At 73.3% G+C, this 56,532-nt stretch carries 49 protein-coding genes (2 of these 49 cut by a window edge); 27 read left to right on the forward strand and 22 right to left on the reverse strand.

The window, feature by feature from the left end; translation table 11 throughout:
- From ACFVXG_RS14965 to ACFVXG_RS14990, 6 genes are all read left to right on the forward strand, one after another.
- A protein-coding gene (locus ACFVXG_RS14965) for an amino acid adenylation domain-containing protein (RefSeq protein ID WP_387927586.1) crosses the window boundary here: on the forward strand, window positions 1–3,419 show its 3' portion. The gene continues 8,983 nt to the left of window position 1, outside the view; the window shows 3,419 of its 12,402 coding nt (coding positions 8,984–12,402); its start codon lies off the left edge, out of view; the stop codon is at window positions 3,417–3,419.
- 20 nt (window positions 3,420–3,439) lie between these two features.
- On the forward strand, window positions 3,440–4,420 hold the full coding sequence (locus ACFVXG_RS14970) for a TauD/TfdA family dioxygenase (protein WP_387927588.1): 981 nt from the start codon (window positions 3,440–3,442) through the stop codon (window positions 4,418–4,420).
- Window positions 4,420–5,691, forward strand: a complete 1,272-nt coding sequence (locus ACFVXG_RS14975) for an MFS transporter (RefSeq protein WP_387927590.1) — start codon at window positions 4,420–4,422, stop codon at window positions 5,689–5,691. Before ACFVXG_RS14970 ends, ACFVXG_RS14975 begins: the two co-directional genes overlap by 1 nt.
- A 70-nt stretch (window positions 5,692–5,761) precedes the next feature.
- Complete coding sequence (locus tag ACFVXG_RS14980) at window positions 5,762–6,940, forward strand: cytochrome P450 (protein ID WP_387927592.1); 1,179 nt, start codon at window positions 5,762–5,764, stop codon at window positions 6,938–6,940.
- 57 nt (window positions 6,941–6,997) lie between these two features.
- Window positions 6,998–7,813: an ArsR/SmtB family transcription factor gene (locus tag ACFVXG_RS14985; protein WP_387927594.1), complete on the forward strand. Its 816-nt coding sequence runs from the start codon at window positions 6,998–7,000 to the stop codon at window positions 7,811–7,813.
- 30 nt (window positions 7,814–7,843) lie between these two features.
- Entirely contained in the window at window positions 7,844–8,581 is a 738-nt protein-coding gene (locus ACFVXG_RS14990; RefSeq protein WP_387927596.1) for a thioesterase II family protein, read from the forward strand.
- Between the two features lie 60 nt (window positions 8,582–8,641).
- Here the strand turns inward: ACFVXG_RS14990 and ACFVXG_RS14995 are convergent, their stop codons facing one another.
- Window positions 8,642–9,553: a LysR family transcriptional regulator gene (locus tag ACFVXG_RS14995; RefSeq protein ID WP_387927597.1), complete on the reverse strand. Its 912-nt coding sequence runs from the start codon at window positions 9,551–9,553 to the stop codon at window positions 8,642–8,644.
- 220 nt (window positions 9,554–9,773) lie between these two features.
- On the opposite strand from ACFVXG_RS14995, the gene ACFVXG_RS15000 reads away from it, so the two are divergent.
- Window positions 9,774–11,129 carry a hypothetical protein gene (locus tag ACFVXG_RS15000; protein WP_387927599.1) on the forward strand — a complete coding sequence of 452 codons (1,356 nt, stop codon included), beginning with the start codon at window positions 9,774–9,776 and terminating at the stop codon, window positions 11,127–11,129.
- A gap of 137 nt (window positions 11,130–11,266) precedes the next feature.
- On the opposite strand, the gene ACFVXG_RS15005 is transcribed toward ACFVXG_RS15000, so the two are convergent.
- The 3 genes from ACFVXG_RS15005 to tdh all read right to left on the reverse strand — a co-directional run bounded on the left by ACFVXG_RS15005 (window position 11,267) and on the right by tdh (window position 15,458).
- Window positions 11,267–12,865, reverse strand: a complete 1,599-nt coding sequence (locus ACFVXG_RS15005) for a CocE/NonD family hydrolase (protein WP_387927600.1) — start codon at window positions 12,863–12,865, stop codon at window positions 11,267–11,269.
- A 304-nt stretch (window positions 12,866–13,169) separates the two neighbouring features.
- Window positions 13,170–14,363 (reverse strand): glycine C-acetyltransferase, encoded by a 1,194-nt coding sequence (locus tag ACFVXG_RS15010; protein WP_387927602.1) that lies wholly within the window; start codon window positions 14,361–14,363, stop codon window positions 13,170–13,172.
- 66 nt (window positions 14,364–14,429) lie between these two features.
- Complete coding sequence (gene tdh, locus ACFVXG_RS15015; RefSeq protein ID WP_387927604.1) at window positions 14,430–15,458, reverse strand: L-threonine 3-dehydrogenase; 1,029 nt, start codon at window positions 15,456–15,458, stop codon at window positions 14,430–14,432.
- Window positions 15,459–15,924: 466 nt separating this feature from the next.
- Between tdh and ACFVXG_RS15020 the strand changes: the two genes are divergently transcribed.
- Window positions 15,925–17,316, forward strand: coding sequence for a serine hydrolase domain-containing protein (locus ACFVXG_RS15020; RefSeq protein WP_387927606.1), 1,392 nt, complete (start codon window positions 15,925–15,927; stop codon window positions 17,314–17,316).
- A gap of 71 nt (window positions 17,317–17,387) precedes the next feature.
- On the opposite strand, the gene ACFVXG_RS15025 is transcribed toward ACFVXG_RS15020, so the two are convergent.
- Entirely contained in the window at window positions 17,388–18,449 is a 1,062-nt protein-coding gene (locus tag ACFVXG_RS15025) for an ATP-dependent DNA ligase (RefSeq protein WP_387927607.1), read from the reverse strand.
- Between the two features lie 66 nt (window positions 18,450–18,515).
- Here ACFVXG_RS15025 and ligD point away from each other — a divergent pair, with 66 nt between their 5' ends.
- Genes ligD through ACFVXG_RS15040 form a run of 3 tightly spaced genes read left to right on the forward strand, consistent with a single transcriptional unit; the run spans window position 18,516 to window position 20,859 of the window.
- On the forward strand, window positions 18,516–19,529 hold the full coding sequence (ligD, locus tag ACFVXG_RS15030) for a non-homologous end-joining DNA ligase (RefSeq protein ID WP_387927609.1): 1,014 nt from the start codon (window positions 18,516–18,518) through the stop codon (window positions 19,527–19,529).
- Window positions 19,530–19,558: 29 nt separating this feature from the next.
- A complete protein-coding gene (locus tag ACFVXG_RS15035; RefSeq protein WP_387927611.1) occupies window positions 19,559–20,161 on the forward strand; it encodes a class I SAM-dependent methyltransferase in 603 nt (200 codons plus the stop codon).
- A 47-nt stretch (window positions 20,162–20,208) separates the two neighbouring features.
- Complete coding sequence (locus ACFVXG_RS15040) at window positions 20,209–20,859, forward strand: GNAT family N-acetyltransferase (protein ID WP_387927613.1); 651 nt, start codon at window positions 20,209–20,211, stop codon at window positions 20,857–20,859.
- Window positions 20,860–20,862: 3 nt separating this feature from the next.
- On the opposite strand, the gene ACFVXG_RS15045 is transcribed toward ACFVXG_RS15040, so the two are convergent.
- Complete coding sequence (locus ACFVXG_RS15045) at window positions 20,863–21,327, reverse strand: hypothetical protein (RefSeq protein WP_387927615.1); 465 nt, start codon at window positions 21,325–21,327, stop codon at window positions 20,863–20,865.
- A 92-nt stretch (window positions 21,328–21,419) separates the two neighbouring features.
- Here ACFVXG_RS15045 and ACFVXG_RS15050 point away from each other — a divergent pair, with 92 nt between their 5' ends.
- Window positions 21,420–21,716, forward strand: a complete 297-nt coding sequence (locus tag ACFVXG_RS15050) for a hypothetical protein (RefSeq protein WP_387927617.1) — start codon at window positions 21,420–21,422, stop codon at window positions 21,714–21,716.
- Here ACFVXG_RS15050 and ACFVXG_RS15055 read toward each other — a convergent pair.
- Together ACFVXG_RS15055 and ACFVXG_RS15060 are read right to left on the reverse strand one after the other, a co-directional pair.
- Window positions 21,706–22,227, reverse strand: coding sequence for a hypothetical protein (locus ACFVXG_RS15055; protein ID WP_387927619.1), 522 nt, complete (start codon window positions 22,225–22,227; stop codon window positions 21,706–21,708). The genes ACFVXG_RS15050 and ACFVXG_RS15055 overlap by 11 nt on opposite strands.
- Window positions 22,228–23,430, reverse strand: a complete 1,203-nt coding sequence (locus ACFVXG_RS15060) for an 8-amino-7-oxononanoate synthase (protein ID WP_387927621.1) — start codon at window positions 23,428–23,430, stop codon at window positions 22,228–22,230.
- 354 nt (window positions 23,431–23,784) lie between these two features.
- Between ACFVXG_RS15060 and ACFVXG_RS15065 the strand changes: the two genes are divergently transcribed.
- From ACFVXG_RS15065 to ACFVXG_RS15075, 3 genes are all read left to right on the forward strand, one after another.
- Window positions 23,785–24,555 carry a hypothetical protein gene (locus tag ACFVXG_RS15065; protein ID WP_387927623.1) on the forward strand — a complete coding sequence of 257 codons (771 nt, stop codon included), beginning with the start codon at window positions 23,785–23,787 and terminating at the stop codon, window positions 24,553–24,555.
- Complete coding sequence (locus tag ACFVXG_RS15070) at window positions 24,548–25,234, forward strand: hypothetical protein (protein WP_387927625.1); 687 nt, start codon at window positions 24,548–24,550, stop codon at window positions 25,232–25,234. Before ACFVXG_RS15065 ends, ACFVXG_RS15070 begins: the two co-directional genes overlap by 8 nt.
- Before the next feature lie 97 nt (window positions 25,235–25,331).
- On the forward strand, window positions 25,332–27,824 hold the full coding sequence (locus tag ACFVXG_RS15075; protein ID WP_387927849.1) for a DEAD/DEAH box helicase: 2,493 nt from the start codon (window positions 25,332–25,334) through the stop codon (window positions 27,822–27,824).
- A 71-nt stretch (window positions 27,825–27,895) separates the two neighbouring features.
- Here the strand turns inward: ACFVXG_RS15075 and ACFVXG_RS15080 are convergent, their stop codons facing one another.
- Window positions 27,896–28,750, reverse strand: a complete 855-nt coding sequence (locus tag ACFVXG_RS15080; RefSeq protein WP_387927626.1) for a hypothetical protein — start codon at window positions 28,748–28,750, stop codon at window positions 27,896–27,898.
- A gap of 261 nt (window positions 28,751–29,011) precedes the next feature.
- On the opposite strand from ACFVXG_RS15080, the gene bioB reads away from it, so the two are divergent.
- The 4 genes from bioB to ACFVXG_RS15100 all read left to right on the forward strand — a co-directional run bounded on the left by bioB (window position 29,012) and on the right by ACFVXG_RS15100 (window position 32,824).
- Entirely contained in the window at window positions 29,012–30,232 is a 1,221-nt protein-coding gene (bioB, locus tag ACFVXG_RS15085; protein ID WP_387927628.1) for a biotin synthase BioB, read from the forward strand.
- A 31-nt stretch (window positions 30,233–30,263) separates the two neighbouring features.
- Window positions 30,264–31,568: an adenosylmethionine--8-amino-7-oxononanoate transaminase gene (locus tag ACFVXG_RS15090; protein ID WP_387927630.1), complete on the forward strand. Its 1,305-nt coding sequence runs from the start codon at window positions 30,264–30,266 to the stop codon at window positions 31,566–31,568.
- Window positions 31,565–32,299, forward strand: a complete 735-nt coding sequence (gene bioD, locus ACFVXG_RS15095; protein WP_387927632.1) for a dethiobiotin synthase — start codon at window positions 31,565–31,567, stop codon at window positions 32,297–32,299. Before ACFVXG_RS15090 ends, bioD begins: the two co-directional genes overlap by 4 nt.
- Before the next feature lie 78 nt (window positions 32,300–32,377).
- Window positions 32,378–32,824: a hypothetical protein gene (locus tag ACFVXG_RS15100; RefSeq protein WP_387927634.1), complete on the forward strand. Its 447-nt coding sequence runs from the start codon at window positions 32,378–32,380 to the stop codon at window positions 32,822–32,824.
- Window positions 32,825–32,893: 69 nt separating this feature from the next.
- Here the strand turns inward: ACFVXG_RS15100 and ACFVXG_RS15105 are convergent, their stop codons facing one another.
- Complete coding sequence (locus tag ACFVXG_RS15105; protein WP_387927636.1) at window positions 32,894–33,367, reverse strand: hypothetical protein; 474 nt, start codon at window positions 33,365–33,367, stop codon at window positions 32,894–32,896.
- A gap of 204 nt (window positions 33,368–33,571) precedes the next feature.
- Between ACFVXG_RS15105 and ACFVXG_RS15110 the strand changes: the two genes are divergently transcribed.
- Entirely contained in the window at window positions 33,572–36,388 is a 2,817-nt protein-coding gene (locus ACFVXG_RS15110; protein ID WP_387927638.1) for a BTAD domain-containing putative transcriptional regulator, read from the forward strand.
- Between the two features lie 416 nt (window positions 36,389–36,804).
- Here the strand turns inward: ACFVXG_RS15110 and ACFVXG_RS15115 are convergent, their stop codons facing one another.
- On the reverse strand, window positions 36,805–37,209 hold the full coding sequence (locus ACFVXG_RS15115) for a hypothetical protein (protein WP_387927640.1): 405 nt from the start codon (window positions 37,207–37,209) through the stop codon (window positions 36,805–36,807).
- Window positions 37,206–37,850, reverse strand: a complete 645-nt coding sequence (locus ACFVXG_RS15120) for a hypothetical protein (protein ID WP_387927642.1) — start codon at window positions 37,848–37,850, stop codon at window positions 37,206–37,208. Before ACFVXG_RS15120 ends, ACFVXG_RS15115 begins: the two co-directional genes overlap by 4 nt.
- 177 nt (window positions 37,851–38,027) lie before the next feature.
- On the opposite strand from ACFVXG_RS15120, the gene ACFVXG_RS15125 reads away from it, so the two are divergent.
- A complete protein-coding gene (locus ACFVXG_RS15125; RefSeq protein ID WP_387927644.1) occupies window positions 38,028–39,473 on the forward strand; it encodes an aminopeptidase P family protein in 1,446 nt (481 codons plus the stop codon).
- Window positions 39,474–39,535: 62 nt separating this feature from the next.
- Here the strand turns inward: ACFVXG_RS15125 and ACFVXG_RS15130 are convergent, their stop codons facing one another.
- From ACFVXG_RS15130 to ACFVXG_RS15165, 8 genes are all read right to left on the reverse strand, one after another.
- A complete protein-coding gene (locus ACFVXG_RS15130) occupies window positions 39,536–40,936 on the reverse strand; it encodes an aminotransferase class I/II-fold pyridoxal phosphate-dependent enzyme (protein WP_387927646.1) in 1,401 nt (466 codons plus the stop codon).
- A gap of 166 nt (window positions 40,937–41,102) precedes the next feature.
- Entirely contained in the window at window positions 41,103–41,549 is a 447-nt protein-coding gene (locus ACFVXG_RS15135) for a GNAT family N-acetyltransferase (RefSeq protein WP_387927648.1), read from the reverse strand.
- A gap of 104 nt (window positions 41,550–41,653) precedes the next feature.
- Complete coding sequence (locus ACFVXG_RS15140; protein WP_387927649.1) at window positions 41,654–42,325, reverse strand: class I SAM-dependent methyltransferase; 672 nt, start codon at window positions 42,323–42,325, stop codon at window positions 41,654–41,656.
- A gap of 30 nt (window positions 42,326–42,355) precedes the next feature.
- On the reverse strand, window positions 42,356–43,624 hold the full coding sequence (locus ACFVXG_RS15145) for a sugar ABC transporter permease (protein ID WP_387927851.1): 1,269 nt from the start codon (window positions 43,622–43,624) through the stop codon (window positions 42,356–42,358).
- A 71-nt stretch (window positions 43,625–43,695) separates the two neighbouring features.
- On the reverse strand, window positions 43,696–44,475 hold the full coding sequence (locus tag ACFVXG_RS15150) for an ATP-binding cassette domain-containing protein (protein ID WP_387927651.1): 780 nt from the start codon (window positions 44,473–44,475) through the stop codon (window positions 43,696–43,698).
- Between the two features lie 71 nt (window positions 44,476–44,546).
- Complete coding sequence (locus ACFVXG_RS15155) at window positions 44,547–45,677, reverse strand: sugar ABC transporter substrate-binding protein (protein WP_387927652.1); 1,131 nt, start codon at window positions 45,675–45,677, stop codon at window positions 44,547–44,549.
- A gap of 94 nt (window positions 45,678–45,771) precedes the next feature.
- Window positions 45,772–47,160, reverse strand: a complete 1,389-nt coding sequence (locus ACFVXG_RS15160) for a sensor histidine kinase (RefSeq protein ID WP_387927654.1) — start codon at window positions 47,158–47,160, stop codon at window positions 45,772–45,774.
- A 1-nt stretch (window position 47,161) separates the two neighbouring features.
- Window positions 47,162–47,839, reverse strand: coding sequence for a response regulator transcription factor (locus tag ACFVXG_RS15165; RefSeq protein WP_387927656.1), 678 nt, complete (start codon window positions 47,837–47,839; stop codon window positions 47,162–47,164).
- A 165-nt stretch (window positions 47,840–48,004) separates the two neighbouring features.
- Here ACFVXG_RS15165 and ACFVXG_RS15170 point away from each other — a divergent pair, with 165 nt between their 5' ends.
- Complete coding sequence (locus tag ACFVXG_RS15170) at window positions 48,005–48,640, forward strand: PepSY domain-containing protein (RefSeq protein ID WP_387927658.1); 636 nt, start codon at window positions 48,005–48,007, stop codon at window positions 48,638–48,640.
- Window position 48,641: 1 nt separating this feature from the next.
- Window positions 48,642–49,439 (forward strand): hypothetical protein, encoded by a 798-nt coding sequence (locus ACFVXG_RS15175; protein WP_387927660.1) that lies wholly within the window; start codon window positions 48,642–48,644, stop codon window positions 49,437–49,439.
- A 93-nt stretch (window positions 49,440–49,532) separates the two neighbouring features.
- Here ACFVXG_RS15175 and paaK read toward each other — a convergent pair whose 3' ends face one another.
- Window positions 49,533–50,867 carry a phenylacetate--CoA ligase PaaK gene (gene paaK, locus ACFVXG_RS15180; protein ID WP_387927661.1) on the reverse strand — a complete coding sequence of 445 codons (1,335 nt, stop codon included), beginning with the start codon at window positions 50,865–50,867 and terminating at the stop codon, window positions 49,533–49,535.
- A 277-nt stretch (window positions 50,868–51,144) separates the two neighbouring features.
- Here paaK and ACFVXG_RS15185 point away from each other — a divergent pair, with 277 nt between their 5' ends.
- The 3 genes from ACFVXG_RS15185 (at window position 51,145) to ACFVXG_RS15195 (ending at window position 54,551) form a co-directional block, all read left to right on the forward strand.
- A complete protein-coding gene (locus tag ACFVXG_RS15185) occupies window positions 51,145–52,686 on the forward strand; it encodes a hypothetical protein (protein WP_387927663.1) in 1,542 nt (513 codons plus the stop codon).
- A gap of 178 nt (window positions 52,687–52,864) precedes the next feature.
- Entirely contained in the window at window positions 52,865–53,140 is a 276-nt protein-coding gene (locus ACFVXG_RS15190) for a hypothetical protein (RefSeq protein WP_350503270.1), read from the forward strand.
- Between the two features lie 247 nt (window positions 53,141–53,387).
- A complete protein-coding gene (locus tag ACFVXG_RS15195; protein ID WP_387927665.1) occupies window positions 53,388–54,551 on the forward strand; it encodes an ROK family protein in 1,164 nt (387 codons plus the stop codon).
- Window positions 54,552–54,696: 145 nt separating this feature from the next.
- On the opposite strand, the gene ACFVXG_RS15200 is transcribed toward ACFVXG_RS15195, so the two are convergent.
- Window positions 54,697–55,470, reverse strand: a complete 774-nt coding sequence (locus tag ACFVXG_RS15200; protein WP_387927853.1) for a GntR family transcriptional regulator — start codon at window positions 55,468–55,470, stop codon at window positions 54,697–54,699.
- A 333-nt stretch (window positions 55,471–55,803) separates the two neighbouring features.
- Here ACFVXG_RS15200 and ACFVXG_RS15205 point away from each other — a divergent pair, with 333 nt between their 5' ends.
- A protein-coding gene (locus tag ACFVXG_RS15205) for an exodeoxyribonuclease III (RefSeq protein WP_387927667.1) crosses the window boundary here: on the forward strand, window positions 55,804–56,532 show its 5' portion. The gene runs 75 nt beyond the window's last position; the window shows 729 of its 804 coding nt (coding positions 1–729); it begins with the start codon at window positions 55,804–55,806; its stop codon lies beyond the right edge, outside the window.

The raw sequence follows: 56,532 nt of genomic DNA on the forward strand, positions 1-56,532 counted from the left end.
AGTACGCCATGGAGCGGGACACCGCGCTCTCCGACCTCACCGTCGAGTTCGAGGAGTCCGGCGGCGGGCTGCGGGCGCTGGTCGAGTACAGCACCGAGCTGTTCGACGCGTCGACGGTGGAGCGCTTCGGCGAGCACCTGAACGTGCTGCTGCGGGCCGCCGTCGCCGGGCCCGAGCTCCCGGTGTCCGCCCTCCCGCTGATGACGGCCGGGGAGTCGGCGCGGGTGAGCGGTGAGTGGAGCGGGGTGCCGGGGGTGCCGGCCTGGCCGGGCACCATCCACCAGTTGGTGGCCGAGCAGGCCGCCCGTACCCCGGAGGCACCGGCGGTCACCTTCGGGGAAGAGACGCTCAGCTACCGGGAGTTGGACGAGGCCGCCAACCGGCTCGCCCACCACCTGCTCGCCCACGGCGCCGGGCCGGACCGGCTGGTCGCCCTGTCGGTGGAACGCGGGCTGGAGATGGCCGTCGGGCTGCTCGGCATCATGAAGGCCGGCGCCGCGTACGTTCCGCTCGACCCCGCCTATCCGGCCGACCGGCTCGCCTACATGCTCCAGGACTCCGGAGCGCAGCTCCTCGTCACCCACCACGGCCTCAACCGGAACCTGCCCGCCGACGGCGTCCACGTCGTCGACCTGGACGCGGACCGCGCCACGATCGCCCAACTGCCTTGCACCGCACCGGAGACGGGCGTGTACGCGAGCAACCTCGCCTATGTGATCTACACGTCGGGGTCGACGGGACGGCCGAAGGGCGTCGCGATCGAGCACCACACCGTGCTCCACCTGATGGCCAACTCCCAGCCCCTGTACGGGTTCGGGCCTGAGGATGTGTGGACGGTGTTCCACTCCTACGCCTTCGACTTCTCCGTCTGGGAACTCTGGGGAGCCCTCACCACCGGCGGCCGCGCCGTCATCGTCGACCACGACACCGCACGCAACCCCGACGCCATGTGGCAACTCCTGCACCAGCAGCGGGTCACCGTCCTCAACCAGACCCCCTCACTCTTCCGCGAACTCGTCGAACACGCCGCCGCTCAGGACACCAACACCGCACCCCCGCAGCTGCGTTGGGTCATCTTCGGCGGCGAAGGCCTCGAACCCAAACACGTCCAGACCTGGTTCGGCGCCTTCCACCAGCCGGGAACGCGTCTGGTGAACATGTACGGCATCACCGAAACCACCGTCCACGTCACCTACGGCGAGATCACCCCCGAGCACCTGAACAAGAGCAACCGCCTGCCCGCCGGACGCCCCCTGCCCGGCTACGGCATCCACCTCCTCGACCCCCACGGCAACCCCGTCCCCACCGGCATCCCCGGAGAAATCCACGTCACCGGCGGCGGCCTCGCCCGCCACTACCTCCACCGCCCCGACCTCACCACCCAACGCTTCCCCACCCACCCCAACGGCCAACGCATGTACCGCTCCGGCGACATCGCCCGCTGGCTCCCCGACGGCACCCTCGAACACCTCGGCCGCGCCGACCACCAAGTCAAAATCCGCGGCTACCGCATCGAACTCGGCGAAATCGAAACCGCCCTCCTCACCCACCCCCACATCCACGAAACCCTCGTCACCACCCACCCCACCCCCGACGGCCACCACCGCCTCACCGCCTACCTCGTCACCACCAGCCCCGTCTCCCCCACCGACCTACGCACCCACCTCACCACCACCCTCCCCGACTACATGATCCCCGCCCTCTACATCACCCTCGACGCACTCCCGCTCACCCCCAGCGGCAAGGTGGACCGCCGCGCCCTCCCCGCCCCCGAGCACCACGCCGTCGACACGGGCACCACCTACACCGCCCCCACCACCCCCACCGAGCAGCAACTCGCCTCGATCTGGGCGGACGTCCTGGGCACCGAACGCGTCGGCATCCACGACAACTTCTTCGAACTCGGCGGCGACTCCATCCTCACCATCCAGGTCATCTCCCGCGCCCGGCAGGAGGGCCTGCGCCTGACCTCCAAGCTGATGTTCGTCCACCAGACGGTCGCCGAACTCGCCACCGCCATCGAGCAGTCAGAGCAGTCCGCACAGCCCGGACACGCCGGGCAGTCCGACGGCACCGCCCCGGCGGCGGAGCGGGCCGAGGAGAGCGGGGCGGTCGAACTCACCCCGATCCAGCGGTGGTTCTTCGCCGGGCACACCGTCGACCCGGACCACTACGCGATGTCGGTCCACGTGGGCCTCGCCCCCGACACCGACCCCGCCCTGCTGGAGGCGGCCCTGCTCGCGGTCGTCGACCAGCACGACGCGCTGCGGCTGCGCTTCACCCGCGACGCGGCGGGCGACTGGACCCAGGAGTACGGGGAGCGGCCCACCGGCCTGCTCGCCGTCCGCGACCTCACCGGGACCAGTTCGCCGGACGTGCCGGCCGCCCTGCACCTGGCGGCCGCCGAGGCCCAGCAGTCGCTGGACCTGCACCGCGGCGACCTGCTGCGGGGCGTCTTCCTCCGGCTGCCCGACGGCGCCGCGCCGCGGCTGTTCCTCGCGGTGCACCACGCCGTGATGGACGGGGTGTCCTGGCGGATCCTGCTGGAGGACCTCGCCACCGCCTACACCGCACTCGCCGCCGGCGGCGCGGTCGACCTGGGCGCCCGCACCACCAGCTACCGCCGGTGGGCGGAACGCCTCAGCGAGCACGTCCGTTCCGGCGGCTTCGACCAGGAGCTCGGCTACTGGCAGCAGGCCTCGGCCGCGGCTGTCGAGCTCCCCCGGGACGGCTCCGGCGCCGACACCTACGGCGAACTCGTCGTGGAGTCGGTGCGGTTGGACCGCGCCGGGACCCAGGCACTGCTCCAGCGGGTGCCCGCCGTCCACCGCACCCAGATCAACGACGTGCTGCTGGCCGCCCTCGGCCGCACGCTGCGGTCCTGGGCCGGCGCGCCCGTCACGATCGCCCTGGAGGGCCACGGCCGCGAGGAGCTCTTCGAGGACGTGGACCTGTCCCGCACCATCGGCTGGTTCACCTCGCTCTACCCCGTCACCCTCGACGTGCCGGACGGCGACTGGGCGCCCGCCCTCAAGGCCGTCAAGCGCCACCTGCGCAAGCTCCCGGGGCGCGGCATCGGCTACGGCGCCCTGCGCCACCTCTCCGCACCGGGCAGCCCGGCGCACAGCGCGCTCGCCGCCGCCGCGCTCCCCCGGATCAGCTTCAACTACCTCGGGCAGTGGGACGGCGCCACCGACGCGACCGGCCTGGTCCGGGAGCAGTTCGGGGCCCTGGGCGCCGACCAGGCTCCCGAGCAGCCCCGCCCGCACCTGATCGACGTCGTGGCCGCCGTCAGCGACGGCGAGCTGCGGATCGACTGGATGCACTCCCCCACCACCCACTCGCCCGCCACCGTTAGCCGGCTCGCCGACGACTTCCTGGCCGCGCTGCGCCAGATCGTCGCCGAGACCGGCGCCTGACCGACCGAAAGGCTCCTGTTGTGGCTCGCTACGTACTGAACGAGGACGAGAAGAACCAGGTGGCCGCGCTCGCCGACGGCTACCTGGACCGGCACCCGGTCTGGGCGCCGCTGGAGCAGGCCGACGAGATCCGGATCGAGGCGGAGCGGCTGCCCGTCGGGGTCCGGCAGTTCCTGGTCACCTCGCGCGGCGCCGAGGACGCGCTGATCCGGGTGGCCAACCTGCCGGTGGACGAGGGCCTGGTGCCCACGCCCGCGAGCTGGCAGATCGCCGAGAAGGAGGGGGCGGCCGTCCGCGAGGAGCTGGTGCTGCTGCTGATCGCCTCCGTGCTCGGCGACCCGTTCGCCTGGACCCACCAGCAGGGCGGCCGGCTGGTCCACGACGTCTGCCCGGCCAAGGGCCAGGAGAACTCGCTGACCAGCGCCAGCAGCGAGCAGCAGCTGACGCTGCACACCGAGGACGTCTTCCACGCCTGCCGGGGCGACTACGTCGCGCTGATGTGCCTGCGCAACCCGGACGCGGTCGGCACCACCGTGACGACGCTGGACGCGGTGGACTTCGCCGAGCCGCTGCGCCGGGTCCTCCAGGAGGACCGCTTCCGGTTCTTCCCGGACGACTCGCACCACGTGGTGCCGACGCACACCGCCGAGCACCCGTCCGCGCTGGAGGAGCGCCCGTACGAGGTGGCGTCCGTGCTGTTCGGCCCCGCCGACTCGCCCTACCTGCGGATCGACGCCGACTTCACCGACTCGGTGCCCGACGACGCCGAGGCCCGGCGCTCGCTGGAGGCCGCGGCCGGGCTGCTGACGCAGGCCGCCGACCGGGTCGTGCTGAGCCCGGGCGAGGCCGTCTTCATCGACAACTACCTGACGGTGCACGGCCGGGACACCTTCACCCCGCGCTACGACGGCACGGACCGCTGGCTCAAGCGCACCAGCGTCGCCCGGGACCTGCGGCGCGCCTACGTGCACACCAAGTCCCGCTCCCGGCTGCTCGCCTGATGGCCCGCACGTCCGACCGCTCCCCGGGGCGCGGCTTCACCCTGCTGTGGGCGAGCCAGGCGCTGAGCGAGTTCGCCTACAGCACCTCGCTGATCGTGCTCCCGCTGCTCGTCCTGACCCTCACCGGCTCGCCGTCCCAGGCCGGCGTGATCGGCTTCGTCGACGCCGCGGCGATGCTCCTGGCGGGCCTGCCCGCCGGGGTCGTCGCCGACCGGTACGACCGGCGACGGGTGGTGCTGTGCTGCGAGGCGGCGATGGCCGCGGTGTACGGCGGGCTGGTCCTGCTGTTCTGGGCCGGCCCGGTGTCCCTGCCGCCGCTGGTGCTGCTGGCCCTGGTCAACGGCGCGGCCACGGCCGTGGTGCTGGCGGCGGGCGAGGCGATGATCCCCGCGCTGGTGCCGGAGGAGCGGCTGTCCAACGCCGTCGCGATGACCTCGGCCCGCACCTACGCGGGCCAGCTCGCCGGGACGTCGGCGGGCGGCTTCCTGCTCGCCGCCAAGCAGGCCCTGCCGTTCGCCGTCGGCTTCCTCGCCCACCTCGGCGGGCTGGTGCTGCTGCTCTTCCTCAAGCCGCAGCCGCCCGCCCCGGCCCCGACGCCCGCTGCTGACGGCTCCGAACCCCCGGGCGGCAGGCGGGAGTTGCTGGAGGGCGTGCGCTGGATCGCCGGTCACCCGTTCCTGCGGCTGGGCCTGCTCTGCGCCACGGCGGTGAACTTCTTCTTCGGCCTGGTCTACTTCGTGGTGATCGCCTCCGCCCGGACCGACGGAGTGGGGTCGGGGCCGATCGGCGTGCTGGCCGCCCTGCTCGGGGTGGGCGGCCTGCTGGGGGCGCTCGCCGCCCCGCTGCTCCAGCGACTGCTGCCCGGCGCCCGGCCCGTCTTCACCGTGCTCTGGCTGTCCGTACTGCTCACCGTGGGCATCGCCCTGCTGCCCGGCACGTACACCCCGGGGGTGCTGCTCGGCCTGATCGCGTTCGCCGCCCCCACCTCGAACGCCTACTTCACCACCGCCCAGCTGCGGTTGACCCCGGACAGCCACCGCGGCCGGGTGGTGAGCGTGGCGGCGATCTGCAGCGGCGCGGGCGGCGCCGTCGCCCCGCTGGCCGGCGGCCTGGTGCTGGACCACGCCGGCCGGCTGGCCGGGCTGCTGGGCTGCGCCGCCGCACTGGGCGTGGTCGCGCTGGGCGCGGTGCTCAGCCCCGCCCTGCGGCGGGCGCCGGGCCTGCCGGCGGCCCCGCAGCCGGAGCCGGAGCCCGCCGAACTCGCGGTCTGACGGCGCCCGTCCACACGAACGACCCGACCGACACCCCGACCGACGACCCGACCATGGAGGACCGACCGGCATGACCATCGATCTGGGCGACCCCGATCTCTACACCACGGACGCCAGGTTCGCGATGTGGCAGGACTACGCCGCGGCGAACGCCGTGGTCTGGAGCGAACCGGGCGTCTCCCCCGGCGGGTTCTGGTCGGTCTTCTCCCACCGGGACGTCTCGGCCGTGCTCTCCCCCAAGGCCCCGCTCACCTCCGAGTACGGCATGATGATCGGCTTCGACGCCGACCACACCGACAGCTCCGGCGGGCGGATGCTGGTGGCCAGCGAGGGCGACTGGCACGCCACCCTCAAGCGGCTGATCGGCCCGTTCCTGTCCCGGCTGCGCGCGCCGGAGCTGGAGTCGGTGCTCCAGCGGGAGGTCCAGGAGATCCTCGACCGCCTGCGCTCGGGCGGGCCCACCGACGTCGCCCTGGAGATCGGCCCGCGGCTGCCCGCCGCGGTGGTCTGCGAGATCATCGGGGTGCCGCTGGCCGAGCGCGAGCAGCTGATCGACCTGACCAACCACGCCTTCGGCGGCGCGGAGAGCACGTTCGACCGGCTGACTCCGGCCCAGGCGCACACCGAGATCCTGTTCTACTTCGACGAGTTGATCGAGCAGCGCCGGCGCCGGCCCGGAGCGGACCTGGTCAGCGCGCTGCTCGCGGACGAGCGGCTGAGCACCGAGGACGTCCTGGTCAACTGCGACAACGTCCTGATCGGCGGCAACGAGACCACCCGGCACTCGGTCACCGGCGCCTTCCACGCCCTCCAGGCCCACCCGGAGGCGCTGCACGCCCTGGCCGAGGACCCGGGGCTGATCGACCGGGCCGTGGAGGAGCTGGTCCGCTGGACCTCCCCGGCCGCCCACGTCCTGCGGGTGGCCACCGCCGACTGGGAGGTCGGCGGGCAGCCGATCCGCAAGGGCGAGGCGGTGGTGGCCTGGCTGGCGGCGGCCAACCGGGACGAGCGGCTGTTCACCGACCCCGACCGCTTCCTCGCGGACCGCGCGCCCAACCGCCACCTGGGCTTCGGCAACGGCCCGCACCACTGCCTGGGCGCCGCGCTGGCCCGGGTCGAGCTGCGCGAGCTGCTGCGGCGCCTGGTGTCCGAGGTGCGGTCGGTGGAATCGGCGGGAAATGTGAATTGGATGCGATCCAATCTGGTCCAGGGCTACAGTGGCCTGCCGGTCTCCGTCACTTACCGCTGACATCACTCACCACTGACCTGCGCTTTTGACTGTCGTGAATCACTCGGGGGAATTCATATGCTGGAGTTGCGGCTCAGCGTCGACGATTTATCGCGCATTCGCGTCATCGACACGCTCGGCCTGGCCTTCGAGGCGCACCTGGCCTGGAACCGGCTCGGCGAGCAGAGACGGGACGTGTTCTCCGAGTGGCGGCGGGCGGTCCGCAGCCGCTCCCGCAGATCCCCGCTCAGCTCGCCGCCGGCCGAGTCGCGCGGCACCCTGCTGGAAGCGCTGACCTCCGGCCGGCCGCCGGAGGGGGACCCGTTCCCCGGCGAGGCGGTCGAGCCGTTCTGGGACCGGATCCACCAGTTCCTGCGGGCCGAGCGCGACGCCTGCGGCCGGGAGGTGGTGACCGGCGGCATGGAGCACGTGCTCAACAACCGGCACCCGGCGGTGGTCTGGCGCTCGCCGACGCTGCGCATCGACAACGTCCAGCCCTCCCGCGAGGTGGTGCTGGTCGGCCAGGGACTGACGCTGGTCCCCTCGCTGTTCGCGCCGCGCCCGTTCCTGATCGACCGGGAGATGGGCTGGCACGGGCTGCCGATCCTGGTCTACAACATCGTCCCGTCGGTGGAGGACGCGGCCGCGCTCTGGAACGGCCAGAGCGCCCGCTCCGCGCTGCAGGACCTGCTCGGGCGCACCCGGGCGGACGTCCTGGGGAGCCTGCGGGAGTCCCGCTCCACCGGACAGGTCGCGGACCGGCTGCACATCTCCACGCCGTCCGCCAGCAAGCACCTCACCGTCCTGCGCCGCGCCGGGTTCGTGACCACCGAGCGGCGCCACAACTCCACCGTCCACGCCCTCACCCCGCTGGGCGAGACCCTCCTCGGCTGACGAGCTGACGAGCTGACGAATCGAGCAGGCATGTCGTACCTGACCCGCCATTCCGCCCCCGCGCGGCCCGCGCTGCGCCTGGTGTGCTTCCCGCACGCGGGCGGCGGCGCGAGCTTCTTCCGCTCCTGGCCCGCCCACCTGGACCCGTCGACGGAGCTGCTGGCCGTCCAGTACCCGGGCCGGGAGAACCGTTTCCGCGAGCCGCTGGTCCCGGACCTCGCCACCCTGGCGGACGCCGTGGCCGAGCACCTGCGCCCGCTGCCGCCGCTGCCGACCGTCCTGTTCGGGCACAGCATGGGCGCCGCGGTGGCGTACGAGACCCTGCTCCGGCTGGAGGCGGCCGGCGACTCCCCGGTCCTGCGGCTGTGCGTCTCGGGGCGGGCCCCGGACACCGCCCCCGGGCCCGGCGACCACACCGACGAGCAGCTGGTGCGGACCGTCCAGGAGCTCGGCGGCACCCAGGCCGCCGTCCTCGACGACCCCGACCTGCGCGAACTGCTGCTGCCGATCATCCGCAACGACTACCGGCTGATCGACCGCTACCGGCGCTCCCCCGACGCGCCCCGACTGCGCGCCGACCTGCTCGCCCTGACCGGCGACCGGGACCCGCAGGTGACGGTGGAGCAGGCCCGCGGCTGGGCCGCGACCACCGACGGCGCGTTCTCGCTGCACGTCCTGGCGGGCGACCACTTCTATCTCGTTCCGGCCGCCGCGGAAGTCGCCCGGCTCGCCGCCTCGGTTTACCCGAGCACGGCCGGGAATACCTGACCGCCGGGAATTCATCAAGATGCGAAACGAATTCGACGAATTCCGCGGAGCGGAAATCGGTCAGGCGCCGGCGGCGCCCGCCTCGGCCAGGACGTCGAGGACGGGGCGGATCAGCGGATGCCCGTCGGCGCCGGCCCGGACGGCGGCGAAGACCCGGCGGGTGGCCAGGTCGCTGTCGACCGGACGGACGGCCACCCGGGCCAGGTCCACCCCGCGCAGCGCGGAGCGCGGCACCAGGGCGACGCCCGCGCCCGCCGAGGCCAGGGCGACGACGGCCCGGAAGTCGTCGGAGGAGTGCAGCAGGCGCGGCTGGAAGCCGGCGTGCTCGCAGGCCAGCAGCACCACGTCGTGGCAGGGGTTGCCCGGGTAGGGGCCGATCCACGGCTCGTCCGCCAGCGCGGCCACCGCCAGCGGCCCCGCCTCGGCGGCCAGCGGGTGGGCCTGCGGCAGCACGGCCTCGAAGGGCTCGGCGTACAGCGGGACCCTGGTCAGCCGGGCGTCGTCGGCGCGCGGGGCGCCCCGGTACTCGACGGCCACCGCGAGGTCGGCCCGGCCGTCCAGCACCATCGGCAGGCTGGCGTCGCCCTCGGCGTCCAGCACCTTGAGCCGCACCCCGGGGGCGCGCCCGGCCAGCAGGCCGATCGCCGGGGCGAGCACGTGCGAGATGCCGGTGGCGAAGGAGGCGACGGTGACCTCGCCCGCCACGCCCGCGCTGTAGGCGGCCAGGTCGGCCTCGGCCCGCTCCAGCTGGGCCATCACCGCGTCGGCGTGGCCGAGCAGGATCTCCCCGGCGGCGGTCAGCCGCACGCCCCGGCCCTCCCGGGCCAGCAGGTGGTGGCCGGTCTCCTGCTCCAGGGCGGCCAGCTGCTGGGAGACGGCGGAGGGGGTCAGGTAGAGGGCGGCCGCCGCGGCGGTCACGGTGCGGTGGTCCGCCACGGCCCGGAGGGTCCGCAGCCGTCGTGCGTCGATCACACCCCAATTCTGCCAGCGCGGCGCGGCGGTCCGGTCCGGCAGCGGTCCGCGAGCGGTCCGGGCCGGGAGCGGTCCCGGACCGCGGTACGACCGATGGCGTATTTCGGGCCGGGATCGCCTCGCCCCGTTGACCGCCCGGGCCCAGCGGCGTTTGGCTCCTCCTCGAGCCGGGCCGCGGGGGATCCGAGGGCCCGGCATTCGACATCAGGGGAGGATGTCCATGACCACCGCACGTTCCCGCCGCCGACTGGCCCGTACCGGCTGCGTCCTGGTGGCCGCCCTCGCGGTCGGCGCCGTGATGCCCGCCGCCGAGGCCCGCCCGCCCAAGGGCGACACCGCCCGGGTCAGCGAGGGCCCGAAGGGCGAGCAGCTCGACGGCTACTCGAACGCGCTCGGGCTGAGCGCCGACGGCCGCACCGCGCTGTTCTCGTCGAGCGCCACGAACCTGCTGCCCGACGGCACCCCGACCACCAGCGACGTCTACGTCCGGGACCTGCGCAACGGGCACATCCAGCGGGCCGCCGTCGCCGATGACGGCTCCCGGCTGAACGCCCCCACCTCGGACGCCTCGATCAGCGGCGACGGCCGCTACGTCGCCTTCAGCTCGGCCGCCACCAACGTGGTGCCCGGCCAGGCCAAGCACCAGAGCGACATCTACCTCCGGGACCTGTGGACGGGCCGCACCGAGCTGGTCACCACGGGCAACCTCAGCACCACCGACGACGAGACCATCCGCAGCGCCTACAACCCCACCATGAGCTTCGACGGCCGCTACGTCGCCTACGCGTCCAACCGCACCGACCTGGCCCCGGGCGTGCGGCGCGGCAAGCAGAACGTCTTCGTCACCGACCGCTGGACCCACACCACCAGGCTGGTCACCACCGGCGTCAACGGCGAAACCGCCGCCGACAACTCCTTCAACCCGACCATCAGCGCGGACGGCGGCACCGTCGGATTCACCTCCCGGGCCGCCAACCTCGTCCCGCTGCCCGCACCCGCGCCCGCCACCGCCGAGCTGGCCGGGCCCCGGTTCTACCCGTACTACGTCTGGAAGGCCGACACCGGCACGATCACCGGCGCCAGCATGGACGACGCCGGCAGCCTGCACGGCGCCGGCGGCGACGCCCGGATCAGCCCCGACGGCCGGTTCGCGCTCTACGGCCTGCCGGTCTACAGCGGCGGGCGGCAGCACGGCATCCGGATGGACCTCTACGCCCGCGAGCTGGCCACCGGCACCGTCACGCTGATCAACACCCCGCTGCCCGGCACCACGAGCACCGACGGCGCGTACGACCCCGCCATGACGCTCGACGGCCGCTGGCTCTACTTCGACTCCGGCGCCGACGACCTGGTGCCCGGCGACACCAACCAGCAGAGCGACGTGTTCCGCCGGGACATGTGGACCGGCCGGACCGAGCGGGTGAGCCTCACCGCGGACGGCTCGCAGAGCACCGGCGCGTCGTACAACCCGCACGTCGACGCCACCGGCGACAGCGTCCTCTTCACAGCGGAGGACGCCAACCTGGTACCGGGCGACACCGGCACCGCCACGGACGTGTTCCTGCGCCGGCTGTGACCCCACTGCCGCTTACGACAGTTGACGTATTCTCTGATCGAATCCATCTCAGCAGTTGACGCCGGGCCCGCCCGGCCGCCGACTCCCCTGCCGCCGATTGCCCGGGCCCGTCGGCCGGGGCAATCGGCGGCAGCACCTCAGCGGACGGGCAGCGAGACCTCCGCCGGACCGAAGGTCACCGTGGCGTCCTGCGGCGTCTCGCCGCCGTACAGGCCGTCCCGGGTGCCGAGCACCAGCGCGAGCCGGTGGCCCGCCGGGAGGTCGTACGCGGTGGGGAACAGCGTGACGTCCAGCGGGAAGGGCTGCCCGGCCGGGCGTCCGGCCCAGCTCTGCGGGGCGTGCGCGATCAGCCGGCCGACGCCGAGCGCGTCCACGTCGTAGAGGTAGGCGACGGCCGTGCCCTGCGGCGCGGAGTCGGTGACGGTGGTGTGCACCCGGACGGCCCCGCGCACGGCGAGGCCCCGCCCGTACGGCTCGGACTGCCGGACGGCGGCGGCGTCGCGGTCGAGCAGCGGCACCAGGACGGTCGGCGGCTGGTGCAGCCACTGGTCGACCAGGCCGCCGAGGATCACGGTGCCGCCGCTCGCGCCGGAGGGCCGGTCACCGCGGACGGTGCCGGTCCCGTCGAACGTCAGCTGCTCGGTACGGGAGTTGACCGAGCCCCAGTCCGGGTACGCCTCGTGGCCGCCGCCCGGGCGGACCTCCAGGTCGACGCCCTGCGGCAGGCCCGCGCCGGCCGCGCCCTTGAGGTGCTGGTCAAGCCAGCCGCGGGCGTCGTCCCAGGTGGCGTTGGAGAAGCCGAGCAGGCCGGTGAGCTCCTGGGTCGCGTGGTCGCCGGGTCGCAGTTCGAGGCGCTTGGGGACGGTCAGCCGCCGGTAGAAGTCGGTCATCTGGCCGGGGTTGAAGAAGCTGTCGTTCCAGCCGTTGGCGAGGTAGACCGCGGCGCCGTTGGCGTTGATCCGGTCCAGGTAGGTGGCGGGTGAGCGGAGGTTCGCCCAGGCGATCACCGAGGGCAGGTCGCGGTCGGCGAACAGGTCGTCCAGGGCGGTGGCGAACTCCGGGCTCTTGCGGCCGGTCAGGCCCTCGATCCTGGCGAGCCTGGTGGCGGCGCCGGTGTGCCGGGTCTGCCCGCTGTACAGCGCGTCGGTCAGGTCGGCCCAGCCGCTCAGCGAGGCGACGGCCTTGATCCGCGGGTCGAACGCGGCGCCGAGGAGGGTGAGGCCGCCGCCGAGCGACAGGCCGATCATGCCGACCCGGTCCGGGTCCGCCGGGGTGTGGGCGAGGGCCCAGTCGATCACCGTCGAGATGTCGGCGACGTCCTTGGGCCCGGCGACGTCCACCTCGCCGCCCGAACCCCAGAACCCGCGCACGGTGTACGTCACGACGACGTAGCCGGCGGCGGCGAACCGGTGCCCCTGGGCGACGTACTCCAGGTCGTTCTGCCCCCAGCTCGCGGGCTGCACCACCACCGGGTAGCGCCCCCGGGCGTCCGCCCCGGGCGTCCCGGCGGGCGGGGTGAACACGTCGGCCTTGAGCACGACGCCGTCCCGGGCGGTGATGTCCGCCAGCCGGAAGCCGCCGAGCGCCGTCGCGGCGGCGGGCCCGGCGGCGGGCCCGGACGCGGGCGCGGCGACCGCGGGTTGTGCCACCGCCCCCGTTGCCAGCCCGAGCCCGAGCGCCAGGGCGAGGGCGGTGCTCGCCGCCCGGTGTCCGCCGGTCCGGTGGGGTCGTGCCATCACGCTCTGCTCCCTCAGTCCACCCGATGTGATCTTGGTGAGCCTAGTGAGCGGAACCGGCCCCGGAGGAGGTGATGATCAGCCAAATTACTGGCCGGTAACGTGAGCTCGGGGCCGGAACCGCGAACGGGGGTGGGACACCGGAGCGGGCCGGTGTCCCACCCCCGAGGCGGGAGGGTGGGGCAGTTGGTCATGGGGCCGGGCAGGCAGTGGCGCATCGATTCGCCACCGCCGTACGGCGGTTGTGAGCCCGCGGGGACGGGCCGGTTCCGAGCGGCTCGGCCCCGCGGGCGGCTTGTGGGGGTCAGCCCTCCAGCGCGGCGCGGGCGTCCACGAAGGCGGCGACGGCGCGCTCGACGTCCTCGGTGGAGTGGGCCGCGGAGAGCTGGACCCGGATCCGGGCGGCGCCGTGCGGGACCACCGGGTACGAGAAGCCGATCACGTACACGCCGCGCTCCAGCAGGAGTTCGGCCAGTCGGCCCGCCTTCGCCGCGTCACCGATCATCACCGGGGCGATCGGGTGGTCGCCCGGCAGGATCTCGAAGCCGGCCTCGGTCATCTTGCTGCGGAACAGCGCGGTGTTGGCCGCGAGGCGCTCGCGCAGCTCGTTGGACTGCTCGACCAGGTCGAGCACCTTCAGCGAGGCGGCCGCGATCACCGGGGCCAGCGAGTTGGAGAACAGGTACGGGCGCGAACGCTGGCGCAGCAGGGCGACGATCTCCCGGCGGGCGGCGACGTAGCCGCCGGAGGCGCCGCCGAGCGCCTTGCCCAGGGTGCCGGTGATGATGTCCACCCGGTCCATCACGCCGTGCAGTTCGGGGGTGCCGCGACCGCCGGCGCCGACGAAGCCGACGGCGTGCGAGTCGTCGACCATGACCATGGCGTCGTAGCGGTCGGCCAGGTCGCAGATCTCGCGCAGCGGGGCGACGTAGCCGTCCATCGAGAAGACGCCGTCGGTGACGATCAGGCGGCGGCGGGCGTCCTGGGTCTCCTTGAGCTGCTGCTCCAGGTCGGCCAGGTCGCGGTTGGCGTAGCGGTGGCGGCGGGCCTTGCTGAGCCGGATGCCGTCGATGATGCTGGCGTGGTTGAGCGCGTCGGAGATGACGGCGTCGCGGTCGTCCAGCAGGGTCTCGAAGACGCCGCCGTTGGCGTCGAAGCACGAGGAGTAGAGGATGGTGTCCTCCTGGCCGAGGAAGGCCGAGAGGCGGTCCTCGAGCTCCTTGTGCACGTCCTGGGTGCCGCAGATGAAGCGCACCGAGGCCATGCCGTAGCCCCAGCGGTCCAGCGCGTCCTTGGCCGCGGCGAGCACCTCGGGGTGGTCGGCCAGGCCGAGGTAGTTGTTGGCGCAGAAGTTGAGCACCTCGCCGGGGCGGCCGCCGGAGGTGACGGTGACCTCGGCGCTCTGCGGGCTGCCGATCACCCGCTCCGGCTTGAACAGGCCGGCCTCGCGGATCTCGTCGAGGGTGGTGGCGATGTCGGCGCGCACGTTGTCGAACACGGGCAGACTCCTAGTCGTAGCGGCGGGGCGGCGGATCAGCGGGCTCAGGCGGGGGCCGGGCGGGGCTCAGGCGGTCCAGTCGAGGATGATCTTGCCGCAGTTGCCGCTCGCGGCGTCGTCGAAGGCGGCCTCGAAGTTGTCCGCGGAGTACCGGCCGGTGATCACCGGGCTGAGGTCCAGGCCGCCCTCCAGCAGCACGGACATCGCGTACCAGGTCTCGAACATCTCGCGGCCGTAGATGCCCTTGATGGTGATCATCGAGGTGACGATCGAGGCCCAGTCCACCGGGAAGTCCTCGGCCGGCAGGCCCAGCATGGCGATCTTGCCGCCGTGGGTCATGTTGGCGATCATCGACTGCATCGCCTCGGGGCGGCCGGACATCTCCAGGCCGACGTCGAAGCCCTCGCGCAGGCCCAGCTTCTGCTGGCCCTCCTCGATGGTGTGCTCGGCGACGTTGAGCGCCAGCGTCACGCCGACCTGGCGGGCCAGGTCGAGGCGGTACGGGGAGACGTCGGTGATCATCACGTTGCGGGCGCCGGCGTGCTTGGCGACGGCGGCCGCCATGATGCCGATCGGGCCGGCGCCGGTGACCAGCACGTCCTCGCCGACCAGCGGGAAGGACAGCGCGGTGTGCACGGCGTTGCCGAAGGGGTCGAAGATCGCGGCCACGTCGAGGTCGACCGGCACCCGGTGCACCCAGACGTTGGAGGCGGGCAGCGCCACGTACTCGGCGAAGGCGCCGTCCCGGTTGACGCCCAGGCCGACGGTGTTGCGGCACAGGTGGCGGCGCCCGGCCAGGCAGTTGCGGCACTTGCCGCAGACCAGGTGGCCCTCGCCGCTGACCAGGTCGCCGATCGCGATGTCCGCGACGCCGGCGCCGATCTCGGCGACCTCGCCGACGAACTCGTGGCCGAGCACCAGCGGGGTCTTGATGGTCTGCTGCGCCCAGCCGTCCCACTTGCGGATGTGCAGGTCGGTGCCGCAGATGCCGGTGCGCAGCACCTTGATCAGCACCTCGCCGGGGCCGATCTCGGGCTTGGGGACGTCGATCATCCACAGGCCGGGCTCGGCGTGCTGCTTGACGAGTGCCTTCACGGGCGACGGCTCCTGACGTGCTGATCCGGTACGGCCTTCGAGGGTCGGGCAGGCCGCGGGGCGCGGTGCGGCCGCTCCTGGCGGGCACACTCCGGCAGGCAGAAATCTGCCTGGTGAGAGGGGGTGCGGTCCATCGAGGAATTCTTAAGGGCGGCCACAGCTGGGCTAAACGATCGTGCCCGAGCTGGGCCCGGGGGCTGGTGCGGCGTGCCGGTGCTCACCCGTCCGGCCGAGCGCGGGGCACCGGTCGCGACACCAACCGGCCGTGGCGCCGGGGTACTTGACAACGGTCCGCCAGCGGGAGCGGGCCAGTCGGGTGGGCTTGGGTCCGTTCGGGCCAGCCCGGCCGCCACCGGCGCGCGGGTGTTCGAGCGCGGTGCTTACGGTGGCGACGCTCCCCCACGGCCCCGTGGAGCAGCGCTCCGGGGCCCTTCGCCGCTTCGCCGCAGAGAGGCGTCCCAACCCCATGACCGATACCCGACGGCCCCGCCCGGCCGCTCCCCGCTCCGCCCGGCTGGCCGCAGGAGCCGCCCTCGCACTGGCCGGCCTGCTGGCCGCCACCGCCTGCTCCGGCGATTCGACGTCCACCCGGCAGGCCGCCGAGCCGGCGGTCACCGCCGAACCGGCCGCGCTCAGCCCGTCCGCCACCGCCTCGGCGTCCGCCTCCTCGAACGCGGTGGTGCCGTTGACCCCGGCCGTCACCGCCAAGCTGGACGCCGCCGTCCAGCAGGTGCTGAAGCAGAACTCGATCCCCGGCATCTCGGTCGGGATCATCACGCCGGGCGGCACGTACCAGAAGTCCTTCGGCGTCTCCGACAAGACCGCCAACACGCCGATGGACCCCGGGCTGTTCAGCCGCATCGGCAGCGAGAGCAAGACCTTCACGGCGACCGCCGTGCTGCGCCTGGTGGACCAGGGCAAAGTGAAGCTGGACGACCCGATCTCCAAGTACGTGGACGGCGTCCCCGGCGGCGACGGGATCACCGTCCGCCAGCTCGGCGAGATGCGCAGCGGCCTGTTCCCGTACAGCTCCGACCCGGACTTCGTGAACACCCTGATCGGCGACCCGAACCACGTGTTCACCCCGGACCAGCTGCTCGCCTACGGCTACAAGCACCCCGCCGTGTTCCCGCCCGGCCAGCGGTTCCAGTACAACAACAGCAACTACATCATCTTGGGCAAGCTGATCGAGAAGGTCGGCGGGCAGAGCGCGGGCGACTTCCTCCAGGCCCAGGTGTTCACGCCCGCCTCGCTGGCCAAGACGAGCTTCCCCACCGACGGGACGCTCCCCGATCCGCACGCCCACGGCTACACCAACCAGACGCCCAACGGGGACATCCAGGACGCCACCAACTGGAACCCGTCCTGGGCCTGGACGGCCGGGGCCGTCATCACCCAGCTCGCCGACTTGGAGAGCTGGGCCAAGACCATGGCCACCGGCGCGATCATCAGCCCGGCGAGCCAGGCCGAGCGGTTGAAGACCCTGCCCACCGGCGACGCGGGCGTCACCTACGGCTTCGGGTTGTTCAACAACAACGGCTGGATCGGGCACAACGGCTCGATGCCGGGCTACGAGAGCGTCGCGGTGTACATGCCGGACGCCCAGGCCACCCTGGTGCTGCTGCTCAACACCGATGTGCTCTCCCAGGGCCAGGAGCCGTCCACGCTGTTCGCGAACGCGATCACCAAGATCATCTCGCCGAACAACGTCTACGCGCTCCCGACCCAGACCGCCCCGCCGTCAACCCCGGCCTCGGGCTCGGCGTCCGGCCCGGCGTCCGGCTCCCCCACGGCCGGCAGCTCCGGCAGCGGCGCGCCCTCCCTCCCGGGCAACGCCCCCACCACCGTGCGGGCTTGACCCCGGCGGGCACGAACTGCGGGCCCGACCCGGCGCGACCGGGTCGGGCCCGCAGCATTCATGACTCTCCGTCAGATCCCCAGCACCTTGCCGAGGTCGTACGAGACCGGCTCCTCCAACTGCCCGTAGCCGCAGCTCTCCGGCGTGCGGTCCGGCCGCCAGCGGCGGAACTGCGCGGTGTGCCGGAAGCGGGTGCCCTCCATGTGGTCGTAGGCCACCTCGACCACCCGCTCCGGACGCAGCGCGATCCAGGACAGGTCCTTGCCGCCGGTCCAGCGGCTGACCGCCCCCGGCAGCCGCCCCTCGGCGTGCGCGGACTCCTCCGCCCAAGCGCCCCAAGGGTGTTGGGTGAGATCGTCCATCCTCAGCGGGGCCAGCTCCTCGACCAGTTCGCGGCGGCGGGCCATCGAGAAGGCCGCGCACACGCCGACGTGCTGCAGCCGGCCCTCGTCGTCGTGGATGCCCAGCAGCAGCGAGCCGACCACCGGGCCGCTCTTGTGCTCGCGGTAGCCGGCCACCACGCAGTCCGCGGTGCGCTCGTGCTTGATCTTGAACATGGTCCGCTCGCCCGGCCGGTACGGCTGGTCCAGCGGCTTGGCCACCACTCCGTCCAGCCCGGCGCCCTCGTACTCGGCGAACCAGGTCTGCGCCAGCTCGCGGTCGGTCGAGGCCGGGGCGGTGAACACCGGGTCGGCCGCCCCGGCGAGCGCCGCCTCCAGGGCCGCGCGGCGCACCGACAGCGGCTCGTCGACCAGCGGGTCGTCACCGAGGGCGAGCAGGTCGAAGGCGATGAAGGAGGCGGGCGTCCGCTCGGCGAGCAGCTTCACCCGGCTCGCCGCCGGGTGGATCCGCTCCAGCAGCTCCTCGAAGCGCAGCCGCCCGTCCCGGGCGATCACCACCTCGCCGTCCAGCACGCAGCGCGGCGGCAGCTCCCGCCGGAAGGCCTCCACCAGCTCGGGGAAGTACCTGGTCAGCGGCTTGCCGGTGCGGCTGCCCAGCTCCACCTCGTCGCCGTCGCGGAACACGATGCTGCGGAAGCCGTCCCACTTGGCCTCGTACTGCATCCCCGGCGGGATCCTGGCCACCGACTTGGCGAGCATCGGCGCCACCGGCGGCATCACGGGCAGGTCCATGCGTCCCAGCCTCGCGCGCTTCGCCCCGGGGCGCGCGCCGGGCGCGGCGCCCTTAGCGTGAGAGGCATGGGCTCAGCCGTCGAACTCGAAGTCGCCGGGCGCACCGTCCGGCTGTCCAACCCGGACAAGGTGTACTACCCGGAGCGCGGCTTCACCAAGCTGGACGTCGCCCAGTACTACCTGGCCGTCGCCGACGGGGTGCTGCGCGGGCTGCGCGACCGGCCCACCACCCTCCAGCGCTTCCCCGACGGCGTGGACGGCGAGTTCTTCTACCAGAAACGCGCCCCCAAAGGCCTGCCGGACTGGCTGCCCACCGCCCGGATCGAGTTCCCCAGCGGCCGCTCCGCCGACGAGATCTGCCCCACCGAACCGGCCGCCGTGCTGTGGGCCGCCAACCTGGGCTGCCTCACCTTCCACCCCTGGCCGGTCCGGCGCGCCGACACCGACCACGTCGACGAACTGCGCATCGACCTCGACCCGCAACCCGGCACCGACTTCCACGACGCCGTCCGCGCCGCCCACGAACTGCGCGCCCTGCTGGAGGAGCACGGGCTGCGCGGCTGGCCCAAGTCCTCCGGCGGGCGCGGCCTGCACGTCTACGTGCCGCTGGTGCCCGAGTGGACCTTCACCGACGGGCGGCACGCCGTGATCGCCCTCGGCCGGGTGCTGGAACAGCGGATGCCCGGCAAGGTCACCACCGCCTGGTGGAAGGAGGAACGCGGCGAACGCATCTTCGTCGACTACAACCAGATGGCGCGCGACCGCACCATCGCCTCCGCCTACTCGCTGCGCGCCCGCCCCCGCGCCACCGCCTCCGCCCCGCTGCGCTGGGACGAACTCGACGACGCTTCCCCCGAGGACTTCGACCTGCGGACCGTCCCCGCCCGCTTCGCCGAACTCGGCGACCTCAACGCGGAGATGGCGGAGCACGCCTTCCGGCTGGACGCCCTGCTGGAGCTCTACGACCAGCAGCTGCACGACGAGGGCCTCGGCGAACTCCCCTACCCGCCCGACCACCCCAAGGCCGCCGGCGAGCCGACCCGGGTACAGCCGAGCCGGGCCCGCAAGAAGCCCGCCTGAGCCACGCGGGGCCTGTCTAGTCTGACCGGATGCCCTTCGACCACAACGACCACTACCACCGGGTACTGCTGCGCGCCGTGCCGCCCAGCGCCCGCCGCGCCCTGGACGCCGGCTGCGGCACCGGCCGCTTCGCCCGGGCGCTCGCCCGCCGGGGGCTGGAGGTGGACGCCGTCGACCGCGACGAGGCCGTCCTCACCGCCGCCCGCAGCTCCTCCGCCCCGGCCTCGGTCCACTACCGGCAGAGCGACCTCACCGACCTCCAACTGCCGCCCGGACACTACGACTTCATCTCCTGCCTGGCCAGCCTCCACCACCTGCCGCTGGTCACCCTCGCCCGGCTGCGCGAGGCGCTCGCCCCCGGCGGCGTCCTGGTCGTGCTGGGCTGCTACCGCGAGACCACCCCCGGCGACCGGCTGATCAGCCTCGCGGCGGTGCCGGTCAACGCGCTCTGCCGCCTCGCCGTCCACCTGCGCGAACGCGGCACACCGCCACCGGCCGTCCGGGCGCCGGTCGCGATGCCGCAGACCTCGCTCCCCGACATCCGGGCGTACGCCACCCGGCACCTGCCCGGTTTCCGGCTGCGGCGACTGCTGTTCTGGCGCTACCTGCTGGCGTACCGCCGCCCGCGGTGATCAACTGGACCGGACGAATGACCAGGATTTCCAGGGAGGGAACGGACATGGGCGTACGGGGGCTGGCGGAGATCCTGGCCGACGCGGCGGGCGGCGTGTTCCCGCCGCCGGACGGGACGGTGACGGTGCTGCCCCAGCCCTCGCCGCGCGAGGCCGGGGTGGTCTCCTTCGCCGCGCACGCCGTGGTCTTCACCGACGAGGACCCGGACTGGGTGCACGCCACCCTCGCCGCCGCCCCCGGCGACCCGCTGTCCGCGCCGCTCTGCCCGCCGTTCCTCACCGCCTTCACGGAGCGGACCGGACGGACCGTCAACAACATCGACCTGCTCACCGTCGCCGACCGCCTCCCCGGCCCGCCGGATCTGCCCCTCACCCCGGTCGAGGACCGCGAACACCCGCGCGTGGTACGGGCGTTGCGCTACCGCGAGGACGTCCGGGCGTACCAGGCCGACGGCGGCGTGCTCATCCTCGGCCGCGGCGTGGCCGGCCGCTGGGAGACCGCCGTCGAAGTCGACCCGCACGCCCAGGGCCGGGGCCTCGGCCGCGCCCTCGCCACCGCCGCCCGCCACCTCCTCCCGGAGGGCGACGCCGTCTGGGCCCAACAGGCCCCCGGCAACGCCCCCAGCGTCCGCGCCTTCCAAGCCGCTGGCTACCGCCCGATCGGCGCGGAGGCCCTCCTCGTCCTCGGGCAACCCTAGGGGTCAGCGCACCCGGACCCGGTCGGCCGCCAGGTCGTACCCGAGGAACGGGGTGGTGCCCTCCGCGTACGTCGGCACCGACCTGCCCAGCCGCCGCCCGACCGCGGCCAGGAAGCCGCACAGCACATCCAGCCCTTCCTGGCCGCGGAGTTGCTCGACATCGACGTCGAAGTCGATCCGCTCCGCACCGCCGAACCGGAACACCACCCCCACCCCGGACCCCGGCCGCACGCTCAACACCGGACGCGCGGCCCCGGCCCGCGGCCAGGACAGCACCTCCGCCGACGGCAACGCCATCTCGAAACACCCGACCAGGAACAGCCGCTCCCAGCCCCGCTCCACCACCAGGTCCAGCAACGCCTGCCAGTCCCCCACCGTGGTACCCGCGATGCCCCCGCCCGGCAACCAGCCGTCCCGCCCCGGATCGAGCAGCCACCCGGCGTGGTCCTCCCACCGCAGATCAGCCATCTCACCCTCCTACCCCGAGGGTCAACCGTGAGGAAAGCCGCGAGTACAGGTGCGTATCCCCGTACCCTGGCGGAAACCCCAGGGAGCCTCCCATGGCCGACGCCACCATTCAGATCCCCGTCGAAACGCGCGACCGGCTCGCCGAGATCGCGACCGCCGAGCGCCTTTCTCTACGCGCCTACCTCACCCGCCTCGCCGACAGCCGGCTCACCCCCGCCGAACGGGCCGAGCGCGCCGAACAGGCCCGCTCGGCCCTCAAGTCCTGGATCGGCTACGACCCGGACGCCGCGCAGACCCGGCAGCTGGACGCCGAACTCGACCGGCGCCTGGCCCTCGCGGCGATCCACCGACCTCCCGAGCCTGTCCGGACCATCGACCTCACGCCCTGATCGAATCGCTTGGTCGCCGAGCGGCTATGCGCCCCGCACGCAGCAGCACGACCCGCTCGGCCTCGGGGTCGTACCCGATCATCGGGCAGTCCGGGTAGCCGCCCTCGGCGTACATCACCACCGGTTTGCCCAGCCGGCGCCCGATCGCGGTCAGGAACGCGCAGAGCACGTCCAGGCGGTCCTGTCCCTGGATCTCCAGGAGCGAGACGTCGAAGTCGATCGTCTCGGCGGCGTAGAACCGGAAGATCGCGCACACGTCCGCGGTCGGCCGCACCACCAGGCTCGGGCAGTCCGCGTCGTCCGGGCGCGCGAGCACGGTCACGGCCGCGGGGAGCGGCCGGACGGTGTCGCCGTCGTCGTACTCGTGCGCCCAGCCCCGCTCCCGGACGAGGTCGAGCAGCAGCTGCCAGTCGGCCGCCGTGGTGCCCTCCACGACCACGTCCGGCAGCGTCCCCCCGTCGCTCGGGTCGAACATGTACGCCACGTCGTCCCAGAGCAGCGGCTCAGCCATCTATGCGCTCCGGGCGCCCGTCGGGGCGAGGTCGGCGATGGTGCGGACGGCGGCGGTGATCTGGGCGTCCGTGAGGTCCCCGCGGGCGGTCAGGCGCAGGCGGGAGATGCCGTCCGGGACGGACGGGGGGCGGAAGCAGCCCACGGCGAGGCCCGCGCGGAGGCAGTCGGCGGCCCAGGTGACGGCGGCTTCCGGGCCCGGGGCGCGGACCGAGACCACAGCCGCGTCCGGCTCGCAGGCGTGCAGGCCGACGGCGGTGAGCTGGGCGGAGAGGCTGCGGGCGACTTCGCGGGCCCGGTCGGCGCGCTGCGGTTCGGCGCGCAGCAGGCGCAGCGCGGCGAGGGCGGCGCCGACGGCGGCGGGGGCGAGGCCGGTGTCGAAGATGAAGGTGCGGGCGGTCTCGGTGAGGTGCCGGATCACCCGGCGCGGGCCGAGCACCGCGCCGCCCTGGGAGCCGAGCGACTTGGACAGGGTGACGGTGGCGACGGTGTCCGGGTCCCCGGCCAGTCCGGCCGCCGCGAGCGCCCCGCGCCCGCCGGGGCCGAGCACGCCCAGCCCGTGGGCGTCGTCCACCAGCAGAGCGGCGCCGTGCGCCCGGGCGGCCTGGGACAGCCCGCGCAGCGGCGCCGCGTCGCCGTCCACCGAGAACACCGAGTCGCTCACCACCAGCGCCCGCCGCTGCTGCCGCCCGGCCAGCACCTCGGCCACGGCGGCCGGGTCGCTGTGCGGCGCCCGGTGGACGTCGGCGCGGGCGAGTCGGCAGCCGTCGATCAGCGAGGCGTGGTTGTAGGCGTCGGAGACGATCAGGGTGTCCGGGTCGGTCAGCGCGGTGAGTGCGGCGAGGTTGGCGGTGTACCCGGAGGAGAACACCAGCGCGGCCTCCACTCCGCAGAACTCGGCCAGTTCCTGCTCCAGTTCGGTGTGCAGCGCGGTCGTCCCGGTCACCAGCCGCGACCCGGTCGCCCCGCCGCCCCACCGCTGCGCGGCCTCGCCCGCCGCGGCCGTCACCACCGGGTGCCTGGTGAGCCCCAGGTAGTCGTTCCCCGCGAGGTCCAGCACCACATCGTCCGCGCGCCGGCTGCGCAGCCGCCGGGTCAGTCCGGCGTCGGCGCGCAGCTCGGCGGCCTCGTCGAGCCAGTCGAAGACCTCCCCGGGGGCGGGCGTGACGGCGGGGCGGGTCTGGGAAGCGAGGGGGTGGGCCATGCCCGGCACTCTGGCACGGGCGGCGAGACGGGGGCAATGTGCGACTCGGCACAGCTTGGCCGGGGTTTTCTTGTCGCCGTCCACACGGAGTTCACCGCGGGTGAATACCGAAAATGCCGAATCGCCCATTCCGTATTCTCATTCGGCCGTTCCCGCCGGATTCGCCGACGGAGCGTCGATGATTTCGGTACGCTCCGTGCCGATCCACCTGGAGGACGGACACGTGACGAACTTCGAATTCGATCGTCGAATGCATCCCCGGCTCTTAGCCGACCCGGGCGATTCGGCCGGGACAGCGAAACGACTATCCCCGGTGCGGGCCCTCGCAACCCCGATACGGACGGAAAACTGAACATGGCCGATGTCGCGCAGACAGTCCCGTACTGGACCGACGCCCCGACGCCGCAGCGGCGGCCGCGGCGCTGGGTGCCCTGGTCGGCGGGGGTCCTCGGGGTGGCCCTCATCGCCGGGAGCGTGCTCTGGGTGTGGCGGCCGTGGCGGTCGCTGGAGATACCCCGCAGCGCCTGCTGGTCGGCGCTCTCCGGGAATGACCTGAGGCCGCTCACCGGCGAGTTCGGAAAGGTCTCGGAGGACTCGCCGCACCCCCGGCTCCAGACGCCGACCTCCCCGGAGGAGACGGAGATCCGCAGCAATGCGTGCCGCCTCTCCTGGCACGGGGACGACGGCCGCAAGGGCCGGCTGCTGGCCGTCAAGGTCGACCCCGCCTGGGGCGGCATGGAGGCGGACCGCGCCCAGGACGCCTCGCGCAACCGCCGGGCCACCCCGCTCGACGGCGGCCCCGGCGCGGCCTGGCTGGCCACCGCCGACGGGAACCACCGCGTCCGGCTGTACGTGCGGTGCGACTTCCAGGTCCCCGCCGGGAACGACCCCAAGCGCAAGGCGGCGCCGCCGTACTTCCGCGTCGACGTCGGCAGCGACGGGGTCTACACCACCCCGACGGCGCAGGGCAGTCAGCCGAAGGGGGGCCAGGCGTACGGCGAGATCGCGTTGAAGATCGCCCGGGCCGCCGCCGCCGAGTACCGGTGCAGCAACCAGGTCCAACTGCCGTCCGCCGCACCGGCGATCCCCGATCTCGTGCAGGAGAAGGTGAAGGCCGATGGCTGAGCGTTCACGCGGGCGCGTCCTGCCGGTCGTCCTGGGCACGGCGGTGCTGGCCGCCGGCCTCGGTGGCGGGTTCTGGTGGTGGCGGTCCACGCAGTCGGCCGACGTGCCGCAGGCCGCCTGTTGGAGCGCCTTCACCCACGAGGACCTCGCGGCGCTGTCCGGCAAGGGCCACGAGGCCGTCGTCTGGCAGGGCAAGGAGCAGCTCGGCAACCGGGACACCCTGGAGGATCCGGTCTGCGCCGTGGACTGGCGGGGTGACGATGCCCGGACCCACTGGGTCGCGAAGATCGAGGTCGCGCACGCGGACGAGCGGTTCCTGCGGGCGAAGGCCGACGCCGAGGCCGTCGGCTGGGAGCCGGTCCGCCCGGCGCGGCTGGAGTTCGGCTCGGGCGCGCAGGGCTGGCTGTTCCACGACGGCACGGTGCAGCTGATGGTGCGCTGCGACCCGCCCGCCGCGCCCGCCGCCCCCTCCGCCCCCGCCGCCCACGGCGGCAGCGCCCCGCTCCCGTACCGCAAGATCACCATCACCGGCGACCGGGTGCCCGCCGAGACGCCCGCCGTCAAGGTGCACCAGATCCGGGTGGACGCCGCCCTGCGCACCGCGCGGGAACTCGTCCACGCCGAGGGCTGCGCGAACGACCCCCAGCTGGCCGGGCAGTCCCCCGCCGCGCCGTTCTGACCCCGCCGTCCCGTTCCCCGGCCCGGCGCCCCACCGCCGGGCTTTGCCCGGGGTGGCGGCGAGCAGGCAAGATAGCGGCGTGACCCTCCTTGATCTGATGCCGAAGCCCGCCACTCCCGATGCGCTGTACGAGACGTTCGCAGCCTGGGCGGAGGAGCGCGGGATCACGCTGTACCCGGCGCAGGAGGAGGCGCTGATCGAGCTGGTCTCCGGGAACAACGTCATCCTGGCGACGCCGACCGGCTCGGGCAAGTCCCTGGTGGCGGCGGGTGCGCACTTCGCGGCGCTGGCGGAGGGGCAGCGGACGTTCTACACGGCGCCGATCAAGGCGCTGGTGTCGGAGAAGTTCTTCGACCTGGTGAAGATGTTCGGCACCGAGCAGGTCGGCATGATGACGGGCGACGCGAGCGTCAACCCGACCGCGCCGATCATCTGCTGCACGGCCGAGGTGCTGGCGCAGATCGCGCTGCGCGACGGCACCCGGGCGGACATCGGCCAGGTCGTCATGGACGAGTTCCACTTCTACGCCGAGCCGGACCGCGGCTGGGCCTGGCAGATCCCGCTGCTGGAACTGCCGCAGGCGCAGTTCCTGCTGATGTCGGCGACCCTGGGCGACGTGCGCCGGTTCGAGGAGGACCTGACCCGCCGCACCGGCCGTCCGACCACGGTGGTGCGCAACGCGACCCGCCCGGTGCCGCTGTTCTACGAGTACCGCCGCACCACCATGCACGACACCCTGGAGGAGCTGCTGCAGACCGGTCAGGCGCCGGTCTACGTCGTGCACTTCACCCAGAAGGAAGCGGTGGAGCGGGCCCAGTCGCTGATGAGCATCAACATGTGCTCGAAGGCGGAGAAGGAGGCCATCTCCGATCTGATCGGCGGCTTCCGCTTCACCACCAAGTTCGGCCGCAACCTGTCCCGGTTCGTGCGCCACGGCATCGGCGTGCACCACGCGGGCATGCTGCCGAAGTACCGCCGGCTGGTCGAACGCCTCGCCCAGGCGGGCCTGTTGAAGGTGATCTGCGGGACGGACACGCTCGGCGTGGGCGTCAACGTGCCGATCCGCACGGTGCTGTTCACCGCCCTGTCGAAGTACGACGGCCAGCGCGTACGCATCCTGCGCGCCCGTGAGTTCCACCAGATCGCCGGGCGCGCGGGCCGGGCCGGCTTCGACACCGTGGGCCAGGTCGTCGCCCAGGCGCCGGAGCACGTGATCGAGAACGACAAGGCGATCGCCAAGGCCGGGGACGACCCGAAGAAGAAGCGCAAGGTGGTGCGGAAGAAGGCACCGGAGGGCTTCGTCGGCTGGACCGAGGAGACCTTCGACAAGCTGATCGGCGCCGACCCGGAGCCGCTGGTCTCCCGGTTCAAGGTGAGCCACGCGATGCTGCTGTCGGTGATCGGCCGCCCGGGCAACGCCTTCGAGGCGATGCGCAAGCTGCTCACCGACAACCACGAGGACAAGGCCGCGCAGCGCCGGCACATCCGCACCGCGATCGCGATCTACCGCTCGCTGCTCGAGGGCGGCGTGGTGGAGCGGCTGCCGGAGCCGGACGCCGAGGGCCGGATCGTGCGCCTGACCCTGGACCTCCAGGAGAACTTCGCGCTCAACCAGCCGCTCTCCACCTTCGCGCTGGCCTCCTTCGAGCTGCTCGACCCCACCTCGCCGTCGTACGCGATGGACGTCATCTCGGTGGTCGAGGCGACCCTCGACGACCCGCGCCAGATCCTCGCCGCCCAGCAGAACAAGGCGCGCGGCGAGGCCGTCGGCGAGATGAAGCGGGACGGCATCGAGTACGAGGAGCGGATGGAGCGGCTCCAGGAGATCACCTACCCGAAGCCGCTGGAGGAGCTGCTCACCCACGCCTACGAGGTGTACCGCCGGGCGCACCCGTGGATCGGCGACCACCAGCTGCAGCCGAAGTCCGTGGTGCGGGACCTCTACGAGCGGGCGATGACCTTCTCGGACTACGTCGGCTTCTACGAGCTGGCCCGCACCGAGGGCATCGTGCTGCGCTACCTGGCCGGGGCGTACAAGGCGCTGGAGCAGACCGTCCCCGAGGACGTGAAGACCGACGACCTCAAGGACGTCATCGCCTGGCTCGGCGAGCTGGTCCGCCAGGTCGACTCCAGCCTGCTGGACGAGTGGGAGCAGCTGGCCAACCCGACCGACGCGGCCACCGCCGAGATCACCCTGGACGACAAGCCGGCGCCGGTGACGGCGAACGCGCGGGCCTTCCGGGTGCTGGTGCGCAACGAGATGTTCCGCCGGGTGGAGCTGTGCGCGCTGGAGCACTGGAACGAACTCGGCGAGCTGGACGGCGAGTACGGCTGGGACGCGGACCGCTGGGCGGACGCCATGGACGGGTACTGGGACGAGTACGACGACCTGGGCACCGGCCCGAACGCGCGCGGCCCCAAGATGCTGATCATCGAGGAGGAGGACTCCGCCTGGAAGGTCCGGCAGATCTTCGACGACCCGGAGGGCGACCACGACTGGGGCATCAGCGCCGAGGTCGACCTGTACGGCTCGGACGAGGAGGGCCGGGCGGTCGTGCGGGTGACCGCGGTGGACCGGCTCGGCGGCTGACCCTCCGTCAGGATCGACGGTTGAGTGAACGTCAAAAGGGGCCCGGCGCGCGCCGGGCCCCTTGGCGTTTGTCACATCCACACAAACGGCTGACCCGCCGCGTAGGACAGCGCCCGGGTGGCCTCGTCCAGGTTCGGCTCACCGCCTGAACCGGATGCGGTCGGCGCCGGGGTGGACGGCGCCGGGTTCGAGGAGGCGGTGTCGGCCGGGCGGGCGTCGCCGGGGCGGGAGCTGGTGACGGTCACGTAGTGGCCGACCGCCTCGACCCGGGCCTCGCTGCCCGGCTTGGCGCTGCCGGCGGACGGGGCGGGCGCGATGTTGGTGTCGGCGAGCATGAAGGCGACCACGCCGGGCTTGCCGCGCAGAGTGTCGGCGGCCCTGGCGGCGGCGGCCTGGTCGGCGAAGCGCAGCAGGGTGACGCTGCTGCGCACCGGGTGGTCGACGCCGGTGAAGCTGACGATCAGGTAGGCCTGGCAGCCGCTGTCCTTGAGCAGCTCCTGGGTACGGTCCTGGAGCACCTCGTCGCACTTCTCGCCCTGCCGGATGCCGCCGCGCCGGGCCTTGTAGCCGGCGACCTCGACCGGGCGCTGGGCGGGGAACAGGTTGCCGGCGTTGAGGGCCTCGGGGTCGGTGGTGGGCGGCGGGGTGCCGACCACGGGGGGCGTGCGGGCGGCGTCCGCCTTGGACGGGCCCAGGCCGGGTATGTAGTCGCCGGGCGTCGGGCGGGTGATGATCCATCCGCCGGCCGCGACCACGCCCACCATGACGACCCAGCCGACCGCCCGGCGGCCGGTCACCCGCCGGCCGCGCCTGCGGTCCGCTGCGGCGGCGCTCCCGGCGACCCCGGCTCCCCCGTCGGTCCGCTGTCCTGCCTGGCCGTCCTGGCCCTCTCCCGGAGTCGGGGTGCGCGCCCCCTGCGTGGTCATGGCGCAGATTCTAAGCATCGGCCGGGTGGCCTGGGTCACGGGGTCGGGGCTTGTCGATCTTCCCCCGGGACGCACCCGGGCACGCACTCCGTCGGGCCCCGCCGCTACCCGTCGGTAACCTCTCGTCGGCGCCGCCGTCAAGCGCGTGACCAGCGCCGACGCCGTGAGCTTCGACACTGTGGCAATCGGCACATCCTTCCGGGGATCTTCTGGTGGGTTTGCTCTGGCGCCGTTCGCGCGCCACCAGGCAGGATCGGCCCCATGGATCTGCTCGATACCCTCACCGCCAAGGGCCTGCGCGGCGAAGTCCCGACCCGCGAGGAGGCCCTGGCCGTCCTCGCCACCACCGACGACGAGCTGCTCGACGTGGTCGCCGCGGCCGGCAAGGTGCGCCGCCGCTGGTTCGGCCGCCGGGTCAAGCTCAACTACCTGGTGAACCTCAAGAGCGGGCTCTGCCCCGAGGACTGCTCCTACTGCTCGCAGCGGCTCGGGTCCAAGGCCGAGATCCTCAAGTACACCTGGCTCAAGCCGGACCAGGCCGCCGACGCCGCCCGCGCCGGGGTGGCCGGCGGCGCCAAGCGGGTCTGCCTGGTCGCCAGCGGCCGCGGCCCGACGGACCGTGACATCGACCGGGTCACCGACACCATGGCCGCCATCAAGGACGCCGACCCCGAGGTCGAGATCTGCGTGTGCCTCGGCCTGCTGTCCGACAACCAGGCCGAGCGGCTGAAGGCGGCCGGTGCCGACGCCTACAACCACAACCTCAACACCTCCGAGAACACCTACGGGACCATCACCAAGACCCACACCTACGCGGACCGGGTCGACACGGTGCAGAAGGCCCACGGTGCCGGGCTGTCCGCCTGCTCCGGCCTGATCGCCGGCATGGGCGAGACCGACGAGGACCTGGTCGACGTGGTGTTCGCGCTGCGCGAGCTCGGCTCGGACTCCGTCCCGGTCAACTTCCTCATCCCCTTCGAGGGCACCCCGCTCGCCAAGGAGTGGAACCTCACCCCGCAGCGCTGCCTGCGCATCCTGGCGATGGTCCGCTTCGTCAACCCCGACACCGAGGTGCGGATCGCCGGCGGCCGCGAGGTCCACCTGCGCACCATGCAGCCGCTCGGCCTGCACATCGCCAACTCGATCTTCCTCGGCGACTACCTGACCAGCGAGGGCCAGGCCGGGCAGGCCGACCTCGACATGATCAAGGACGCCGGCTTCGAGGTCGAGGGCGCCGGCGAGGCCACCCTGCCCCGCCACCGCGCGGACGTCGCGGAGGCCGCCCAGGCCGGCGGCGGCTGCGGCACCGCGGCCTCGGCCTGCGGCAGCGGCGGCGGCTGCGGGCCCTGCGGCGGGCACTCGCACGCCCCCCTCGCCGAGGCCACGACGGTCGCCCCGGAGGGTGCGAACGACGAGCTGCGCGAGGACCTGGTCAAGGTCCGCCGCCGCGGCGCCGGCACCGAACTCGCGCCCAACGCCTGACCTTCCCCGCACACTCCGGAGCGATCCCACCATGTCCCAGCTGTCCGCGGACACGCTGCTCGCCCTCGACCGGGCGCACGTCTGGCACCCGTACGGGCCGATGCCCGGCACCGTCACCCCGTACGTGGTCGAATCCGCCTCGGGCGTCAGACTGCGCCTCGCCGAGCCCGTCGCGGGCGGGCGGCGCGAGCTGGTCGACGGGATGTCGTCCTGGTGGGCGGCCATCCACGGCTACCGGCACCCGGTGCTGGACGAGGCGGTGCGCGAGCAGCTGGGGCGGATGAGCCATGTGATGTTCGGCGGGCTCACCCACGAGCCCGCCGTCCGGCTCGCCTCCCGGCTGGTCGAGATCACCCCGGAGCCGCTCCAGCACGTCTTCCTCGCCGACTCGGGCTCGGTCGCGGTCGAGGTCGCGATGAAGATGTGCCTCCAGTACTGGCAGTCGACCGGGCGACCCGGGAAGCGCCGACTGCTGACCTGGCGCGGCGGCTACCACGGCGACACCTTCCACCCGATGTCGGTCTGCGACCCGGACGGCGGGATGCACCACCTGTGGGGCGGAGTGCTGCCCGGACAGCTCTTCGCCCCGCAGCCGCCGGCCGGCTTCGACGCCCCGCTCGACCCCGAATACGCGGCGCGGTTCGAGGAGTTGATGGCCCGTCACGCCGACGAGCTGGCCGCCGTCATCGTCGAGCCGGTGGTCCAGGGCGCCGGCGGGATGCAGTTCCACTCCCCCGCCTACCTGCGGATGCTGCGCGAACTCTGCGACCGCCACGGCGTGTTGCTGGTCTTCGACGAGATCGCCACCGGCTTCGGCCGCAGCGGCGCCCTGTTCGCCGCCGACCACGCGGGCGTCAGCCCCGACGTGATGTGCCTGGGCAAGGCGCTCACCGGCGGCTACCTGACGCTGGCCGCCGCGCTGTGCACCGGCGAGATCGCCGACGGCATCAGCCGCGGCGAGATGCCCGTCCTCGCCCACGGGCCGACCTTCATGGGCAACCCGCTGGCCTGCGCGGCCGCCAACGCCTCGCTGGACCTGCTGCTCGGGCAGGACTGGGCGGTGGAGGTCAAGCGCATCGAGACCGGGCTGGTCGAGGGCCTCGCCCCGGCCGCCGACCTGCCGGGCGTACACGACGTACGGGTCCAAGGGGCCATCGGCGTCGTGCAGTTGGACCACCCGGTGGACGTGTCGGCCGCCACCGAGGCGGCGGCCCGCGAGGGCGTCTGGCTGCGCCCCTTCCGGGACCTGATCTACACCATGCCCCCCTATGTGACGGAGGACGAGGACGTGGCACGCATCGCTGCCGCCGTGACCGCCGCGGCGGTGGCCGGATGAGCGCGCGCATCCTGTTCGTGACGGGCACCAACACGGACGTCGGCAAGACCGTCGCCACCGCGGCCCTCGCCTCGGCCGCCCTGCGGGCCGGCCGGAAGGTCGCCGTGCTCAAGCCCGGACAGACCGGCGTCGCGCCGGGCGAGCCGGGCGACGCGGCCGAAGTGCAGCGCCTGGCAGGGGAACTGACGCTCCGTGAGCTGGTGCGCTACCCCGAGCCACTGGCCCCCGACACCGCCGCCCGGCGGGCCGGCATGCCGTACCTCTCCCCCGCCGAGGTGGTCACCGCCGTACGGGACCTCGCCGCCACGCACGACCTGGTGCTGGTCGAGGGCGCCGGCGGGCTCCTCGTCCGCTACGACGGTGACGGCCGCACCCTCGCCGACCAGGCCCGGGCCGTCCGGGAGGCGGGCCTCGACGCCGAGGTGCTGCTGATCGCCTCCGCCGGACTCGGCACCCTCAACATCGTCTCGCTCACGGCCGAGGCCCTGGCCGCCCGCGAACTCCCGCTGGCCGGCGTCGTCGTCGGCTCCTGGCCCGCCGAGCCCGGCCTCGCCGAACGCTGCAACCTCGCCGACCTCCCCCGCTCGGCCGGCGCCCCGCTGCTCGGCGCCCTGCCGGAACGGGCGGGCGCGGCCGAGGACTTCGCGGCCCTGGCCGTCGCCTCCCTGGCCCCCGAGCTGGGCGGCAGCTGGAACGCCGAGCACTTCGCACACGTCCACCGGCCGGAATAGCCCCCGCTTCGCTCGATGGAGTGATCCTGGTGCCCGAATTGCAGATCCGGGCACCAGGGGCTCAATAGCGTTGCCCGCATGACAGACGGGCTGAGCATGGACGAGGCCCTCCGGGCCTTGGCCGCCCTGGAGGCGGCCTGGAAGGACGACGACGAGGCGCTGGTCGCCCTCACGGCCGGCACTGCCGGGGAACGGTCGCTGCCGGCGCTGGTCGCCGCGTACGGCGAGCACGCGATGGACACGCTGATGGCCCTGGCCTTCGGGCTGCGGTCCAGCATGAGCGACGAGGAGATCGCCGAACTCTCGGACGCCGTCAGCGCCAACATCGGCGCGCGGATGAGCGCCCTGCTCACCCAGACCCTCAAGGCCTGGGGCACGGTCGCCGCCGCGGACGACCTCACCGTCACCAAGGTCATCGCCCACACCGTCATCGACGCGATGCGGGCCGTGACCGAGGACCCCAACAAGACCGAGGTGCTGCCGCTGCTCGCCACCTTCCGCAACTACGCCCTCAACGGCGTCTGAGGAGCAGAAAGGCGGTACGGGCTTCGAGCTGGTGCGAGAAGCCCGCACCGCCCCGTGAGATCAACAGGCTCAACGGTGCTCGGTGGCAGGGCCGAAGCAGGCGACCAGGAAGCACAGCACGGCGGCGACCGCGGCGACGACCGGGCCCGCCTGCATGGACGGGGCGAAGCCACCCGCGTCCTGGAGCACCTTGTGGAACTGCACCAGCGATCCGATGGCGGCACCGGCCACCCCGGCCGCCAGCAGCAACGACAGGCCGGCCAGCCGGACTTCCCGCGTGAGCAGACGCAGCACGGACAGGCCGACCAGCACCAGGCCGAGCCACTGCAAGCCGCCCATCCAGATGTCGGCGCCGTTGGTCAACTCCCCGACCCAGCGCGGGCTGTTCAGGAAGTCGAAGCCCGACCACTCCAGGCCGCCGCTCTCCCCGCTGTAGGCGGCCCACGGCAGCGCCAACGAGGCGACGGCCCCACCCGCGAGCAGCAACACCGCCACCGCATTGGCCCGGGAACCACCGGGACGGCGTTGCACAGGCACGGTCATGCCCCGAGGATCCGCCACCCCCCGTGGCCGGTCAAGGCTTTGGACGCGGAACACGGCAATGAACCGGACTGCAGTGGCCGAGAGTTGACAGCACGCTTTGTGAACGGACGCCACGACAGCAAGGATGTGGAGCCAGTCGACGATTCGGCACCGTCTTGAGCTATTGGGGGAAGCGCCTTGCGACCAGTCGGCCATCCGGACCCGTTGAGCTTCGCCCTACTCGGGCAGCTCCGCGTGCAGCGCGCCGGTGCGGCCATCGAGCTGGGGGCGCCTCGGCAGCGGGCGGTGCTGGTGTCGCTCCTCCTCCGGCCGAACTCCGTCGTCGCGATCGACCAACTGGTCGACGACTTATGGGGCGACGAGCCTCCAGGATCGCCCGTCGTCGCCCTCCGTTCCTACATCTCGCAACTGCGCAAGCTGCTGGAGCCGGTACGCGAGAAGCCTTCCCTCCTGCTCTCCCAATCCGGCGGCTACCGGCTGGCAGTGGACCCCGACCACATCGATCTCTGGCGGGTCAAACAGCTCCACGAACTCGCCGCCAGCCACCCGCACCAGGCCCGGGAACACCTCGCCGAGGCCCTCTCGCTCTGGCGCGGCGAGCCGCTCGCCGATCTGCCCGGCCCCCTCATGAGCCGCGAGCGGCAACGACTCTCCGAACTCCGCCTCACACTCCAGGAGGAGCACCTCGCCCTCGACCACTCCGCCGACCAGCTGGCGGAGTTGGAGGCACTCGCCGCCGAACACCCCTTCCGCGAACGCCTCCAGGCCCTGCTCATCCGCACCCTGCACCGCAGCGGCCGCACGGCCGAGGCCCGGGCGGTCTACGACGCGCTCCACTCCCGGCTGGTCGAGCACCTCGGGATCGAGCCCGGGCCCGAGATCACCGCCCTCCGCCAGGAGCTGGACCCGGACCAACTCCCCTCCGCCCCACCCCACTTCACCGGCCGCCAGCCCCATGTCGCCGACATCGCCCACGCCCTCACCCACCGGACCACCCCCGGCCTGCGCCTGGTCACCGTCACCGGCATGGCCGGCGTCGGCAAGACCGCCCTCGCCGTGCGCGCCGCCCACTCGCTGCGCCCCCACTTCCCGGACGGCCGCCTCTACGCCGACCTCCGGGGCGCCGACCTCGTCCCCGCCAGTGCCTCCGACATCCTCGCGGACTTCCTGGCCACCCTGGGCATCCGCCCGTCCGCCGTCCCCCGGGACCTCGCGGGCCGGTCCGCCCTCTTCCGTACCGCCACCACCGGCAAGCAGCTGCTCATCCTCCTCGACAACGCCCGCGACGACGCCCAGCTCCACCCGCTCCTCCCCGGCTCCTCCGACTGCGCCGTCATCGTCACCAGCCGCACCGCGCTGCCGAGCATCCCGTCCGTCCTGCGGATCGCCCTGGACGTGTTCAGCCCGCCGGAGGCGATCGGCCTGCTCGACTCGGTCATCGGTACCGCCCGCCGAGCCGCCCAACGCGCCGATGCCGCGCTGCTGGTGGAGGCCTGCGGCCGCCTCCCCCTCGCCGTACGGATCGCCGCGGCCCGGCTCGCCGCCACCCCGGACCAGCCGATCGCCGAGCTCGTCCGGCTCCTGGCCGACGACCGCGAGGGCATCCCCGCGATCGAGCAGGTCTTCCAGCTGAGTTACCGGCTCCTCCCGCCGCGCCTGGCGACGGCCTTCCGCAGGCTCTCCTGGGTGGAGCCGGACATCGGCCTGGCCTCGGCGGCCGCCGTCCTGGGCCTTCCCGAGCACCAGGCGGAGCACCTCACGGAGGCGCTGGTGGACCAGGCGCTGCTGGAGTCGACGGGCGCCGGCCGCTACCGCTTCCACGACCTGGTCCGGGCCTTCGCCCGCCGGAGGTCCCTGCGCCTCGACGCGACCGAGCGCACCACCGCCCACCACCACCTCCTGGCCCTGCTCCTCACCCACGCCCGGACGGCCTTCGCCCTCGCCGTCCCCGGCGACCCGGTCGCCGACGTCTTCGGTGCACCGGCTCCCCACCCGGTCTTCACGGACCTGCCGGACGCCCGCCGCTGGGCCCGGGCGGAGACTCCCGGCGCCGTCGCGCTCGCCGCGGCCATCGCCACGCACGGCCCGGACGTCCCGGACGCCACCGCCGTACGCTCCGCCGTCGACCTGCTGGTCGCCCTCAGTCCCCTGGGCCTCGGCGCCTTCGCCGGCGGGGCGGAGGAGGCCGCCCGCCTCCTCGTCACGGCCGCCGTCAGCTGCCGCGACCGCGCCGCCGAGGGCCGCGCCCGGTTCCTCCTCGGCACCGTCCTGCTGGGCCGGGCCCGGCTGGAGGAGGCCGCCGAGCAGGCCCGTCAGGCCGCCCGGGCCTGCCAGGAGGCGGACGACCCGGCCGTGCTCCGGCAGGCCCTCAACGACCTGGGCCTGATCGCCCAGGCCCAGGCCCGCCACGAGGAGGCGATCGTCGCCTTCGACGAGGCGGCGGCCCTCGCCCGCCGCCTCGGCCACCGTTCCGGCGAGGTGGCGAGCACCGCGAACGCGGCGCTGTCCCGGATCCGCAGCGGCCGAGCGACGGACGCCGCGGAGACCTGCGCACAGCTCCTCGCCGACCCCGACGGCACCGCCGACGCCGCGATGACCGCCTACGTCCACTACGTCCTCGGCCTCGCCCACCAGGAGCTGGGCCGACTCGACGAGGCCGCCGCCCAGCTCCGCTCCTGCGTCGACCGCGCGGGCCCGGCCGGGGACCTGGACCGCGAGTCGGCGGCCCGCAGCCGCCTGGCCGACGTGCTGCGGCTGCTCGGCCGGGTCGAGGAGGCCGTCGACGAGGCGACCCGAGCCCTACGGCTCGCAACGCAAGGTGGGCGACAGCGCGAACGCGCTCTCGCCCACCTGGTGTTGGCCCATGCGGTGACCGCCCGCGGTGACCAGTCCGCCGCCCGCGTTCACGCGGCGCAGGCGCACCGGCTGCTCAGCGGCCTGGGTGCCCCGGAGTCCGCCGACGCCCGGTCGCTGCTGACGGCCCTGGCCACCGCCGACGGGTCCGCTACTTCAACCGGATGACCAGCCCCGTCCCGTTCCAGGCGACCTTGCTCGCCAGGCACTGCACGTCCGCCGACCCCCCGCAGGCCGACGGCGGTGCAGCCGGCGAGCCGTGCCGTGCGGGATCCCCCGCCGCCACGGCGGCGAGCCCGGACACTCCCGCCAGAATCACCGCACCGACAACCACCGTGCGGTTCACAACAGTTCGCAACACGTTCCGTGCTCCTTGCTCACGTGGGACTCAAGCGCCCGCACGTTCGCAGCAGCCGGTAGACAGTCGATCAACATCCCGCCCCCGCCGACCCGGAACGGACGTTCGCAGTCCGTCTACCGCCCTCCGTGATCGTTGAGCCCGGCACCGAGCCCCCACTGAGGCGTCAGGGAATCCCCGCCCTGACGCCTCAGTGGTGCCCCACGCCTCAGTGGTGCCCGACGCCTCAGTGCCCTTCCTCGACCGGGAACGGCCCGGTGGCCCAGTGCAGCCGTGCCGGGCCGCTGCTCGGCCGGTCGTGGTGGAGGTGGCGGCGGCCCTCGCCGAGCGGGCCGAGGTCGAGCGGGGCCAGGGTGCCGACGGCCAGCGCGGTGGACTCCTGGCCGGTGAGCGGCACGAGCGTCACGTAGGAGGCGTCGTCGCCGCCCGACCAGTTCGTGAACTCGGTACGGATCCAGCCGAACCGCTGCGCGCAGGCCAGGCAGCGGCGGATGGACACGGAGAAGTGCGGGTCGGCCACCACCGCCGCCTCGTAGGCGAAGCCCTCCCGCTGGCGCGCCCACACCGCCTCCGGGTCCTCCCCGTAGCACTCCGCGCAGCCGAACGCCCAGTGCGCCCCCGGCGCCGTCACGCGACCTCCAGCAGTACGGCGGGCAGTTCGCCGTCCACCACGGCCGCGCGCGGCAGGGTGAGCCCGAAGCGGCGGCCGAGCAGTTCCAGGCAGGTGCGGTGGACGGACTCGTACCTCCGGTTCTCCGGGTCGGGGAGTCCGGCAGCGGCGAGGTCGGCCGTCACCGCGGCGGCGGTCACCGGATCGCCGTCGACGCCGTCGAAGCCCCAGCTGGAGTCCAGGTGGAGGTTGAAGGCGCACAGCGGGCGGCCGTCCCGCGAGGAGTGGAACTGCGGCGGTACCGGCTTGCCGTTCTCCTCCTCGTACTCGACGTGGTACACGTCGGCGCCGCCCCGGGAGACGGAGTCCGGGAGGGACAACTCGCCCTGCCAGTAGCCGTACGCGACCGCGTAGGCGAGGCCGTCGGCCTGGCCGTAGCGCAGGGCGACGTCGTCCGTGCCGCTCGAGAAGTCGAGCTCGTGGTCCTCGATCAGATCCTCGCCCGTGCACGGCCCGAGCGGGAGCGCGGTGCGCCGGGGAAAGGCCTCGGCGGCGATCCGGGCCACGAGTTCCGCGGGTTCCAGGCCCCGGGCCAGGACCACGCTGTAGCCGCCGTAGGCGATCGACTGCGGTTCCGCGAGCCAGCTGAGGGTGTCCGTCATGCCGATCATCCTGCCTCATCCGGAGCACCCCGAGCACCCTGCCGCAGTCGGCCGCAGCCCCAGGCGGCGGGGCCCGGAAAAGACCCCGACGACCCCGCCCTCTTCTCTTCGGACGCCGTTCGATATACGGTACACAACGCTTGTTACGTACCCACGTACCCACACCCGGAGTCCGCTGTGACCGAGCCCACCGAGCCCACCGAGCCCATCAAGTACCGCAAGAACGGCCTCACGCGCGGGGTGACCGAGGAGCTCGCCGAGAGCATGAAGCACGGGTGGGCCGACACCGAGCGCCACGCCCTGGAGCCGATCCCGCAGGCCGCCCACACCGAGCGCCGCCGGGCCGCGCTGTCCGCCGCCTTCCCGGGCGAGCTGCTGGTGGTCCCGTCCGGCAACCCCAAGGTGCGGGCCAACGACACCGACTACCCGTTCCGCCCGTCCTCCGACTACGTCTACCTGACCGGCGACCAGTCCCAGGACGCCGTGCTGGTGCTGGAGCCCACCGGCGAGAGCGGCCACCGGGCCGTGCTCTACCTGCGCAACCGCTCCGACATCGAGAGCGGCGAGTTCTGGCTCGACGGCCACGGCGAGCTGTGGGACGGCCGGCGCAACAGCCTGACCGAGAGCGAGCGGCTGCTCGGCCTGCCCTGCCGGGACGTCCGCGCCGTGCGCACCGACCTCGGCGCGGCCACCGCCCCGGTCCGGGTGCTGCGCAGGCACGACGCCGGGGTCGAGGCCACCCTCGGGGAGCGCGCGAACCCCGAGCGGGACGGCGAGTTCGAGGTCTTCCTCTCCGGAATGCGCCTGGTGAAGGACGAGTTCGAGATCGCCCAGCTGCGCCTCGCCTGCCAGGCGACCGCGCGCGGCTTCGAGGACGTGGTGCGCGTCCTCAGCACGGACGCCGCGACGCCCGAGCGGCTGATCGAGGGCACCTTCTTCGTCCGGGCCCGCCTGGAGGGCAACGACGTCGGCTACAGCACCATCGCCGCCGCCGGGCCGCACGCCACCACCCTGCACTGGGTGCGCAACAACGGCCAGGCCCGCCCCGGCGACCTGCTGCTGCTCGACGCCGGTGTGGAGACCGATGAGCTCTACACCGCCGACGTGACCCGCACCCTGCCGGTCTCCGGCCGGTTCACCGACATCCAGCGCAAGGTCTACGACGCGGTGCACGCCGCCCAGGAGGCCGGCATCGCCGCCGTCAAGCCGGGCGCGGACTTCCGCGACTTCCACCACGCCGCCCAGCGCGAGCTCGCCGAACACCTCACCGCCTGGGGCCTGTTCGGCGACCTCACCGCCGACAAGGTGTACGAGCTGGGCCTGCATCGCCGCTTCACCCTGGCCGGCACGGGCCACATGCTCGGCATCGACGTGCACGACTGCGCCCACTCCCGCACCGAGGAGCACGTCGACGGCACCCTGCTGCCGGGCATGGTGCTCACCGTCGAGCCGGGCCTCTACTTCCAGCAGAACGACCTGACGGTGCCGGAGGAGTACCGGGGCATCGGGGTGCGGATCGAGGACGACATCCTGGTCACCGAGGGCGGCAACGAGAACCTCTCCGCCGACCTCCCCCGCAGCGCCGACGAGGTCGAGGCCTGGCTGGCCGAGCTGCGCGGCTGACGGCCGGCGTGCGGCCCCGGCAGCACGCCGGGGCCGCAGACGGTCACTTCAACTCCACGCGGTCACTTGAGCTTGCCGAGCGCCGTGGCCATCCGCCCCACCGCGTCCACCACCTCCTTGGCCGGGCTCGCGGTGAAGCAGAGCCGGAAGAACCCCGGCACGGGGTTGTGCATCACCCCACCAGGCAGCAGGGTGACCTCGGTGGGCGAGGCCGCGAGATGGTCGAACAGCCACTTCTCGTCCGGGTCGAGCCCGTCCGCCCTGATCACCGGCAGTTCCCCGTGCGCGTGCCCGGCGCGCTTGCCGAGGTACTCGGTGAGGTCCAACCAGAAGAACATCGCCGAGTTGTCCCCCTCCCGGTGGACGTACTTGATCCCGGCCGCGTCCAGCGCGCCCTTGACCGCACGGAAGCTCTCGCTGAGCAGCCCCGGGTACGTCTTCATCGCGTACGTCGAGTAGCGCTCGCCGTTGTGGTGGGCGCTGAGCAACTCGCCGATGACGTAGGTCTTCAGCGAGTCGAACGGGGTGAACCAGGGCAGCGGGTGGGTCCGCTCGGCCGGGTCGGTGTTGCCCAGCATGGCCCGGTGGACGGCCTGGTTCTTGGAGACCACGAAGCCCGTCCGGAAGCCGGACAGCCCGAAGTCCTTGGCGAAGCCCCAGACCACGTGGATCCGCTCGGCGAACCCCGAGTACGCCCCCAGCTTCACCGCGCTGGTGAACGGCGTTACGGAGCTCTCGAGTTGGGAGTGGCAGTAGATCTCGTCGGAGATGATGTGCATGTCGGTGTACGCCATCGCCCAGGCGTAGATCTCCTCCAGCAGCGCCCGGTCGTAGTTGACGCCCAGCGGGTTGTGCGGGTTGGTGAGGACGAGCATCCGGGGGCGGTGGCCGGCCTTCTGCCGTGCCTCGTAGGCCTCGATGATCAGGTCCAGGGTGAGCCGGTACCGGTTCTTGCCCGTGGTGGGCAGGTTCACCGGGACGCACTTGAGCTTGGGCCGCTCCTGGAAGGACCAGTTGAAGCCCTGCCAGTACGGCGCCGGGATCAGCACCTCGTCCTTCGGCTTGAGCGCCGGCGTGCCCGCGCCCTTGCGCATCAGCCCGAAGGCGATGCACTCCAGCGCGGAGGAGACCCCGGCGCAGCCGAAGACGTTCTCCTCCGCGACGGTCTCGCCGAACGCCCGGCTGAGCAGCTCCGCGACCTGCCGGCGCAGTTGCGGGGTGCCGGCCGAGGCCATGTACTGGATGTTCCGCTCGGGGATCAGCTTGATCTTCTTGAACACGTCGGTGTCCATCGACTGCTGGTACAGCAGGACGTTCTCCGCGACGGACAGGTTGATCGCGGTGTCCGGGGCGAGGTGCCGGTGGTAGAAGGCGAGGGCCTGCTCGAAGTCGGTCAGGCCGGCCAGGACGTCGGCGGCATCCTCGGGCGAGTCGAGCCGCAGGCCGTTCTCGGTCATGGTCATGGGGGTCCCCTGTCGGGTGGGCGGGTCGGAGACGTGCGTGGCGGAACGTGACCGTTCGCACACGCATCGGGCCCAGCGGACCACGCGGGGTGGACGGCCGCCAGCGTTCGGCGGCCGTCCGGACGGCGTTCCCGCCGCGGTCCTCCCAGGGTCACCCCCGGAGCGCTCAACCCCGGTTGCCGACCAGGGGCTTGACCCAGCGGCTCCACTGGGGTTCGGGGTGGTAGCCGGCGGACTGCCAGGTGCGGTGGCCGAGGGCGTTGTCGTCCAGCACCATCGCGTCGGCGCGGCGGCCGCCGAGTGCGGCGAAGCGCTCCTCGGCGGCGGCCAGCAGGGCGGCGCCGATGCCCCGGCGGCGGTGTCCGGGGTCGACGGCCAGGCGGTACAGGTGGCACCGCCAGCCGTCCCAGCCGGCGATGACGGTGCCGAGCGGGGTGCCCGGGTCCTCGGCCGTGGTGGCGACGATCAGGCACTCAGGGTCCCGGGCGAGCAGCGCGGCCACGCCCGCCTCGTCGTCGGTGATGCTGGTGCCCTTGGCGGCCCGGGCCCACAGGGCGAGCAGGGCGGGGATCTCCTCGGGGCGGGCGGGGCGCAGCACGATCTGTTCGGTCATGCCGGCCTGTCTAGCAGGGTGTCAGCCCTGGCCGCCCGGAATTCCGGGTCGTGGACGGGTCGTGGACGGGTCGCGGACGGTCCGTAGCAAGCCGGAGGCGACGGTCAGCCGAGGCGCCACACCGTGGTGGTCTTGACCGAGGTGTCCTCCAGGTCCGCCACCACCGGCACCTGGTAGGAGGCCACCGCGGTGAACCGGTCCCGGGGCAGGTAGGCGCGGCCCGGGTCGCCGACGATCACGGTGGCGCCGCGGGCGGCAGCCCGTTCCAGGAAGGGCAGGAAGCGGGCGGCCATGGTGCGCTCGTAGAACACGTCACCGGCCAGCACCACCTCGGCGGGTGCGCCGTCCCCGTCGACCAGGTCGACCAGCGCGCCGTCCACCCGGACGCCGTTGGCCTCGGCGTTCAGTCCGATGGCGGCGACCGCGTAGGCGTCGATCTCGGCCGCCCGGACTCCCGTCGCGCCGCGCAGTGCGGCGGCCACTCCGACCAGTCCGGAGCCGGCCGCGATGTCCAGCACCGCCCGCCCGTCGACCAGTTCGGGGTGGTCCAGCACGTAGCGCGCGACCGCGACCCCGCCGGCCCAGGCGAAGGCCCAGAACGGCGGCGGGAGTCCGATCTCGCCGCGTTCGCGTTCGGTGGTCTCCCAGAGCGCGATGGCGTCCTGCGCCATGTGCAGGCGGATCTCGGGGACGAAGGGCACGGACGTCAGTTCGGTCTCCCGCAGGATGAAGGCCTGATCGGTGTCCGGTCGATGAACTCGCAGCTCACTCGGCATTCCCGCAGCATAGGGCCCCTCGGGCCGCACTCACGCCCGCCCGGCGGCCCGCTGGGTGCGCCGGGCCAGCGAGTCGACCACGACGGCGGCCAGCAGCACCGCGCCGGTGATCATGAACTGGATGGCGTTGCTCAGGCCCTGGATGTTCATCCCGGACTGGATCGAGGCGATCACCAGCGCGCCGAGCAGCGCCGACCAGGTCTTGCCGCGCCCGCCGAACAGGCTGGTGCCGCCGATGACGGCCGCCGCGATGGCGTTCATCAGCAGGTTGCCGCCGCCGGAGGTCTGGCTGGCGGACTGGATCTGCGCGGCCAGGAACAGGCCGCCGATCCCGGCCATGGTGGAGCAGGTGGCGAACACGCTGATCCGGATCCACGAGATGTTGATGCCCGCCCGGCGGGCGCCCTCGATGTTGCCGCCGACCGCGAACACCTGGCGGCCGTACGTGGTGCGGCGCAGCACGAAGTCCAGCACCACGATGAAGATCAGGAAGATCAGCAGGGCCAGCGGCAGCCCCTTGTACTGGTTGAGCGTGTAGGCGGCGAGGAAGGCGATGACCGCCAGCAGTACGGTGCGCAGCACGATGTCGGCGACCGGCCGGGAGGGCACCCCCGCGGCCTGCCGCCGCCGGGAGTCGACCAGCGAGGCACCCAGGAACAGCACCACGCCGACCGCGGCCGCGCCGTAGGCGGCGATCTGCTGGCCGTAGATGGTGCTGTAGAGCCGGGAGACGACGTCCTTGCCGGAGAGGTTGACGGTGCCGGTGGCACCGAGCACCTGGAGCATCAGGCCGTTCCAGCCGAGGTTGCCGGCCAGGGTGACGACGAAGGCCGGGACGCCGATCTTGGCGAAGAAGAAGCCGTGGATGGTGCCGACGATCGCCCCGCCGACGATCGCGGTGATCAGGGCGACCCACTGGTTGACGCCGTTGCTGACGTTCAGGACGGCGAAGATCGCCGCGCACAGGCCGCTGACCGAGCCGACCGAGAGGTCGATCTCGCCGAGCAGCAGCACGAAGACCACGCCGATCGCGATCATGCCGGTGCCGACGATCTGCTGGGACAGGTTGGAGAGGTTCTGGGCGGACAGGAAGCTGCTGTTCAGGCTGCCGAACACCGCCCAGATCACGATCAGGGCCAGCACGACGGGCAGCGAGCCCAGTTCGCCGCTGCTCATCCGGCGGCGGAACTCGCCCAGGTAGCCCTTGATGCCCTCCTGGCGGACGATCAGCCGGGGGTCGACCGCGGGGGTGGCCTCGGGGGCGACCGGGACGGGCGCGTTGACGCCGCCGGTGGGCATGGAGTCCTCGGGCAGCCGGGGGCGGTGCCGTCCGGGTTCGTCGCCGGGGGTGTTCCCGGGGGTGTGGTCGCTCACGGGGAGTCCTCCTGGCCGCGGGCCCTGCGCCGGGTCACGGCGTTGTCCGTGGCGCCGGTGATGGCCGAGATGATCTCTTCCTGGTTGGTGCTGCGCTTGTCGAAGACGCCGTTGTTGCGGCCGAGGCGCAGCACCGCGACGGTGTCCGCGACGGCCATCACGTCCGCCATGTTGTGGCTGATCAGGATCACCCCGTGGTCCTGCTCGCGCAGCCGCTCGACCAGGTCGAGCACCTGGGCGGTCTGCTCGACGCCGAGGGCGGCGGTCGGTTCGTCCAGCATCACGACCTTGGGCGAGCCGATCAGCGCGCGGGCGATCGCGACGACCTGGCGCTGGCCGCCGGAGAGCGAGGCGACCGGGATCCGCACGCTGGGGATGCGGATGGAGAGGGTGTCCAGCAGCGTCCGGGAGCGCTTCTCCATGGCGACCTCGTCGAGGATGCCGAAGCGCCGGATCTCGCGGCCGAGGAAGAGGTTCCCGACCACGTCGAGGTTGTCGCAGAGCGCGAGGTCCTGGTAGACCGTGGCGATGCCCAACTGCTGGGCGTCCTGCGGCCGGTGGATGCTGACCGGCCGGCCCTGCCACTCGATGGCGCCCTCGTCGGGCTGGTGCACCCCGGCGATCGACTTGACCAGGGTGGACTTGCCGGCGCCGTTGTCGCCGACCAGGGCCAGCACCTCGCCGGTGTGCACCTCCAGTTCGATGTCGGTGAGCGCCTGGACGGCGCCGAACCGTTTGGAGACCCCGCGCAGGGCCAGTACGGTCTCACCTGGCACAGTGACCAACTCCCTTGCCCCGCACCCGTGGTGGGGGCGGGGCCTGTTCGGTTTCCGGGGGCGCGGCCGGCTTACTGGATGCCGGCGGCCTTGCAGGCGGCGGCGTAGTCCGGCGTGCAGATCTGCGCGACGGTGTAGAAGCCGTCGGCGATCACGGTGTCCTTGACCTTGTCCTTGGTGACGACGATCGGGGTGAGCAGGTTGGCGGGCACCTTGTTGCCGCTGCCGTTGGTCACCGTGGTCGGCACCAGGCTGGAGTCCAGCGGCTTGCCGGAGGCGAGGGCGACCGCGATCTGGCCGGCCGAGTCGGTCTCCGGCTTGAGCGGCTTGTACACGGTCATGGTCTGGCTGCCGGCCACGATCCGCTGGATGCCGTCGAGTTGGGCGTCCTGGCCGGTGAGCGGGACGCTCAGGCCGGCCGCCTTGAGCGCGGTCGCGACGCCCGCGGCCATGCCGTCGTTGGCGGAGTAGGCGCCGACCACGTTGGCCGCGCCGATCGCGGTGATCGCGGCGGCGGCCTCCTGGTTGGCGGTGTTCGGGTCCCACTGGGGGGTGTCGTACTCCTTGCCGACCTTGAGCTTGCCGTCGATGGCGCTGTGCGCGCCGGCCTTGAAGTCGGCCGCGTTGGGGTCGGTCGGCGAGCCGTTGATCATGAAGATCTCGCCCGCGTTCGCCTTGTCGCCGACCGCGGCGACCAGGGCCTGGCCCTGCAGCTCGCCGACCTTGCGGTTGTCGAAGGACACGTACGCGTCGGCCGGGCCCTGGGCGAGCCGGTCGTAGGCGAGCACCTTGACGCCCGCGTCGTGGGCCTTCTGGACGGAGGACTGGATCGACTTGGAGTCCACCGCGTCCAGGATCAGCACCTTGTCGCCCTTGGTGAGGGCGGTGTCCACCTGGGTCTGCTGGAGGGTCGCGTCCTGGTTGGCGTTGTAGTAGTCGATCTGGGCGTCCGGGGCCAGCTCCTTGATCTTCTTCTCGATCAGCGGGCGGTCGAACTGCTCGTAGCGGGTGGTCTTGGTCTCCGGCAGCAGCAGGCCGATCCGCACGGCGCCCACCGCGGCCGCGCTGCCTCCGCTCGCGCTCGCGGCGCCTGCGGAACCGCCTCCGGACGACGACTGCTTGGCGCTGCCACAGGACGCCGCGCCGAGGCCGAGGGAAACCACTGCCGTCACCGCGAGGACGCGGCGGAGCCTGATGCTCATCGGGAAACCTCTCCGATTGAATCCGCCCCCCCTGTCCCTCCGAGTCTGGGAAGCGATCGCCGCGCCCACGACCCCTGGTGCGCCGAACGGGTCCCTACGACCCCGCCGACGCCCCCGCCAGCGGCAGCGCCGCGGTGAGCCGGGCGCCGGCCGGGGTCGGGGTGACGGTGAGGGTGCCGTGGTGGTGGCGGGCGATGTCGCGGGCGATCGGCAGGCCCAGGCCGCTGCCGCCGTGGTCGCGGGAGCGGGCGTCGTCCAGCCGGGTGAAGCGTTCGAAGACCCGCTCCCGGTCGGCGGGCGGGATGCCGGGGCCGTCGTCCTCGACGTCCAGCAGGGCGAGGCCGCGCGCCGGGTCGACGGCCAGCCGGACGTGCACGGTGGTGGCGGCGTGCCGTTCGGCGTTGTCCAGGAGGTTGGTGAGCAGTCGGCCGAGCCAGAGCGGGATGCCGTCGACGGCGACCCCGGGGGCGAGGTCGGTGGTGCGGCGGTGCGGGCCGGACGGGCGGGCCAGCACGGTGGTGGCGACCAGGTCGGTGAGGTCGATCCGCTGGCGGGGGCGGTCGTCGGTGCCGCCGGCGTCGAGGCGGGCGAGCAGCAGCAGGTCGGTGGCGAGGTTCTGCAGCCGGTCGGTGTCCTCCAGGGCGCCGTGCACCAGCTCGGCGCGGACCGCCGGGTCCGGGTGGGTGTCGGCGACCTCCAGCTGGGTGCGCAGCACGGCGAGCGGGCTGCGCAGTTCGTGCGAGGCGTCGGCGATGAACTGGCGCTGCCGGCGGCCGGAGGCCTCCAGCCGGTCGAGCATCGCGTTCATGGTGGCGGCGAGCCGGGCGATCTCGTCGGCGGTGCCCGGTTCGGGGACGCGGCGGTGCAGGTCCTGGCCGGTGATGGCGTCGACCTCGGCGCGGATCGCCTCCACCGGCCGCAGCGCCTGCCCGGTGACCTTCCAGGTGACCACCACCCCGGTGAGCAGCAGCAGCGGGCAGGCGACGGCGAGCCCGGCCTGGGTGATGTCCATGGCCTCGTCGGCGGCGCGCAGCGAGGCGCCCGCGTACACGGTGACCGGGCCGGTCGGGGTGTCGGCGGTGACGGCGGCGAGCCGCTGGCGGTGGTGCTCGTAGAGCGGGTCGACCTGGTCGGTGGTGTGCGAGCCGGTGGGCCCGGCGGTGGGCAGGGCGGGGCGGCCGGCCAGGTTGGGGCTGGCGGCGAGGACGGTGCCGCGGGCGTCGACGACCTGGAGGAAGTCGGTGCCGTGGGCGGCGTGCAGGACGGGCGTCAGCCGTCCCTGGACGGCGAGTTGGGCGATCGAGTCGGCCTGCTGCCGGGTCGCGGAGGTGGCCGAGGCGACCAGGTCGGCGCGGACGGCGGCGAGCAGCCCGGCCCCGGCCAGGACGAGGGCGGCGGCCAGCACCGTACCGGCGGCCGCGGTGGCCCGGGCGCGCACCGTACGGGGGACGAACCGGCTTGCCCAGCGCGGGAGTCGGGGCACCTCAGCCGCCGGCCGGGTCGAGCCGGTAGCCGGCGCCGCGCATGGTCTGCAGGGCGGCCCGGCCGAAGGGCGCGTCGATCTTGCGCCGCAGGGCGTGCACGTGCACCTCGACGATGCTCGGGTCGGCGTCGTGGTCGGCGTCCCAGACGTGGTCGAGGATCTCGCGCTTGGAGACGACCGTCCCGGCCCGGGCGGCCAGGTGCTCCAGGATCGCGAACTCCCGGGCGGTCAGGTGGGTGGGGGTGCCGGCCCGGGTGCAGGTGCGGGCGTTGGCGTCCAGCACGAGGTCGCCGAGGGTGTGCAGCCGGGGGCGCTGCTGGTCGATCCGGCGGTGCAGGGCGCGCAGCCGGGCGAGCAGGACGACGAAGGAGAACGGCTTGGCGAGGTAGTCGTCGGCGCCGGTGTCCAGGGCCTCGGCCTCGTCCCACTCGCCGTCCTTGGCGGTGAGCATCAGGATCCCGGCCCGGCAGCCGCCCGCGCGCAGCCGGGCGCAGACCCGGTAGCCGTTGAGGCCGGGCAGCATGATGTCGAGGAGGATCACGTCGTAGGGGTGGCGCTCGGCGAGGGCGACGCCCTCGGGGCCGTTGTGGGCGGTGTCGACGGTGTGGCCGTCGGCCTCCAGGCCGCGCCGCAGCGCGGTGGCCATCCGCTGTTCGTCCTCCACGACGAGTATGTGCATCCGTTCAGGGTGCCAGGTGTGCCCGAGAGCCCCTAAACCGGCTTAAGCGTGGGTTCAGGTACCGTCCGCCATGATCACCGGGCGCGGAGCGCAGCACGGCTCAGCACAGCGCAGCCCAGCACAGCACAGCGCAGCCCAGCACAGCCCAGGCAAGGAGCACGCCCGATGACCGAACCCCTGTCGTCCTTCACCCCGCCGACCGGCGAGGAGCCGGAGATCCCCGAGCTGCCGCCGCTGACGCCCCGGCGCCGACGCGCGGAGCGGCTGCGCGCCTGGGCGGGCGGGAAGGAGCGCAAGCTCGCCGCCGGGGTGGTGACGGTGGCGCTGCTCGGCGCGGGCGGGCTCGCGGTCGCGGCGGTGGCCCACGAGGGGCACGGGGAGGGCGGGCACGGGCACCGCGAGGCGGCGGCCTCGGCCGAGGACGGCAACGGCGCCGGGCGCGGGTACGGGCAGGAGCAGGGCGAGGGCCACGGCCGGGCGCACGGGCACGGACAGCGCCACGGCCAGGGGAACGGGCAGGGGAACGGCCAGGGCCAGGAGCGCGGTCAGGCGCCCGCGCCGCTGCCCTCGCTGGGCGCCTCCGCCGCCCTGGAGAAGGCCCAGGCCGCCGTTCCCGGCGGCCGCGCCGAGTCGCTGCACCGGATCACCGAGCAGGGCGGCGCCGCCGCCTGGGCCGTCTCGGTCGTCGGCCAGGACGGCGTGCGCCACCTGGTGACGGTGGACGGCACCAGCGGTGAGCTGACCTCCAACACCACCGCCGCTGCCCCCGGTAGCACCGCCGACAACGGCGCCGAGGGCTGACATGGCCCACACCGCAACGACCCACCCCGCCCCCGGCCGTACCGCACCCTCCGCCGCCAGCAAGGTGCCGGGCGTGGACGGCTGGTTCTGGCTGGTGAAGGTGCTGACCACCGGCATGGGCGAGACCCTCTCCGACTTCCTCGCCAAGACCTTCGACCCGGTCCTGGCGGTGGCCGCCGCCGGGCTGCTGCTCGCCGTCACCCTCGTGGTCCAGCTGCGGACCCGCCGCTGCGTGCCCGGGCTGTACTGGGCCGTGGTCGTCATGGTGAGCGTGTTCGGCACGATGGTCGCCGATGTGGCGCACGTCGCGCTCGGCGTCCCGTACGCGCTGTCGGCGGGCTCGCTGGCGGTGGCGCTGGCGGCGCTGTTCCTGCTCTGGCACCGGGTGGAGGGCTCGCTGGCGATCGACCGGGTGACCGGGCTGCGCCGGGAGCTGTTCTACTGGGCGGCCGTGCTGCTGACCTTCGCCCTGGGCACCGCGCTCGGCGACCTGACGGCGGCCACCCTGCACCTCGGCTACCTGGTGGCCGCGCTGGGCTTCGCCGTCCTGATCGCGATCCCGGCGGTGGCCTCGCAGGCCCGCTGGGTGGGCCCGGTGGCCGGGTTCTGGTGGGCGTACGTGCTGACCCGCCCGCTCGGCGCCTCCTTCGCGGACTGGCTGGGCGTCGGCGCCGACCGCGGCGGCATCGGCCTGGGCACGGGCCCGGTCAGCCTGGCCCTGGCGGTGCTGATGGCGGTGGCGCTGGCCCTGTCGGCGCGGGCGCACCGCGCCCGGGCGGCTGGACTCTCCGCCCACTGAGCGTCTACATTGCTGTAGACGTCGGAGGCGCACGGCATCACCCCCCGGACAGCCGTGCGCCTCCGACGTCTCCTCCCCCTCCCCCTCCCCCCGCTACTTCCGCTCGTCCACCACCCGCTTGATCTTCCCGACCGAGCGCTCCAGCGTGTACGGGTCCACCACCTCGGCCGCGACCGTCACGCCCACGCCGTCCTTCACCGCCCGGACGATCTCCACCCGCGCGGCCTCCCGCAGCCCGGCGTCCGCCTCCGGGCGGGCCTCCACCCGCACGGTCAGCCGGTCCAGCCGCCCCTGCCTGGTCAGCCGCAGCTGGAAGTGCGGGGCGACGCCCGGGGTGCGCAGCAGGATCTCCTCGATCTGGGTCGGGAACAGGTTCACCCCGCGCAGGATGATCATGTCGTCGCTGCGCCCGGTCACCTTCTCCATCCGCCGGAAGGCCGGCCGCGCGGTGCCGGGCAGCAGCCGGCTGAGGTCGCGGGTGCGGTAGCGGACGATCGGCAGCGCCTCCTTGGTGAGCGAGGTGAAAACCAGCTCGCCGCCCTCCCCCTGCGGCAGCACCGCGTCGCCGAGCGGGTCCACCACCTCCGGGTAGAAGTGGTCCTCCCAGATGTGCAGCCCGTCCTTGGTCTCCACGCACTCCTGGGCGACCCCCGGGCCGAGCACCTCGGAGATGCCGTAGATGTCGACGGCGTCCAGGTCGAGCCGCTCCTCGATCTCCCGCCGCATCTCCTCCGTCCAGGGCTCGGCCCCGAAGATGCCCACCTTCAGCGAGCTGGCGCGCGGGTCCAGGCCCTGCCGGTCGAACTCGTCCAGCAGGGTGAGCAGGTAGGACGGGGTGACCATGATGATCTCGGGCCGGAAGTCCTGGATCAGCTGGACCTGCCGGGCGGTCATGCCGCCGGAGGCGGGGATGACGGTGCAGCCGGCCCGCTCGGCGCCGTAGTGGGCGCCCAGGCCGCCGGTGAACAGCCCGTAGCCGTACGCGATGTGCACCTTGTGGCCGGCCCGGCCGCCGGCCGCGCGGATCGAGCGGGCGACCACGTCGGCCCACATGGAGAGGTCGCCCTCGGTGTAGCCGACCACGGTCGGGCGTCCGGTGGTGCCGCTGGAGGCGTGGATCCGGCGGACCCGCTCCATCGGGACGGCGAACATCCCGAAGGGGTAGCCCTCGCGCAGGTCGGCCTTGGTGGTGAAGGGGAAGCGGGCGAGGTCCTCCAGGGTGCGGCAGTCCTCGGGGCGCACCCCGGCGGCGTCGAACTTGCGGCGGTAGAGCTCGACGTGGTCGTAGGCGTGCCGCAGGGTGGCCCGGAGCCGGTCGAGCTGGTGGGCGCGCAGTTCGTCGACGCCCATCCGCTCGCCGGCGTCCAGGAGTGCGGGCGGAATCGGCTCCCCCAGGCGTCGGGCGGGGTCGGACGCTCGGCCGGTCATCGTCGCTCCTTCGCAGGTCGGACGGGACTGGGAGCCCAACCGATCGTTCGGTCAGGGCAAGCCCAGGCCAAGTAACCCAGCACCCGAACCACCTGTCAAGGGATCGCGCAGCGTTCCCGGAATGCGAAGTTCCGGCGCCTTCGTGCCGGGATCGCGCCCGCCGCTTGGCTGGCCGATATGAAAATCATTACGGAATTATTACCCGTTGGCCCCGCTCACCGGCCCGGACCCATGGTTCAGTAGTGCGGCTTCTCCCCTGCACCCCGGAGTGATCACCTTGGCCTCGACCCCTGCGCTGGTCAGCGCGCTGCGCGAGCTCGGCGACCGGCCCGCCGTCGTCGCCGACGGACGCGCGATCAGCGGCATCGGCCTGCTGCTCGGCGTCTCCCCGCCCGGCGGCCTGCCCCGGGCCCTCGCCGAACGCGTCGCCGAACACGCCGCGCTGCCGCCCTCCACCGCCCGCGCCGCCGAAGAACGGCTGCGGCACTGGGCCGGCGTCCTCGGCCCGCCGCCCATCCGGCACACCGTGCTGCACCCCGCCACCGACCTCGCCGTCGAACTCGCCCTCGCCACCCTGCTGGCCGGCGGCACCGTGCACTGCGCCGACCCCGACCAGCAGCCCGAGGACCAGCTCGCCGCGCTCGCCGCCAACGGCACCACCCACCTCAGCCTGCCCTCCGCCCTGCTCTGGCGGCTCAGCCGGCAGCCCGGCCTCACCGACCACGACCTCGGCGCGCTCCGGCTCGTCCTCCACGTCGGCCCCGAACCCCGGCAGGACGACGTGTACGCCGCCGTCGACGCCCTCGGCGCCGTCCTCGCCCACGTGCGCGCCCCGCACAGCCAGGCCGAAGCCGCCGACCGCCGCCTGCGCACCGACACCGCGGCCGCCACCGCCGCCGCCTGGAAGCACAGCATCGGCGTCACCGCCGAACAGGTCAGCGCCTTCGGCACCCACCTCGACCGGGCCGTGCTCACCGCGCTGCTGCACACCCTCCAACAGGCCGGGATCCTCACCGAGCCCGCACCCGCCCGCTCCGAGGCCGAACTCCTCGCCGGCGCCCTGGTCACCCCCGCCCAGCGCCCCCGGGTCGGCCGCTGGCTCGACGCCCTCGCCCGGCACGGCCTGATCACCCACCAGGACGGCGGCGCCCAGGGCCCGCTCTACCAGGGCGCCCCCGAACTCAGCTCCGCCGAAGTCCGCGAGACCTGGCGGCCCGCCACCGACACCTGGACCGACGGCCTCGGCACCACCGCCGTCCTCGACCGGGTCAGACGCGGCGCCCTGCGCCTGCCCAGGCTCCTCACCGGCGAGGAAGCCCCCCGCCCCGCCGCCCCGGTCCGCTGGGCCGCCGCCCGCGGCTACCTCGGCGCCGCGCTCGGCGCCCTCGTCCGCGCCACCGCCGAAGCCCACGCCGGGCCCCAGCCGCTGCGCGTCCTCGAACTCGACCGCGACGGCGTCGAGACCGCCGTCGCCCGCGCCCTCGCCGCCCGGCCCCGGCAGAACGCCGACCACCACCTCACCCCCGACGGCGGACGCTACGACGTGGTCGTCGCCACCGCCGGCGGACGGCCCGAGGAGGAGGTCCCCGCCCTCGTCGACCTGCTCGCCCCCGGCGGCCGGCTGCTGCTGCTCGCCCCCGTCACCGAGCAGCTCGACCTGCTGATCACCGGCGACCCCCGCGGCCTCACCGCCCACCCCGCCGACCACTGGCGGGCCGCCCTCACCGCCGCGGGCTGCCCCACCGTCCTCACCCTCCCGGAGGACGGGCACCCGATCGGGCTGCTCGGGCAGGGGCTGTTCGTCGCCCGGGTCGACTGACGGCTCGACGGGCGGCTCGACGGGCGGCTCGACGGGCGGCTCGACGGGCGGCTCGACGGGCGGCTCGACGGGCGGCTCGGCTGACGGGTCGACCGGCGGCGATCGCTTGCCGTGCTCCGCGGTGGCGCTGGGGCCCGTTGAGCTGAGGCCGGGCCGACCCCGGGCTACGATCGGGCGCATGGCCGCTTCCGTGCGCTCGATCCGCTCCCGGGCCTCCCTCGGCTCGATCGGCTCCATCGGTTCCATCGGCTCGCTGCTGTCGATCGGCTCCGTCGGATCCGTGCTCTCCATCGGCTCCGTCGGCAGCGTGCTGTCCATCGGCTCGGCCGGATCCGTGGTCAGCGCGTTCTCGGCCTGCTCCTGGCTGAGCGTCGGCTCGCTGCTGTCCGTACGCTCCCGCTGGTCCGTACGGGGGCGGCGCCCCGGGCGGGGACCGTCCGTGGCCGACCGGTGAAGCCGACGTCACGTACCGCCACCCGATCCGTACCATTTCGATACCGAAGCCCGGGTGAGCTGCGGGAATCCTCGCCGCCCGGGGGGCTCCCCGGGTAGGCTCCGGCTTGTCCTCCGGGCCTCCGTACGGGCGGCCGTGCGCCGCCCGTTCCGCGTTCCGGGGGCAGACCCCCGCGGGCCATTCGGTGGGCTCCGCGCACTCGACACCGCGCGCCAGGGCAGTCGCGCGAACGGCGAAGGGCATCGCATTGGCGGATCGGCTCACCGGAGGAGACTCCTCGCTGCTGCGGCGGATCAACGCGGCGGTCACGCTTCGGGCGCTGCGGACCGGCCACTCGGTGACCCTCACCCAACTCGTCGGCGAGACCGGGCTCTCCCGGCCCACCGTCGAGGGCGTGATCGAGGGCCTGGTCGAGACCGGACTGGTCGCCGAGGTCGAACAACCCCGGGAGGACGGCCAGGCCGGCCCCGGCCGCCGCGGCCGCCCGGCCCGCTGGTTCCGCTTCCGGGCCGAAGCCGGACACATCCTCGGCATCGAGATCGGCGTCCACGACATCCGGGTCATCCTCGCCGACCTCACCGGCGAGGTGGTGGGCAGTCACTTCAAGCCCGTCGACGAGACCCTCGACGCCGAGGAACGGCTCACCGCCGTCCGCACCGCCGTCGCCGAAGTCCTCCGCAAGGCCGGCATCTCCCGGGACAACCTGTGGTCCGTCGGCATCGGCACCCCCGGCATCGTCGACCGCGAGGGCACCGTCCAACTCGGCACCGCCATGCCCGGCTGGACCGGCCTCGACCTCGGCGCCCGGCTCCGGCGCTCCTTCCGCTGCCCCGTCCTGATCGAGAACGACGCCAACCTCGCCGCCATCGCCGAACACTGGCAGGGCTCCGCCGTCGGCGCCGACGACGTGGTCTTCGTCATGGCCGGCCTCAGCCCCGGCGCCGGCTCCCTCATCAACGGCAAACTCCACCGCGGCTACGGCGGCGCCGCCGGCGAGATCGGTGCCCTTCACCTGCTCGGCCAGGAAGTCACCCCCGAGCGGCTCCTCTCCACCACCGGCAAGCCGCTCAACCCACTGGACGAGGCCGCCGTCGCGCGCGTCCTGCGGCTCGCCCGCGAGGGCGACGAGGTCGCCAAGGTCGCCATGGACCGCTTCCTCACCAGACTCGTCCAGGGCGTCGCCGCCCTGGTCCTCGCCATCGACCCCCAGCTGGTCGTCATCGGCGGCTGGGCCGCCGGCCTCGACGGCGTCCTGGAACCCCTGCGCGAACGCCTCGCCCAATTCACCCTGCGGGCACCGGAGGTGGCCCTCGCCGCCCTCGGGTCGGAAGTCGTCTCGATGGGCGCGCTCCGGGTCGCCCTCGACCACGTCGAGGACCAACTCTTCGCGGTGGACCCCCCGAGGGCGTGAGCAGCGGGCTCAGGGGGCGGCGTGACCGCCCACCGCACGTAGTCCCCCAGCGGCTCGCCACCCTCGACCTGCCGACCCCCCAACGACCGCGACCCGGGCGCCAGTTCGGCGTCCGGGTCGCGGTCTGAGGGTGTCGGGGAGTGGTTCAGGAGGCGGTGCGGACCTCGGGGGTCGCGCCGACCGGGGTGACCTCGACCAGGCCGGTCTCGCCGAAGGTGAGCTTGCAGGTGTCCGCGCGGTAGGTGGCGACGGCGAGGGCCACCAGGCGGCCGGCGGCGGCGTACTGGGTGGTCATGACCAGCACCGGGGTGCCCGGGGGGCGCTCCAGCAGGACGGCCTCGTCGGCCTCGGCGACACCGAGCTCGACGGCCCGGGACTCGCCGTCGACCTCCAGGCGCTCCAGCTGGCGCAGCACCGAACGGGCGCGGTCGCTCTCGGCGCGGAAGCCGGGCAGGTGCGGCAGGGCGGCAGCCGGGACGTGCAGCGACTCGGTGGCCATCGCGCGGCCCTCGACCAGGCGGACCCGGCGGACGGTGTGCACGGTGGCGCCCTCGGTGATGCCGAGGTTCTTGGCCAGCTGCGCGGAGGCGGGGGCGGTGGTGCAGTCCACCGTGCGCCAGGACTGGCTGCGGCCCGCGCTGGGCCAGCCCTCCTCCTGCCGGTTCACCGGGACGCCGACCCGCGGGGCGGCGATCAGGGTGCCGATCCCCCGGCGGCGGACCAGCCGGCCCTCCAGCTCCAGCTGGTCCAGGGCCTGCCGCAGCGTGGCCCGGGCCACCCCGAAGCGGGCGGAGAGCTCGCGCTCGTTCGGCAGGACCTGGCCGGTGGAGAACTCCGAGTCGATGGCCCGCAGCAGCACCGTGCGCAGGTGCCAGTACTTCGGTTCCGGCACCGACGAAAGCTGTCCTGTCGTCCCCACCATGTCCTCCACCTGTGTCCTGTCCGCCCTACGACGAGGAGGGCGGATCCCGGGCCCGCTGCCCGCTGTTGCGGCAGGTGGGAGAGCGGGCCTTTATCCGTCCTTCTTTATTAAAGGTCCTTGCAGTAAGCGACCCTAGGTGCTCCCTCCGGAGATGGTCAAGACCAATGGCACGGCTTGACGGGACCGTCGCGAACATTCATGCCACGTTCACGACAGCCCGGAGCGGCCGCCCTCGACCCGCCTCACGGCCACCCCTCGACCGCCCCACGACGCACCCCCGGCCGCGCGTCACGCTTCGGTGCGTGCGCGCCCAGTGGGTAGGCTGCCCGGGTGATCGTGGTGACGAGTGTGAATGTGAACGGAATCCGGGCGGCCGCCAAGAAGGGCTTCGTCGAGTGGCTCGCCGGAACGGAGGCGGACGTGATCTGCCTCCAGGAGGTGCGCTCCGAGCCCGGGCAGCTGCCCGTCGAGCTGCGCGACCTGGACGGCTGGCACGCGGTCTGGGCCCCGTCGGTCGCCAAGGGCCGGGCCGGCGTCGCGATCCTCTCCCGCCGGGAGCCGCAGCGCAGCACGATCGGATTCGGCTCGGAGGAATTCGACAATTCCGGCAGGTACGTCGAAATCGACCTGCCGGGCCTGACCGTCGCCAGCCTCTACCTGCCCTCCGGCGAGGTCGGCACCGAGCGCCAGGACGAAAAGGAACGCTTCATGGCGGAATTCCTCGTCCACCTCACCGCCCTGCGCGCCCGCGCCGCCGCCGACGGCCGCGAGGTCGTGGTCTGCGGCGACTGGAACATCGCCCACCGCCCCGAGGACCTCAAGAACTGGAAGGCCAACCAGAAGTCCGCCGGCTTCCTCCCCGAGGAACGCGCCTGGCTCTCCCGCGTCTACGACGAGGCCGGCTACGTCGACGTCGTCCGCGCCCTGCACCCCGACCGCACCGGCCCCTACTCCTGGTGGTCCTACCGCGGCCGCGCCTTCGACAACGACTCGGGCTGGAGAGTAGACCTAATTGTTTCTACAAAAGCCCTGGCCGACAGGGCCGTCGAAGCCTACGTC

Source organism: Kitasatospora sp. NPDC058162, assembly GCF_042884005.1.
Lineage (GTDB): Bacteria > Actinomycetota > Actinomycetes > Streptomycetales > Streptomycetaceae > Kitasatospora.

Coding starts and splice junctions, on each gene's coding strand:
- ACFVXG_RS14975 (WP_387927590.1), top strand. CDS start 4,420: ATGGCCCGCACGTCCGACCGCTCCCCGGGGCGCGGCTTCACCCTGCTG.
- ACFVXG_RS14980 (WP_387927592.1), top strand. CDS start 5,762: ATGACCATCGATCTGGGCGACCCCGATCTCTACACCACGGACGCCAGG.
- ACFVXG_RS14985 (WP_387927594.1), top strand. CDS start 6,998: ATGCTGGAGTTGCGGCTCAGCGTCGACGATTTATCGCGCATTCGCGTC.
- ACFVXG_RS14990 (WP_387927596.1), top strand. CDS start 7,844: ATGTCGTACCTGACCCGCCATTCCGCCCCCGCGCGGCCCGCGCTGCGC.
- ACFVXG_RS15000 (WP_387927599.1), top strand. CDS start 9,774: ATGACCACCGCACGTTCCCGCCGCCGACTGGCCCGTACCGGCTGCGTC.
- ACFVXG_RS15005 (WP_387927600.1), bottom strand. CDS start 12,865: ATGGCACGACCCCACCGGACCGGCGGACACCGGGCGGCGAGCACCGCC.
- ACFVXG_RS15020 (WP_387927606.1), top strand. CDS start 15,925: ATGACCGATACCCGACGGCCCCGCCCGGCCGCTCCCCGCTCCGCCCGG.
- ACFVXG_RS15025 (WP_387927607.1), bottom strand. CDS start 18,449: ATGGACCTGCCCGTGATGCCGCCGGTGGCGCCGATGCTCGCCAAGTCG.
- ligD (WP_387927609.1), top strand. CDS start 18,516: ATGGGCTCAGCCGTCGAACTCGAAGTCGCCGGGCGCACCGTCCGGCTG.
- ACFVXG_RS15035 (WP_387927611.1), top strand. CDS start 19,559: ATGCCCTTCGACCACAACGACCACTACCACCGGGTACTGCTGCGCGCC.
- ACFVXG_RS15040 (WP_387927613.1), top strand. CDS start 20,209: ATGGGCGTACGGGGGCTGGCGGAGATCCTGGCCGACGCGGCGGGCGGC.
- ACFVXG_RS15045 (WP_387927615.1), bottom strand. CDS start 21,327: ATGGCTGATCTGCGGTGGGAGGACCACGCCGGGTGGCTGCTCGATCCG.
- ACFVXG_RS15050 (WP_387927617.1), top strand. CDS start 21,420: ATGGCCGACGCCACCATTCAGATCCCCGTCGAAACGCGCGACCGGCTC.
- ACFVXG_RS15055 (WP_387927619.1), bottom strand. CDS start 22,227: ATGGCTGAGCCGCTGCTCTGGGACGACGTGGCGTACATGTTCGACCCG.
- ACFVXG_RS15060 (WP_387927621.1), bottom strand. CDS start 23,430: ATGGCCCACCCCCTCGCTTCCCAGACCCGCCCCGCCGTCACGCCCGCC.
- ACFVXG_RS15065 (WP_387927623.1), top strand. CDS start 23,785: ATGGCCGATGTCGCGCAGACAGTCCCGTACTGGACCGACGCCCCGACG.
- ACFVXG_RS15070 (WP_387927625.1), top strand. CDS start 24,548: ATGGCTGAGCGTTCACGCGGGCGCGTCCTGCCGGTCGTCCTGGGCACG.
- ACFVXG_RS15075 (WP_387927849.1), top strand. CDS start 25,332: ATGCCGAAGCCCGCCACTCCCGATGCGCTGTACGAGACGTTCGCAGCC.
- ACFVXG_RS15080 (WP_387927626.1), bottom strand. CDS start 28,750: ATGACCACGCAGGGGGCGCGCACCCCGACTCCGGGAGAGGGCCAGGAC.
- bioB (WP_387927628.1), top strand. CDS start 29,012: ATGGATCTGCTCGATACCCTCACCGCCAAGGGCCTGCGCGGCGAAGTC.
- ACFVXG_RS15090 (WP_387927630.1), top strand. CDS start 30,264: ATGTCCCAGCTGTCCGCGGACACGCTGCTCGCCCTCGACCGGGCGCAC.
- bioD (WP_387927632.1), top strand. CDS start 31,565: ATGAGCGCGCGCATCCTGTTCGTGACGGGCACCAACACGGACGTCGGC.
- ACFVXG_RS15100 (WP_387927634.1), top strand. CDS start 32,378: ATGACAGACGGGCTGAGCATGGACGAGGCCCTCCGGGCCTTGGCCGCC.
- ACFVXG_RS15105 (WP_387927636.1), bottom strand. CDS start 33,367: ATGACCGTGCCTGTGCAACGCCGTCCCGGTGGTTCCCGGGCCAATGCG.
- ACFVXG_RS15120 (WP_387927642.1), bottom strand. CDS start 37,850: ATGACGGACACCCTCAGCTGGCTCGCGGAACCGCAGTCGATCGCCTAC.
- ACFVXG_RS15130 (WP_387927646.1), bottom strand. CDS start 40,936: ATGACCATGACCGAGAACGGCCTGCGGCTCGACTCGCCCGAGGATGCC.
- ACFVXG_RS15135 (WP_387927648.1), bottom strand. CDS start 41,549: ATGACCGAACAGATCGTGCTGCGCCCCGCCCGCCCCGAGGAGATCCCC.
- ACFVXG_RS15140 (WP_387927649.1), bottom strand. CDS start 42,325: ATGCCGAGTGAGCTGCGAGTTCATCGACCGGACACCGATCAGGCCTTC.
- ACFVXG_RS15145 (WP_387927851.1), bottom strand. CDS start 43,624: ATGCCCACCGGCGGCGTCAACGCGCCCGTCCCGGTCGCCCCCGAGGCC.
- ACFVXG_RS15155 (WP_387927652.1), bottom strand. CDS start 45,677: ATGAGCATCAGGCTCCGCCGCGTCCTCGCGGTGACGGCAGTGGTTTCC.
- ACFVXG_RS15165 (WP_387927656.1), bottom strand. CDS start 47,839: ATGCACATACTCGTCGTGGAGGACGAACAGCGGATGGCCACCGCGCTG.
- ACFVXG_RS15170 (WP_387927658.1), top strand. CDS start 48,005: ATGACCGAACCCCTGTCGTCCTTCACCCCGCCGACCGGCGAGGAGCCG.
- ACFVXG_RS15175 (WP_387927660.1), top strand. CDS start 48,642: ATGGCCCACACCGCAACGACCCACCCCGCCCCCGGCCGTACCGCACCC.
- paaK (WP_387927661.1), bottom strand. CDS start 50,867: ATGACCGGCCGAGCGTCCGACCCCGCCCGACGCCTGGGGGAGCCGATT.
- ACFVXG_RS15190 (WP_350503270.1), top strand. CDS start 52,865: ATGGCCGCTTCCGTGCGCTCGATCCGCTCCCGGGCCTCCCTCGGCTCG.